Source organism: Lysinibacillus sphaericus (assembly GCF_015844675.1).
Lineage (GTDB): Bacteria > Bacillota > Bacilli > Bacillales_A > Planococcaceae > Lysinibacillus > Lysinibacillus sphaericus_E.
The window spans coordinates 1-51,328 of the sequence record NZ_LDGC01000094.1; the positions used below are offsets into that span (position 1 = coordinate 1).

At 36.4% G+C, this 51,328-nt stretch carries 46 protein-coding genes, 1 rRNA gene and 1 other RNA gene; 28 read left to right on the forward strand and 20 right to left on the reverse strand.

Annotated features, from left to right (window positions below):
* Positions 1-727, forward strand: a 727-nt coding sequence (locus tag ABE34_RS23835) for an IS30 family transposase (RefSeq protein ID WP_197144877.1), incomplete at its 5' end; no start/stop codon positions are given.
* A gap of 60 nt (positions 728-787) precedes the next feature.
* On the opposite strand, the gene ABE34_RS23840 is transcribed toward ABE34_RS23835, so the two are convergent.
* The 3 genes from ABE34_RS23840 to ssrS all read right to left on the reverse strand — a co-directional run bounded on the left by ABE34_RS23840 (position 788) and on the right by ssrS (position 3,056).
* Positions 788-1,030 carry a DUF3923 family protein gene (locus ABE34_RS23840; RefSeq protein WP_197144917.1) on the reverse strand — a complete coding sequence of 81 codons (243 nt, stop codon included), beginning with the start codon at positions 1,028-1,030 and terminating at the stop codon, positions 788-790.
* A 457-nt stretch (positions 1,031-1,487) separates the two neighbouring features.
* A complete protein-coding gene (locus tag ABE34_RS23845) occupies positions 1,488-2,645 on the reverse strand; it encodes an S-layer homology domain-containing protein (RefSeq protein ID WP_197144878.1) in 1,158 nt (385 codons plus the stop codon).
* A gap of 218 nt (positions 2,646-2,863) precedes the next feature.
* Positions 2,864-3,056: non-coding RNA, 6S RNA (gene ssrS / locus ABE34_RS23850), on the reverse strand.
* Between the two features lie 247 nt (positions 3,057-3,303).
* Between ssrS and ABE34_RS23855 the strand changes: the two genes are divergently transcribed.
* The 3 genes from ABE34_RS23855 to ABE34_RS23865 all read left to right on the forward strand — a co-directional run bounded on the left by ABE34_RS23855 (position 3,304) and on the right by ABE34_RS23865 (position 5,381).
* The gene (locus tag ABE34_RS23855) at positions 3,304-3,642 is read left to right on the forward strand and encodes a zinc ribbon domain-containing protein YjdM (RefSeq protein WP_079563050.1); all 339 of its coding nucleotides are present in this window, start codon (positions 3,304-3,306) and stop codon (positions 3,640-3,642) included.
* A gap of 217 nt (positions 3,643-3,859) precedes the next feature.
* Positions 3,860-4,390 (forward strand): sigma-70 family RNA polymerase sigma factor, encoded by a 531-nt coding sequence (locus ABE34_RS23860; protein ID WP_197144918.1) that lies wholly within the window; start codon positions 3,860-3,862, stop codon positions 4,388-4,390.
* Positions 4,383-5,381 carry an anti-sigma factor gene (locus tag ABE34_RS23865; RefSeq protein WP_197144879.1) on the forward strand — a complete coding sequence of 333 codons (999 nt, stop codon included), beginning with the start codon at positions 4,383-4,385 and terminating at the stop codon, positions 5,379-5,381. Before ABE34_RS23860 ends, ABE34_RS23865 begins: the two co-directional genes overlap by 8 nt.
* Before the next feature lie 53 nt (positions 5,382-5,434).
* Here ABE34_RS23865 and ABE34_RS23870 read toward each other — a convergent pair whose 3' ends face one another.
* On the reverse strand, positions 5,435-5,947 hold the full coding sequence (locus ABE34_RS23870; RefSeq protein WP_197144880.1) for a zf-HC2 domain-containing protein: 513 nt from the start codon (positions 5,945-5,947) through the stop codon (positions 5,435-5,437).
* A 103-nt stretch (positions 5,948-6,050) separates the two neighbouring features.
* A complete protein-coding gene (locus ABE34_RS23875) occupies positions 6,051-6,689 on the reverse strand; it encodes a YfbR-like 5'-deoxynucleotidase (RefSeq protein WP_197144881.1) in 639 nt (212 codons plus the stop codon).
* Between the two features lie 246 nt (positions 6,690-6,935).
* Here ABE34_RS23875 and ABE34_RS23880 point away from each other — a divergent pair, with 246 nt between their 5' ends.
* Entirely contained in the window at positions 6,936-7,376 is a 441-nt protein-coding gene (locus ABE34_RS23880) for a hypothetical protein (protein WP_197144882.1), read from the forward strand.
* A 358-nt stretch (positions 7,377-7,734) separates the two neighbouring features.
* Here the strand turns inward: ABE34_RS23880 and ABE34_RS23885 are convergent, their stop codons facing one another.
* The 7 genes from ABE34_RS23885 to ABE34_RS25570 all read right to left on the reverse strand — a co-directional run bounded on the left by ABE34_RS23885 (position 7,735) and on the right by ABE34_RS25570 (position 17,254).
* Positions 7,735-9,579 carry an FtsX-like permease family protein gene (locus ABE34_RS23885; RefSeq protein WP_197144883.1) on the reverse strand — a complete coding sequence of 615 codons (1,845 nt, stop codon included), beginning with the start codon at positions 9,577-9,579 and terminating at the stop codon, positions 7,735-7,737.
* On the reverse strand, positions 9,569-10,330 hold the full coding sequence (locus tag ABE34_RS23890) for an ABC transporter ATP-binding protein (RefSeq protein ID WP_197144884.1): 762 nt from the start codon (positions 10,328-10,330) through the stop codon (positions 9,569-9,571). Before ABE34_RS23890 ends, ABE34_RS23885 begins: the two co-directional genes overlap by 11 nt.
* Positions 10,331-10,444: 114 nt before the next feature.
* Positions 10,445-11,425: a sensor histidine kinase gene (locus ABE34_RS23895; RefSeq protein WP_197144885.1), complete on the reverse strand. Its 981-nt coding sequence runs from the start codon at positions 11,423-11,425 to the stop codon at positions 10,445-10,447.
* The gene (locus ABE34_RS23900) at positions 11,422-12,111 is read right to left on the reverse strand and encodes a response regulator transcription factor (protein ID WP_197144886.1); all 690 of its coding nucleotides are present in this window, start codon (positions 12,109-12,111) and stop codon (positions 11,422-11,424) included. The genes ABE34_RS23895 and ABE34_RS23900 overlap by 4 nt, the downstream gene beginning before the upstream one ends.
* 389 nt (positions 12,112-12,500) lie before the next feature.
* The gene (locus tag ABE34_RS23905) at positions 12,501-15,545 is read right to left on the reverse strand and encodes a hybrid sensor histidine kinase/response regulator (RefSeq protein ID WP_197144887.1); all 3,045 of its coding nucleotides are present in this window, start codon (positions 15,543-15,545) and stop codon (positions 12,501-12,503) included.
* 369 nt (positions 15,546-15,914) lie between these two features.
* Positions 15,915-17,042 carry a response regulator gene (locus ABE34_RS23910; protein WP_197144888.1) on the reverse strand — a complete coding sequence of 376 codons (1,128 nt, stop codon included), beginning with the start codon at positions 17,040-17,042 and terminating at the stop codon, positions 15,915-15,917.
* Between the two features lie 89 nt (positions 17,043-17,131).
* Positions 17,132-17,254: a hypothetical protein gene (locus ABE34_RS25570; RefSeq protein WP_276569532.1), complete on the reverse strand. Its 123-nt coding sequence runs from the start codon at positions 17,252-17,254 to the stop codon at positions 17,132-17,134.
* A 269-nt stretch (positions 17,255-17,523) separates the two neighbouring features.
* Here ABE34_RS25570 and ABE34_RS23920 point away from each other — a divergent pair, with 269 nt between their 5' ends.
* From ABE34_RS23920 to nhaC, 11 genes are all read left to right on the forward strand, one after another.
* Positions 17,524-18,330, forward strand: coding sequence for a 3D domain-containing protein (locus ABE34_RS23920; protein ID WP_197144889.1), 807 nt, complete (start codon positions 17,524-17,526; stop codon positions 18,328-18,330).
* Positions 18,331-18,478: 148 nt separating this feature from the next.
* On the forward strand, positions 18,479-19,030 hold the full coding sequence (locus tag ABE34_RS23925) for a superoxide dismutase family protein (protein WP_197144890.1): 552 nt from the start codon (positions 18,479-18,481) through the stop codon (positions 19,028-19,030).
* 180 nt (positions 19,031-19,210) lie between these two features.
* Positions 19,211-19,444 (forward strand): hypothetical protein, encoded by a 234-nt coding sequence (locus ABE34_RS23930; protein WP_197144891.1) that lies wholly within the window; start codon positions 19,211-19,213, stop codon positions 19,442-19,444.
* A gap of 167 nt (positions 19,445-19,611) precedes the next feature.
* Positions 19,612-20,604, forward strand: coding sequence for a TAXI family TRAP transporter solute-binding subunit (locus ABE34_RS23935; protein ID WP_197144892.1), 993 nt, complete (start codon positions 19,612-19,614; stop codon positions 20,602-20,604).
* Positions 20,605-20,755: 151 nt separating this feature from the next.
* On the forward strand, positions 20,756-21,277 hold the full coding sequence (locus ABE34_RS23940; RefSeq protein WP_197144893.1) for a DUF1850 domain-containing protein: 522 nt from the start codon (positions 20,756-20,758) through the stop codon (positions 21,275-21,277).
* The gene (locus ABE34_RS23945; protein ID WP_197144894.1) at positions 21,274-23,313 is read left to right on the forward strand and encodes a TRAP transporter permease; all 2,040 of its coding nucleotides are present in this window, start codon (positions 21,274-21,276) and stop codon (positions 23,311-23,313) included. Before ABE34_RS23940 ends, ABE34_RS23945 begins: the two co-directional genes overlap by 4 nt.
* A 360-nt stretch (positions 23,314-23,673) precedes the next feature.
* Positions 23,674-24,483 carry a leucine-rich repeat domain-containing protein gene (locus ABE34_RS23950; RefSeq protein ID WP_197144895.1) on the forward strand — a complete coding sequence of 270 codons (810 nt, stop codon included), beginning with the start codon at positions 23,674-23,676 and terminating at the stop codon, positions 24,481-24,483.
* 56 nt (positions 24,484-24,539) lie between these two features.
* Complete coding sequence (locus ABE34_RS23960) at positions 24,540-26,204, forward strand: InlB B-repeat-containing protein (protein ID WP_197144896.1); 1,665 nt, start codon at positions 24,540-24,542, stop codon at positions 26,202-26,204.
* Between the two features lie 193 nt (positions 26,205-26,397).
* Positions 26,398-26,541 (forward strand): hypothetical protein, encoded by a 144-nt coding sequence (locus ABE34_RS23965; RefSeq protein WP_197144897.1) that lies wholly within the window; start codon positions 26,398-26,400, stop codon positions 26,539-26,541.
* Positions 26,542-27,088: 547 nt separating this feature from the next.
* Positions 27,089-28,201 (forward strand): amidohydrolase, encoded by a 1,113-nt coding sequence (locus tag ABE34_RS23970; RefSeq protein ID WP_197144898.1) that lies wholly within the window; start codon positions 27,089-27,091, stop codon positions 28,199-28,201.
* 266 nt (positions 28,202-28,467) lie between these two features.
* Positions 28,468-29,913 (forward strand): Na+/H+ antiporter NhaC, encoded by a 1,446-nt coding sequence (gene nhaC, locus ABE34_RS23975; RefSeq protein ID WP_197144899.1) that lies wholly within the window; start codon positions 28,468-28,470, stop codon positions 29,911-29,913.
* Positions 29,914-29,992: 79 nt separating this feature from the next.
* On the opposite strand, the gene ABE34_RS23980 is transcribed toward nhaC, so the two are convergent.
* Positions 29,993-31,234, reverse strand: coding sequence for a hypothetical protein (locus ABE34_RS23980; protein ID WP_197144900.1), 1,242 nt, complete (start codon positions 31,232-31,234; stop codon positions 29,993-29,995).
* Positions 31,235-31,316: 82 nt separating this feature from the next.
* Between ABE34_RS23980 and ABE34_RS23985 the strand changes: the two genes are divergently transcribed.
* Positions 31,317-32,429: a mandelate racemase/muconate lactonizing enzyme family protein gene (locus ABE34_RS23985; protein ID WP_197144901.1), complete on the forward strand. Its 1,113-nt coding sequence runs from the start codon at positions 31,317-31,319 to the stop codon at positions 32,427-32,429.
* Positions 32,430-32,441: 12 nt separating this feature from the next.
* Positions 32,442-33,122: a GNAT family N-acetyltransferase gene (locus tag ABE34_RS23990; protein ID WP_197144902.1), complete on the forward strand. Its 681-nt coding sequence runs from the start codon at positions 32,442-32,444 to the stop codon at positions 33,120-33,122.
* A gap of 169 nt (positions 33,123-33,291) precedes the next feature.
* Here ABE34_RS23990 and yfmH read toward each other — a convergent pair whose 3' ends face one another.
* Both yfmH and yfmF read right to left on the reverse strand, forming a co-directional pair.
* The gene (gene yfmH / locus ABE34_RS23995; RefSeq protein WP_197144903.1) at positions 33,292-34,575 is read right to left on the reverse strand and encodes an EF-P 5-aminopentanol modification-associated protein YfmH; all 1,284 of its coding nucleotides are present in this window, start codon (positions 34,573-34,575) and stop codon (positions 33,292-33,294) included.
* A gap of 5 nt (positions 34,576-34,580) precedes the next feature.
* Entirely contained in the window at positions 34,581-35,855 is a 1,275-nt protein-coding gene (gene yfmF, locus ABE34_RS24000) for an EF-P 5-aminopentanol modification-associated protein YfmF (protein WP_197144904.1), read from the reverse strand.
* A gap of 1,306 nt (positions 35,856-37,161) precedes the next feature.
* On the opposite strand from yfmF, the gene lanKC reads away from it, so the two are divergent.
* The 6 genes from lanKC to ABE34_RS24030 all read left to right on the forward strand — a co-directional run bounded on the left by lanKC (position 37,162) and on the right by ABE34_RS24030 (position 41,703).
* The gene (lanKC, locus tag ABE34_RS24005; protein WP_197144905.1) at positions 37,162-39,765 is read left to right on the forward strand and encodes a class III lanthionine synthetase LanKC; all 2,604 of its coding nucleotides are present in this window, start codon (positions 37,162-37,164) and stop codon (positions 39,763-39,765) included.
* 41 nt (positions 39,766-39,806) lie between these two features.
* Positions 39,807-39,935: a class III lanthipeptide gene (locus tag ABE34_RS24010; protein ID WP_197144906.1), complete on the forward strand. Its 129-nt coding sequence runs from the start codon at positions 39,807-39,809 to the stop codon at positions 39,933-39,935.
* Between the two features lie 57 nt (positions 39,936-39,992).
* Positions 39,993-40,124: a class III lanthipeptide gene (locus ABE34_RS24015; protein ID WP_197144907.1), complete on the forward strand. Its 132-nt coding sequence runs from the start codon at positions 39,993-39,995 to the stop codon at positions 40,122-40,124.
* Between the two features lie 100 nt (positions 40,125-40,224).
* Positions 40,225-40,356, forward strand: a complete 132-nt coding sequence (locus ABE34_RS24020) for a class III lanthipeptide (protein ID WP_197144908.1) — start codon at positions 40,225-40,227, stop codon at positions 40,354-40,356.
* 100 nt (positions 40,357-40,456) lie between these two features.
* The gene (locus ABE34_RS24025; RefSeq protein WP_197144909.1) at positions 40,457-40,579 is read left to right on the forward strand and encodes a class III lanthipeptide; all 123 of its coding nucleotides are present in this window, start codon (positions 40,457-40,459) and stop codon (positions 40,577-40,579) included.
* Between the two features lie 290 nt (positions 40,580-40,869).
* On the forward strand, positions 40,870-41,703 hold the full coding sequence (locus tag ABE34_RS24030; protein ID WP_197144910.1) for a class I SAM-dependent methyltransferase: 834 nt from the start codon (positions 40,870-40,872) through the stop codon (positions 41,701-41,703).
* 434 nt (positions 41,704-42,137) lie between these two features.
* Here ABE34_RS24030 and ABE34_RS24035 read toward each other — a convergent pair whose 3' ends face one another.
* Positions 42,138-42,845 (reverse strand): Fe-S oxidoreductase, encoded by a 708-nt coding sequence (locus tag ABE34_RS24035; protein ID WP_197144919.1) that lies wholly within the window; start codon positions 42,843-42,845, stop codon positions 42,138-42,140.
* A gap of 119 nt (positions 42,846-42,964) precedes the next feature.
* On the opposite strand from ABE34_RS24035, the gene ABE34_RS24040 reads away from it, so the two are divergent.
* Positions 42,965-43,396 carry a DUF4395 domain-containing protein gene (locus ABE34_RS24040; RefSeq protein ID WP_197144911.1) on the forward strand — a complete coding sequence of 144 codons (432 nt, stop codon included), beginning with the start codon at positions 42,965-42,967 and terminating at the stop codon, positions 43,394-43,396.
* A gap of 884 nt (positions 43,397-44,280) precedes the next feature.
* Positions 44,281-44,772 carry a GNAT family N-acetyltransferase gene (locus tag ABE34_RS24045; RefSeq protein WP_197144912.1) on the forward strand — a complete coding sequence of 164 codons (492 nt, stop codon included), beginning with the start codon at positions 44,281-44,283 and terminating at the stop codon, positions 44,770-44,772.
* Positions 44,773-44,881: 109 nt separating this feature from the next.
* Here the strand turns inward: ABE34_RS24045 and ABE34_RS24050 are convergent, their stop codons facing one another.
* From ABE34_RS24050 to ABE34_RS24060, 3 genes are all read right to left on the reverse strand, one after another.
* A complete protein-coding gene (locus ABE34_RS24050; RefSeq protein WP_197144913.1) occupies positions 44,882-45,859 on the reverse strand; it encodes a DMT family transporter in 978 nt (325 codons plus the stop codon).
* Positions 45,860-45,948: 89 nt separating this feature from the next.
* Positions 45,949-47,178, reverse strand: coding sequence for a peptidase T (pepT, locus tag ABE34_RS24055; protein WP_197144914.1), 1,230 nt, complete (start codon positions 47,176-47,178; stop codon positions 45,949-45,951).
* 105 nt (positions 47,179-47,283) lie between these two features.
* Positions 47,284-47,826 (reverse strand): lysoplasmalogenase, encoded by a 543-nt coding sequence (locus tag ABE34_RS24060; RefSeq protein ID WP_241747262.1) that lies wholly within the window; start codon positions 47,824-47,826, stop codon positions 47,284-47,286.
* 271 nt (positions 47,827-48,097) lie between these two features.
* Between ABE34_RS24060 and ABE34_RS24065 the strand changes: the two genes are divergently transcribed.
* Complete coding sequence (locus tag ABE34_RS24065; protein ID WP_197144915.1) at positions 48,098-49,786, forward strand: hypothetical protein; 1,689 nt, start codon at positions 48,098-48,100, stop codon at positions 49,784-49,786.
* Positions 49,787-50,097: 311 nt separating this feature from the next.
* On the opposite strand, the gene ABE34_RS24070 is transcribed toward ABE34_RS24065, so the two are convergent.
* Positions 50,098-50,523 (reverse strand): hypothetical protein, encoded by a 426-nt coding sequence (locus ABE34_RS24070; RefSeq protein WP_197144916.1) that lies wholly within the window; start codon positions 50,521-50,523, stop codon positions 50,098-50,100.
* A 562-nt stretch (positions 50,524-51,085) separates the two neighbouring features.
* Here ABE34_RS24070 and ABE34_RS24075 point away from each other — a divergent pair.
* Positions 51,086-51,328: ribosomal RNA gene (locus ABE34_RS24075) — 16S ribosomal RNA — on the forward strand; the annotation flags it as partial.

Genomic DNA, 51,328 nt, shown 5'->3' on the forward strand with positions numbered 1-51,328 from the left:
TACGCCTGAAGTAAAAGAAGCTGTTCAAGAAAAGTTGTGGGATACTTGGTCGCCTGAACAAATTGTCGGTCGCATGTATCAAGGACAGCTAAGTTTTAAAACTATCTATCGCTGGATTTACGATGGACTTTTAGAAGTGCCTGCCACCGTTCTCCGTCAAAAAGGAAAGCGCCAAAAACCCCGTGAAACAAGGGGAAGATTTAACATTGGTACACCAATTTCTAAACGCCCAAAAGAAGTACGTAAACGTGAAACCTTTGGACATTGGGAATTAGATACAGTTGTATCTGGACGTGGGAAAGCAAAAGGTTGTGTAGCAACATTTATTGAGCGAATGACACGATGGTATGTTGGCTTTTTGATACCAGATCGCTCAGCTCAATCAATGGAAAGAGCAGTACGCCTACTTCATACTAAATTACCAAAAGACACTATAAAAACAGCCACAACAGACCGAGGTAAAGAATTTAGCTGCTATAAAGTGTTAGAAAAAGACTTGAAAATTGATGTTTATTTTGCGGATGCCTATTCTTCTTGGCAGCGTGGAAGTAACGAAAATGGAAATGGATTACTTCGCGAATTCTTCCCTAAGCAAACAAATTTCGATGAAGTATCACCAGAAGAACTAACAGAAGCATTAAACTATATCAACAATCGACCAAGAAAATGTCTTGGTTGGAAAACTGCAAACGAGGCATTTAATGATCAACTGTTGCACTTAATTTGACAAACTATCATATAAAAAAGCCGCTTTAAGTGACTTGGAAAACTATAAAGACCACCGTTGTTAAGATAGTCTTTTTGTTGAATTATGAGGTGAACCTTTTCTAACAAAATGAATAAAAATGAGTAGTATTAGTTGGAATAGAACAACAAATAAAAATACAATACCCAAAATGATGAATGCTATCATTTTAAGTTCAGGAGTTTGGGCTACCCCTGCATAATCAACTGTTCTTACCCCGATAAATATCGCTCCCGCTGCAAAAATGAATAGCCATACAATATTTAGGGCCCACCATATTTTCATACTCAAAATAAATATCCCCTTTCTATTCTAGAGACGCGCACGAACGAAAATCAATGAGGATTCTAAAATCAAGACGCTGTTTAATAAAAGTTATCCCAGATTTTTGTTGATAAACCTTAATGCTCCGATTGATATTTTGCCTTTATTTTTTAATTGTAACACTTTTCCTTTTTAGTTAGAAACAAACTTTAGGCAGTGCTTTCTCTCAGCCTAAGACTGGTTCCCTTACAATTCAAAAAAGAAATGACTAATTAATTGAACAAAAAAGATAACCAATATCAGCTCATGTTAATAAAAAAACATCACCCTCCAATAATGGAAGGTGATTCGTTTGATTTAAAGCCATTCGAGAGTGTTCAAAAACCTAATATTTTAATCTATACTGGACATGGATTATTGGATAGGTTGTTGAACGAGTCCTTAGCGTATGTTTTCAGCGTTTTGTATTTAAGCTTAATTACTCTATAGGTAAAGCATAATCAGGCTCTTTTCCAAACCACACATGTGCATAGTCTCCATTAATCCCTACACCCATTACTGTTAACGTGGACCAACTTCCAGCACCGATAATGACATTGTTATGTCCCATAGAATTTTTCCACAAGTCAAGCGCACGTGAAGGACTTATACCCATGCCACCTCTAGCTGAAATTTCGTAGCCATTTCCATTGTAAGACGTTAATTCGCGCGGTTTATCCCACATTTGTTTGGCATATTGGTGGTCGCCTGTATAACAAACTGGTGACCAAGAACCATTGGCAGACCAACTATGTAAGTTACAATCAATTCCCCTCTGATCCACCCCTTGTGATGGGGAATAATTATTAGAATCGATTACATGCGCCCTCGCTACTGTAGTTAGTGATCTTGAAATTGTGAATGGATTCAGCCCTAATGATTCTCGGTATTCATTGATTAATGTTGCCAATTCTTTTTCTTCATCTGTTAAATAATCTAAATCTATTATGTATGGCTTTTCGGTGATTATTAGCTCTTCAACAGATTCCTTCTCTTCAGTAGCATTTTCATATTTATGCGCGCGTGCTAAAAATGCTGAAAAATGACCTCTAGTTAAATTGTTCGAAGGTCTAAATGTCCCGTCCTCATAGCCATTCGTAATTCCCGCTGCAACTAGTTGTTGGACCGCTTCATATGCTGTGCTATTTTTAGGAACATCTTTAAAAGTTTGTTTGCCACTTGGTAAATTAAAGGCACGTGCGATGAAAATAGCCATATGACCACGTGTAACTTTTACGTTTGGCTTAAATGTGCCATCATCATAGCCCTTAATAATTCCTTGTTCAAATGCAGACTGGATATAACCACTATTTGGACTATGTTCAGGGACATCGCTGAAATTTGTAGGTCTTTGAGTACCGCTAAGTCCGACTGCTTTTGCTATCATAACCGCAACTTCCTCTCGCGTTAGAATATCATTCACGCCATATGTTTTCGTAGGCGCTACGATTCCCTTCTCTAACAAATACATTATCTCCTCATAGTTACTATGCTTCTCAGAAACATCACTAAATTGAGTCAAAGCCGCATGAACGTTTCCTATAGGCATTATTACAAATGCCAACAATAACGTAGTAATAAAAGTAATTAATCTCATATAATTCCTCCTCCTATCATTTAATACTAACAGACGGTTATTTAATTTTACATTTCATTCTTAAGATTCCAATTACAAGGGCTACTCAATTTGAGGGCTTTTTTGCTTTTTCAGGGTTGGTTTTAAAATTTTGCACACGATAGAAAATCGCATAAAAAAATCACCCTCCAATAATGAAGGGTGATTCGTTCAAAAGCCTTGTGGCTGTATGATTAAATTAAAAAGCCGCGTATGCCGTAGTTATTATAGAAAGTTTTAAACCACCACTCCTCAAAGTGGGTGTTCGCAGAAGCTTTCCTGCTTATCCTCATGCACCATGGTGTGAGGCCCGTCATTCCAACTCCAATAATAAAACTCCCTTTTACAGCTTAAAGGTTAAAACTTAATATTATACGAACAATGCAGCCTTTAAGGATATAATAAGGCATGTTAAACGATCTTGCAAGTAAGATGGTTTGTACAAAAAAGTCAATGGGCGAGTGTCCCAATTCAAACGTTTTCAAAATGAAATATCTCCAAAAACAAGAAACCGATTCATACTTTATTCACAAATGCGAACGAAAAATACGAACAACCTTTACTTAGTAGGGCGGAGTATGTAAGATAAAGGGGCATATATAGGGTTTACCTAGAAAATAATTAAAAGGAGGAAGCAGAAATGGCAGCTTATCCAAATTGTCCGAAATGTAATTCTGAATACACATATGAGGATGGAACGAACTTTGTATGTCCAGAATGTGCACATGAGTGGAGCACTGATGGAACAGAGCAGGAAGCAGATACGCTAATCGTAAAGGATGCTAATGGCAATCTACTTGCGGACGGCGATTCTGTTACAGTTATTAAGGATTTAAAAGTTAAGGGTAGTTCTTCAACATTAAAAATTGGGACAAAGGTGAAAAGCATTCGTCTCGTTGAAGGTGATCACAATATTGATTGTAAAATCGATGGCTTTGGTGCAATGAAATTAAAGTCAGAGTTCGTTAAAAAAGCATAATTACTGAAAAAAGAGTCGTGAAATGAATCGCTCCAACTTAATGTTGGAAGGCCATTCTAAATCGACTCTTTTTTTATTTTACGAATTGTGGACACACTTCAAAATCCGGGCGCAATTACAACAAGGTAAAATTGATTTTAATAAAAATTAGTAACTACTGTAACATTTAGGAAAGATATACGTTTTACTTGTGAAAAAACGAAATGAGGGAGATGGCATGGACAGACAGCGGAAAAACGAGCTAGAGCAACTTTATGAAAAATACGCGAAATCGTTATATTATTTTCTGCTGAAGATGTCTGGATCGGTACATATAGCGGAAGATTTAGTTCAAGAAACATTTGTGCGAGCCACGGTATCGTTGTCGTTTTATAAAGAAGAGGATGTGAGAGCATGGTTATTCAAAGTAGCACGGAACACATACCTAGATGAATGGCGCAAGCAAAAGAGACGAAGAACAATTCCGTTCGCACACTTATTTTGGAAAGATGAAATGCTAAGTCCATATGGGTTACCGGAAGAGGATTTTTTAACGCAAGAAGTGGCAAAAGATGTACAGGCGTTGCTGAAATTTTTGCCAGAAAATTACAGAATGATTTTATATTTACGTGAATATGAACAATTCACCTACTTAGAATTGCAGGAGGCACTAGAGCTTTCTGAGGGGCAGGTGAAAATACTTTTGCATCGTGCTCGCAAAAGGTTAGAAGAAATAGTAAAAAAGAATGGAGGTTTTCAACATGACTGAATGGTCGCAAAAGAATGAAAAAAGGATTTTAAGAAAATACCGTTTTACGTTAACATTTCGAGTGCTACGTATATTGCTAATATGCTTCGTTATTTATGCTCTCTATATAGCAGGGGTGTCCATTGTCTTTGAAAAAACGCGTCCTGATCTTAAGCATGCCTATAACTCTTTAATAGTACTTGAATGGCAACATCCAAATATTAAAGGTCGATATTCTATGGGCTTGCCTGCAGAAATAACACCATTTCTAACGCAAAAAATGAGTTATCCACTTGAGAAACAGGTAGGAAAGGAAAAAGTAGTAGTTGGTGAAATGCGTGTGGAAAAATCAATGTTAAATTCTAATTCATCTATGAGTATGAACTTAACGTCGACAAATACTTCACAACAATTTAATTTTAATTTACCAGAAGATCCTGTGACGGGAAAAGCAACCTCATCTCAACTTAACAACAATGTATGGAAGGCATTGGAAAAGTTACCTGAGGGAGCTGTAGCGGAAATGGCATTTTCGACTTCAACATTTAAAGAGCCTAAAGAATTGGTAAAAATGCTTGCTCCGTACGATGTCCGAATCGTTTGGATGCCATTATATACAGGTGAGTTTAAATCCTTTGAACCAACTTCTTCTGACCGCATTAGTGGCACAATTACCATTTATGATAGAATCGGGCTATCAGGTGGTTTAACAGCTAGTGATGATTATTCACATATATCTGAAGCACAGGACTTTACAAGTTTGAGAGATAGCCAGCATTGGATGTTAAAAAATATGGAAAAGCTTTTATCTGAAAAGGAAAGCTATTACGAAGGATTTCTAGGTTTACACCATTTGCAAGAACGCTATGATTATATTAAAAAGAATGGATTTCAAGCTTATGGTGCTGTTGTAACAGGACCGACAAAGAAGTTATTGATGCTTAAAGATCTAGAAGGTATTTCTAATGAAATGCTAGGGGATGTTGAACTTATGAACGGGTATAATTGGTGATGAAAGAAGTTGTCTCAAATACTTGAGACAACTTCTTTCTGCAAGGTAGAACATTATCTTTTAAACTTACGAAATAAAATAGCAAAAGCAGCACCGATTAGGGCGAAAATAGTATGTAAAAGTGCTATGTAGCTAGCTCCAATCAACAGTGTGCCGATTTCTGCGAATGAGTAGTAGGTGACATAGAGTGGGTTATTGATATTGTCAATAATGGCCCATACAAAAACAGGTACAGAGCTGATGGCAAAAACAATCCAAATATTTTTGTAAAAGAAATAAGTAAGACATCCAAAAATCGCGTACGATACAACAAAGCTTGTTTGATTGCCAAGTAAGGAAGAGTTAATGGCAAACATAAAGGATAGTACGATAAAAACAAGATGGAAAAATGTTACCGTTCTTTTCATTAGTAAAGGATAGCCTAGTGCTTGCTTTGAAGTAGCGAGCTGCCGACAATGCTCACAATTAGCTAAATGGTGTTCGACAAATTGTATAGTAGTTGTTTGGAGCGCTTGTTTCTTATACAAAGGTAATAAATCCTCTACAATTGAACATTCCTGTGACAAAAGCTTCCCTCCAATCGCTCCTTTCCATTATACGACTTTTTGGAGGAAATAAAAAAAGCCTTCCGCGAGTTCATTCGTTCGGAAAACTTGTACATGCACTTATTTAATTTGATGTTAACACTTCATTTGTCAAAGCTTGAATATCAATATGTGTTTTTTCTTTCACAGCATCCTTTAGGATCTCAGTACGGAAATAATGAACCGTAGCTTCAAGTGGAATAGCTAAAAGCTTGGAAAGAGCGGATTGATACATATACACAAATTCTTTATCTGTGTTTCCGCGTTTTAGCTCCGCAAAGGCTTCATAAAATTGGTCAAGCTTATCAGCAAACTCGAGTAGGCGACCTTCTATAGTGCTGTCCTTACCTTCTTTCATGCGCTCAATGAAGACCGCTTGAAACTCTTGCGGAATCTCATCAATAATGAATTTCTCCATCATTTTTTCTTCCACATGTGCAAGCATTTTTTTTAGCTCTGGGCTTGCATGCTTTACCGGAGTTTTAATATCGCCGATAAATACTTCAGCAAAGTCGTGATTGATGGTTTTTTCATATAATGATTTCCAATTGATCGTAGCTCCATTCATCTCCTCAAGTGTGGCAAAAAACATCGCATACTGTGATACCTTCCAAGAGTGAGCAGCCACATTGTGCTCTTCAAACTTGAAGCGTCCAGGGCATCGAATAATACGCTCTAGGTCATTAAGGCTTGTAAAAAATTGATGAATACCTATAAAAATCACTCCTTTTTGTTCTATATGTGCATGTTACTATAATACATACCCTCTTTGTGCAAATTTCAAACAATTTTACAATGATTCAATTTGCGTTTACAAAGGATTCACAATTGGCGATAAAGCGTGCTTGTGTTGAATGCTATAATGATGGGGAATGAATCAATTATGTGTCCGCATAATTGCGTCCGGAATCGGCTTTGTGCTAGCACAAGGAAATCCTTTTCGATTCCGTGAAAAGGGGAGTAACGCAACATGATTTCAATTTATACAATTCTTCTTTACATACATATTTTAAGTGCTGTTCTTTCGATTGGGCCTTTGTTCGTTGTTCTAACAATTGTTAAGAAAATGCGTATAGCGTCTCATGTTGAAATGTCACCTTACATTGAGGCATTTAAAGGAGCGATTACGATCGTCAAGCATTCGGGGCATGTTCTTGTTGCATCCGGTATTTTATTAATGTGGCATGCAGGCTATCATTGGAGTACCTCGTGGATTGTTCTTACATTTCTCGTGATGTTTGCCTCCATTGTTTTTTTAGCAAGAGCGTTCAAGCCAACTTTGCAAACATTCAATACACCTGCCTATGACCAGCAAAAATTTGCCGCACTGCTACATCGCAAAGCATGGATGTATATTTTGTTATTGCTAATCATGTTATGGCTAATGGTAGCAAAACCTGTGCTTTGGTAAAGAATAAAAATCGCACCCTGAGTTTTTTATGTTGCTGCCGCTACGTTTCATTGCGCTTTCGCACAAAAAAGATCTATTGGCTGAAGTTTCGTTTTACTAGAAGATACATGCTATGTGAAGTGGTTGATTGGAGTGGAGACTGAGCGACTCCTTGGGGATTAGCGTCGCAAATGAGACCCTGGAGCGAGCAACGAGAGTGAAGCGGCTCATCGGACGCCCCCAGGAAAGCGCTCAGTCGGAACGGAAATTAACCCCTCGTTTTGCCAAAGAGCCATACTGTATTTCATTGACACAATACACAATAGTTTTTCAACAATATGAAAAATTCGCACCCTGAGAGGAGTGCGAATTTTTTTCTTCAATCGTTAAGCAAGCGTTTGAAATAGCTTTTGCGAATAAATATATAACTACCGAAAAACAGGGCAAAGAAGCATAAAGAGCTCACCATAGAAACTTGCAAAAATGCTGTTGAAACCATTGCTCGCATGGCAAATAAAGTAGCGAATAACATCGTAATGGCTATCGCGAATGGTACAAATATAAGGATAGCCAGCTCCTTAGAAACAACTGTGAATAACTCTTTTTTAGATAGCCCAAGTTTCCGTATGCCTTCGTACTTTTCTTTTTCCTGAAGAAGTGTCGTTTGTAAATAAAAGTAGAGTATACTCATAGCCGCACTTAAGAAAATCAAGCTCAACATAGAGCCGATAAAAAACATAACACTTTTTGTAAACATTTCTACGTCATATAATTCAATTTTTGAAGCTACATAACGCTCCCCTGATATAGACGGCATATTCCTAATAATTTCTTGCGCAAGTTCTGTATGTGCTGTCCAATTGCCTAGTTCAAATAAATAAGTTTTATAAACAGGGGAATCGATATTGTTATAAAGGTGATCAGGCACAATAAAATATGTTTGCTGGAAGCCAGTAGATAATAAGTTTCGCTCATCAACAGAAGCAAGTTTAAGGTTTTTGAGATAAGGATCTGCAACTGTATTTGTTATTGGCAACAGTTTACGATCGCCAGCAACAGCTATAAATTCATCGTTATTTAAGCTAACCTTTTGATTTTTTAACAGATTATAATTAGAAACTGACATATAACCGAGTCGTTTATCTATATTTGATTTAAATTCAATGAAATATTTTTCTGAATCCACTGCGGATAATTGGTTTTCAAGATATGCAATATCAGCTGCTACCTTGCCTGCGTTAGCTTTAGAATCTGCAATGTATTGAAAACTGTAAGGATAGTTCTCTTCACTATCCTTTTTAACATTATAGTAAGAGCTAAATAAAACGCTTGTACTTAAAAAGACACCGCTTAATAAGAGTGTGATTAAAAATAGTATATTTGCGTGCGATTTCATTTTCGCATTGAGATTGGAGGCCAGTAGCATATTTGTTTTTTTCATATAGGCTGACGATCTTTCAAAAGTTTTTAGCAGGAAGCGCATTCCTTGTGAGATGACTAAATAAATTGTAGAAAGACCACTAACGAAAAACACTATATAGTAAAGAACTCCAAGACTCTCTACGAGGTCAGGATTGATTTTTAATAAATAAGCTAGAGCAGCAGAAATAATAATACTAATGAATAATAAAAGATAATGTGGTTTTAACGATTTTTCAATAACGGCGTCACTTTTTAAAAGCTGAATGGACGCTTCTTTATTAATAAATCTTGTCATTATTTTTGAAATCACAACGAATAATACAAGGAATAAACCAATCGTTAAACCAATTGCTTTAATAGGCATATACATACCGAAAGTTTCTGCTTTTAAAACAACCTTGGCACCCATTAAGAAGAGAGGTGCAATGACAAGCCCAAGAATAATGGCTGTAATAATCGCCATGACACCGATTAAAATATTTTCACGAAAGACTAACGTACGAATCTGTTTCATCGATGCACCAGTAATCATAAAAATACCAAGTGTTTTTGTTTTTTTCTTTAAAAAGGCCATGATGGAATAGGCGATATAAATAAATGAAAATAAATAAATGAGCAAACTCGCCAACATTAATGCAAGGCCAAGAGTTGAGTCGGGATCTAAACTTGCAAGACTCGGATGAAATACGATGACTGTAAATAGAAAGAAAATAATAATAGAGAACATACTGCTAAGGAAATACGAAACGTAAGTCCATTTATCACGTAAAATGTTTTGAACAACGATATGATTAAAGCTCATGCTGTCCACCACCTAAAAAAGCAAGTGTGTCCATGATTTCCTGGTAAAATTGTTTGCGATTATGACCACGATGAATTTCGTTATATAATTTACCATCTTTAATAAATATAATTCGATTGGCAAAGCTTGCTACATAAGGATCATGTGTCACCATTAAAATAGAAGTTTTCAGTTCCGTATGAATCGAACTAAATAAGTGCATGACATCGTTTACTGCTTTTGAATCGAGATTCCCTGTAGGTTCATCTGCCAACAATAAACTTGGCTCATGAATAACTGCACGAGCAATAGCTACACGTTGTTTTTGCCCACCAGAAATTTCATATATCCGTTTTGGCAGAAGCTCTTCAATTCCGAGAAATTGAGATACATGTTGAAGTCGTTGCTGCATTTTATCGGCAGGTAAACTATCTAAAGTTAACGGTAATAAAATATTTTCTTTCACCGTCAATGTGTGTACAAGATTAAAATCTTGAAAGACAAAGCCTAATTCTGAACGTCGGAACTTTGCAAGTTCTTCATCATCTAAAGAATAAGGATTTCTATTATTTATAAGAATTTCGCCAGCAGTAGGGCGATCGATTGTTGACACGCTATTTAAAAATGTAGTTTTTCCACTTCCTGAAGGCCCCATTACGGCTACGAATTCGTTCTCACCAAGCTGAAAATCTATACCTTTCAATGCCTTATATGTGATCTCGCCGATATATTCTTTTTGCAGATTGGTTACTTGTAGGATTGAGCTTCCCATTTTTGAACAACTCCCTTACTTTGATGGAATAGCTTAAGTATAAAGAAGGAGCAGCATTTTACCTATTTGGCTAAATGACGTCAATATGACAATGTTGTCATATTGGGCTTATATTCATGATTTTTTCACGCTATTTGAAAAGTCTATGGAAAAGGTAGTGACGCGCTTATAGGATTGTAAAGTAAAAGGATGCTCTAATACAGTCAAAATCTTTTTCACTAAATATAAGCCTATACCTGTTGCCTCACCACTCGCTCTTCCTTTTACCCCTGTATAAAATAAATCAAAGACACGTGAAATTTCACTCTCGGGAATCGTTTCTCCACAGTTTATAATGCGTAAAGTAGCCTCACCATAAATAATTTGAATAGTGCTTTCAGAATCACTATATTTAATGGCGTTATTGATGATTTGATAAAGCACGACTTTTAACCATTTACGATCGGAATAAATAATCGTATTTTCAACAATCGTCACTTTTGGAAAAACTTCTTTGGCGATGAAATAATCCTTTAAATCATTAACGACTTCCTTCGTAAGCATTTTTAATGAAAGTGCTTCTATTTTTAAGTCAGCCACTAGATTGGACGTGCGTTCATAAGTAAGTAGCTGATTGAGGGTAAACGTCAGCTTATCACATTCCTGATTAATTGTTTGCAAGTACTCGGATTGATTAGTTGAATTTGATTGGATCATCAGCTGAATAACCGACAATGGCGTTTTCATTTGATGGGCAAAATGTGAAAGTACAAGCTGTTTTTCTTTCCCTTGCTCCTCTAGATATTGCTGCTGTGTTAAGTATACATATTGCATTTGTCGTAGTTTTTTGCTGTAGGCTTGCTCCATCGTAGCCTGTGGTTCATGCAGATAGAGGTCATCGCCTGTTAATGTGCTCTTCTGCAAATGAGTATAGAGCTTTCTTCTTCGAAAATAACGTCCAATCAACCAAATGATAAATAGGAAGCTCACGAGAAAGATAAAATAAAGATAGTGTGAAGACAAATCATCCAATGAATGAATGATCCATGGTAATAATAGAAAGCTTACACAATAAAGAATGATTACACTTACATGATCTCGAAAGAAGAGCTTCATTCTTCTGCCTCCACTAATTGATAACCAAGTCCGCGAATTGTTTTAATTTCTAGTCTAGATTGGATCGCTCCGAATTTTTTGCGTAATCGGCCAATATTAACTGATAAAGTGTTTTCCTCAACGAAGGATTCATCATCCCAAATGGCACTTAACAATTTTTGACGAGGAACAACGTTAGGATAAGCTTCAAATAGTAATGTGCTAAGCTGCATCTCTTTTAATGTTAGTAGGCTCTCATGCTTTTCGGTGTAAAGACGAACTGTATTAGCATTTAATGTTGTATTTGCAATAGAGATTGAATTAGAATCGGAGGAAGCATATTCTCCGTATGTACGACGAATAAGACCGTTCACCTTTGCCATAAGCACATCTAGCGAGAAGGGCTTCGTAATAAAATCATCCGCACCATTTTCAATACCATATACTTGATCGATATCATTAATACGAGCAGATACAATGATAATAGGACAGTTGGACAGCTGACGGATTTTCCGCGACCAAAAGTACCCATCATAGGTTGGCAAGTTAATGTCCATAACCACTAGATGGGGTTGAATAGCTTGAAATTCTTCTACTATATGATTAAATTGTTGGACGGTATAGCATTCAAATTGATATTTAGATAAATGCTCCTCAATGATTTTTGAAATATTGATATCGTCCTCTATTATGTAAATTTTGTACATAGTATCGACCTCTCTTTATTAACATACTATTAATGTACCCTGATTTTTATAAATTCATAAATATGGCTCATAACCAAAACGTGGGGTTGATTTCCGTTCCGACTGGGGGCGTCCGATGAGCCGCTCCAAGGTCTCGGGCCAATAGGATGTTGGTCACGAAGGCGTTATCACAGGACGTGATGATTTTAGCCTTCGTTCCTCTATATCGTTGATCCCCGAGGAGTCGCCCAGTCGGAACGAAGATCAACTATTTCATAGCATATACTTTAATAAACATCATTCCTAGCTTTTGGCGAAGAGCTAAAAATATTTACATTAATATAGTAATTGTAACTTGAAATTATAAAAAAGAGCCACCACAAACCCAATTGGGAATGTGATGACCTCTTTCATTTATTTTTTGGAATGTGGAAGGTGATAGTCGTTCCTTCATTTAACGTGCTTGTAATTTGTAATCTCTGTCCGTAAATCCTTTTAAGACGTAAATCTGTATTACGTAGCCCTACGCCAGAGTTTGGCGAATAGTCACCGGATTGTAATTCATCTAATAGACTTGAATCAATTCCAACCCCATTATCTATAACGCTTACTGCAACATGATTCGGACAATCTTTTATACGAATACAAACTGTACCGCCATCTTCCTGTTTTAATACACCATGAACAATTGCGTTTTCCACTAAAGTTTGTAAGGAGATAGGGGGGATTTCAATATTTATATTGTCATCAATATCCCATTCGATATTTAGTAAGTCCCCAAAACGCTGCTGACTAATATAGAGATATGACCGTACTAGTTCTAACTCATCCTTAAGTGACACTACTCGCTGTAAATTCCGCACATCAAAGCTGGCATGTAGATATTCACCAAAATGATGCATTAAGTCAATCATTCGGTCTGTATCGATCGTACTAAGTGATGCAATTGAGTTTAATGTATTAAATAAAAAATGAGGCTGTATTTGAGCTTGAAGCCAAGCTGTCTCCAAATGTAGTCGTTGATTGATACTGTATTTTAAATCGATTAAGGCTCTACCTCTTAGCTTTAACTCTAAAGAATTAATTGGCTTCGTTACATAATCATTTGCACCATGGGCGAAACCAGTATAAATATCCGCGGGATAATTTCGAGCTGTTAATATTAAGACAGGTAATTCAAGTAATGAGTAATGCTCTCGAATAATTTCAGTTAATGCATAGCCTGATATATAAGGTAACATCGCATCAATAATGACTAAATCCCACTCTTCTCGCTGTAGTACCTCTAAGGCCTTCTCACTGCTAGTAACTGTAGTAACAGCATATTCTGTAGTTGCAAATAAGCTACGCATAATTGTTAAGTTCACAGGATCATCATCGACCATTAAAATGTTGAATTGCTTTTCCATTGTCGGGGATGAATTATTTTCTGCAATAGGAAGCTGTATGTCCTCTTCCTCTATATAACCTTGCCCTTCATTAAAGTCTCCCTCTGCTAATGGTAAGGTGAAAAAGACATCCGATCCTTTGTTAGGAATAGAGTGTATTTGTAAAGTTCCTCCATGTAATTCGATCAGCCTCTTTGAAATTAATAACCCAAGGCCGATTCCATCATTATTATCATTTCCTTGTTCGTAAGGGGAAAATAGACGACTTTGGATATCATCATCCATGCCTAACCCAGTATCACGAATATGGATGACAGCCATATTATTTTCAATTTGGGCGTTGATTTTTATAGATCCTGCACTCGTATATTTAATGGCATTGTGTAGGAGATTAAAAAGAATTTGAATCAATCGGTTTTCATCGGCCACCACATTAGGGAATGACCTAGGAATTGTTGAACTCATTTGAATCTGTTTACCAATTGTTATAAAGCGCAACAAATCAAAAACACCATAAACTGTCCCTTGAATGCTGACGTTCTGTTTATGGAGATGCAAATTACCTTCTTTTAAACGAGTAAAGTCTAATATGTCATTTAATGAAAATGACATGCTTCTCCCGATATCAATAAGATGTTTTAGGTTTTGTTTATCATCAGCCATAAGCTTATTGTTTGGATTATCGTAAATGGATTGCCCTAACGTAATCATTTTATTCATAGGATCCCATAGCTTTTGTGAGCTACTAGATAAAAATTCGTCTTTCAAAGCATCATCTTTTTGTAATTTAGCAATCAATTGATGAATCTGCTCTTTATTTTCAAAAAAACGTTTAAACCAATAGCCTGAGAAACCGAGCATCATAAACAAATAATCGAAGGGATACATCGGTATATCAAAAGAATAGTTGTTTTTGATATAAGCCCATATGATGCCATTCATTGTACCAAGGGCCGTCAATGCAATAAAAGCAGTGCTTTGCGTTTGATTTTCAAGATACTCTCTTAAAGCAAGTGCTACTACAGTTAAAAATGAAATGATATACAGTATAAAGTAAAGAGGATTTATTGTGTATAACCAATTAATCGGTAGGATGATAGTGAAAAATGCTGAAAGTGCGTAGAAAGCAAAGAACCACTGAAAGCTTTTAGCATGACGATATTTGACTAGTAAAACACGCATAAATTGAACAAAGAAAAAAGAAGATCCGAGAAAAATAATTGAAGATAACTTAAAAGACCATACATAATCAAGATGTAACCAGTTGAGCATAGATGGATCATGTGATATTAACTCATCTGCTAAAGGTAAAAGAAAGCCTATTGTGAACAGTAAAACAACTGGTTTTGGATAAATAAACAAAAACACAAGGCTACTAAAAAGTGCAAACAACAAGAGCGTTATTGAAATTATAGCAAAAGATAAATTATTAATAATTTGTTGGTGCGCCATAGCTGAAGCGGAGGTAAACCAGATTTTTTTATTAATAGTAGGACTTATTGTTGTATCGAAATTAGAAATATGTAAAATTATGTCAAGTTCAGGCTGCTCATTTGTAAAGTAATGCGTATAAGTAGCAACTTGACCGTGATGACTATGTGAATCAGTAGCTACTTTTCCTGACTGTTCAACTAACTTCCCGTTAAGGTACAATGCTGAGGCAGTTGACACTGCTGGAATCCGAATGGCATAACGATTATCTTTGGGAGCATTGTCATTGAGTAATATTTTTAAACGATATGTACCGTATCGTTCTGCGGTTGCCTCAGGTTCTTGCATAGGAATCACCCGGGTAGCTTGTTCAGATAATTGGAGAGACTTGTTATGATCAATATTTAATGGATCTATTAATAATCCGGGATAGTAGAGCCATTCCCCATCTAAGTAAAGGACTTCTTTATCGGATAGCTGATGATCCCGTAGATCAAATACACCTTCCTGGGCAATAGGTTGCTCACTGGAAGGGAGAAAATAGGTTAGCCATAGTATACGAAGTGTAGTAAGAACTATGAAAATTAAAATGATGAAAAGCGAATGTCGTATTGTCGCTTTTTTTAAAAGTGACATAAGAACCTCCGAAATTTACTGAATGTATTAAAAGGCCTATATTTACCATGCCATGAAATATAGAAAATGGGAATAAGAAATTTATAAAAAGGATACTTTCAGACTAATCAGAAAGAGTTGGTTTCCACTTCGGGCTACTCGTTTTCACACGAGAGTAGCGTGAGATCGTAGCTACTGCCTGTTGTATGTGTTAATTATATTTTTGGTGAATTAGTTTTCATTAAGGGATGTGAGTATAATTTCAAGGGGAGAAATAATCTGGTGTAGGTACATTCAAGCTAAAGCCTCCACGATTATGCAAAAGGCATACTATAATACCTGTTTACCAATAAGTTTAGGCATCGAGGGTATTTTTCTCGATGCCTAGAATTATTCAACAGATAGAGCGTTAAACAGCTCGGTCGTTTCTTGCTTTGGTAAAATACCGAGATCCGTCATCAATATACTTTTAAAGGTGTTGTAAACCTTTACTGCACCTGCTCGATGATCAACTGCTATATAGTGCCTCATTAGCTGTTGGATAGTTTTATCGGAATAGGGGGTATGTTCTACTGTTAAAAGTAATATATGCTCTCGTTTTTCCACATCATCTATTGCTGTATAATGCTCTACTAAATCATGAAGTAAAAGAGTAAATTTGTTGTTCATAAAACTTGCTTTACTAGTAATCCAGGGATAATCTAATGAGTTCATAAACTCACCTTGGTAATTTTGTACGAGCGCCTCAGCTCTCTCTACATCAATCTTGCCAGTCTCCGTTTTACCATTTAAAATATGCTCCAAGTCATGGGCATCACATTGAAAATCCTCTAATTGCAAAACATAGCAGCCGTTTGCATACTGTATGACTTCTGAATAACCCAATGCTGAAAGCGTAGTGCGTAGATAGGAAACTGTTGTATGTAACTGCACTCGTGCCTTTTTACATTCCGTGTCTGCCCATAAAGCTTCGATGATTGTATCGCGAGGCACATGACTATTAAGGTTGGAAAGAAGAAAAGCAAATAACTCTTTTGTTTTAAGCGTTCTCCAATGGACTGCTTTGTTATTATGTAAAACAACGAATCCTCCAAAGCATTGGATCGTAAGTGCGGGTTTATTTCGTAATTCTATAGGATTCGGTTTATTTTCTAGGTGAAGGAGTTCTTGGATTCTATTAATAGTTGTCTCTAGACGAGCTTTTGAAATAGGCTTTAATAAATAGTCAAGGGAGTGAATTTCAAATGCTTGTACTGCGTAGTCTCGATACGCAGTGACAAATACGATATAAATATTTTTGTTCCATTCTTTTAGAAGCTGTGCAATCTCTAAGCCGTTCATGCCAGGCATTTCAACATCTAAAAATGCCACTTGGAAATCCAAGCTTGGTCCCTCTGCAAGCAAATCTTTTACAGTAGTAAAAGATCTAACGACCTCTATTGAATTAAATTCCTTTAACTTTTTCTCCATGTTTATAAGCGCTAATGGCTCATCATCCATTACTATCGCTCGAATCAAAAAGGCCACCAACTTTCTAATGTTTACTAACCTGATATCAATTATATTCCAGTGGAGTAGGTTAAATTAAAATATCAATGACTGACCCCTTATACGGATGTATGGGCATTTGCTACTGCAATATTTAGATTGACCGCATTTTGCATAACACCCATTTGCACAGTATATTGTAGCTTCATCGGTTGAGAAGACATTACTGTATTAATTTCCAACCTATATTCCTCCTCTACCATATTATCGGATAAAAACACTTATTTTCCAACATATAAAGATTGCAAATAGAGTTCTAATATTACCTCCATAAAATTGTTCTTTTACCAAAAATATATTCGTTCTTGTATATTTTTCCGAATTTATAGCAATAATTCGTAATATCAGGTCTGTTGTCCTGAATGATTGCTTGTATTCTCTAGCATTAAGAGCCTAAATCTAGTGTGCTAGCAGAAGACTGCGAAATAATAAAATGTGGAGGTTACAAAATATGAAAAAACAAGCTTTAGCTTTAGCAGTAACATTAACCTTGGGATTAAGTTTATTTGCCAGTCCGTCATCTGCAAAGGACAAACTCTCTTTTATGCCATTCGATGCATTTTGGGGAATCTCGAAAATTTACAATTTAACTTTAGAAGATTATGAGCCAATGTTCGACTCAGACGCAAGGTGGTTTTATCCAGAGCAAAATTTAAATATAGCCGAAAAGAATAATGATAATTCGCCGAAAGACCAACACTTTGTTGAGGCCGGAGATACTTTATTTACAATTGCACGTGTGAATGATGTGTCAGTGGAAGAGTTGCAGGAATGGAATAACCTTGATTCTGCTGATCTAATTTATGTAGGTGAATCATTGGCTATCAAAGCTTCTGCAGCAAAACCTAAAACGACCGAAAGCAAACCTAAAACGGTAGCAACGACATCAAGAAAAAAGCAAGCGACAGCTTCAAGTAATAAAGTTGCGACATCTAGTACAAAATCAGTGAGTATTCCGACAACTACGGGCAAAACGTTCACAATGCGAGCAACAGCCTATACAGCATATTGCGAAGGATGTTCGGGAATTACAGCGAATGGAACAGATATAAGATCGAATCCAAACTTAAAGGTAATTGCTGTTGATCCACGAGTAATTCCTCTTGGAACAAGGGTTTGGGTTGAAGGTTATGGTGAAGCAATTGCAGCAGATACTGGTGGAGCGATAAAAGGTAATAAAATTGATGTATTTATTCCTACCGAGGGACAAGCTCGTCAGTGGGGCGTCAAAAATGTAATTGTAAAAATTTTAAATTAATGTAATTGTGAGGGTGTCTCCTTGAATTGGAGATACCCTTTTTATAGGTTTACAAAATTTACGCCTTAATCAATGATTCGTAAAATTCCCATTGAACTTGCATAAGTGGAAGGATTGTTGGAAACCATCAAAAAGAGGAGGGATTTTTATGAAAAAAATGAGCTTAATAATAATTTCTTTATTAGTATTTGTTGGTGGTTGTAGTTTCTTTGAAAAGAAGGAGCAAAAAGTGGCAGTTAACGCAAATTCAGGGTTAACTGCAACCGCGAAAGTAATTGGTAAAAATAATGAAAGCTATGGCAATGCATATTTTGAGGAAGAGGATAATGGGGTTAAGATGACACTCGCACTATCAGGATTGCCAGCAGGAAAACATGGCATTCATATTCACTCCGTTGGGAAGTGTGAACCACCGACATTTGAATCAGCAGGTCCTCATTTTAATCCTACGAGTAAAGAGCATGGGAAGGATAACCCTAAAGGATATCATTTAGGAGATCTTCCAAATTTAGAAGTTGGAGAAGATGGTAAAGTGGATCTAAACTTTTTAGCTGAAGGGCTAACATTAGAAAAAAATGCTGCCAACTCATTGTTACGTGAGGGGGGCACTACATTAATCATTCATGAATCAGAAGATGATTATAAAACGGATCCTTCGGGGAATTCTGGTGCTAGAATTGCTTGTGGCATTATTCAATAAGGACAATGAATCGACTGTATCTAAAGAAAATCACTTTAGATACAGTTTTTTTGTTTTAAGGGTAAAAATCGACAACAAATGATTAATGTCCCGAGATCATTCATTTTTGATTCAAGGAGGATATTTGTTAAAACGTATTTTTTTTATACAAGTTGATTGGAGTGGAGGCTGGGTGACTCCTTGGGGATCAGCGTCACAGATGAGACCCTGGAGCGAGCAACGCGAGTGAAGCGGCTCATCGGACGCCCCCAGGAAAGCGCCCAGTCGGAACGGAAATCAACCTCACGTTATGGTGATGAGTATTTTTCTTATAAAGAAGAAGTAAATGGTTACTTCAATAATGAACATGCATTTTTTATACATATAGAAATTGAAATTGTTTTCTTAGAAAAAGAATTTAATGGTTTAATGTAGATAATTTCGGTTCGAAGAAGTTATTGATTTAGTAAAGAAATATTAGGCATTTGAGGGAAATGGTATAATTATAAAAGACTGAATTTATAATAAATTAATTGACATTAATATACTAAATTTGATAATTTTAAATAGATTCTTATTTATAACCAAGGGGGAAGGTTACTATGAAGAAAAAACAATTCAGGTTATTAATGCTATTAAGTGCCTTTGCGCTATTGATTTTAGCTGCATGTGGTTCGGATAGCGGAGCAGGTTCAAAGGACTCGGATAAGGATGATTCGACAGCATCCGCTAAGCCGAAATTTTTGAACTTATTAACAGGTGGAACACAAGGTACTTACTATGCACTAGGTGGGACATTTGCTGATTTAATTTCTAAAGAAACAGACATTAAAACAACTGCTGAAGTATCTCAAGCATCTGCTGCCAATATGACGGCTTTGCAAGATGGTAAAGGTGAAATTGCTTTCGTGCAATCAGATATTGCTTTCTACGCTACTGAAGGAACAAAAATGTTTGATGGTAAAAAAATCGATACAATTGCTGCTCTAGGCGCACTTTATCCAGAAACAGTACAATTAGTAACGACTGAAGCATCAGGCATTAAATCATACGCGGATTTAAAAGGGAAAAAGGTTTCTGTAGGTGCACCAGGTTCTGGAACTTACGCAAATGCTGAGCAACTACTTGAAATTCATGGTTTAACAATGGATGATATCAAAGCACAAAACCTTGATTTCGGTGAGTCTGCAGACGGTCTTCAATCTGGCCAAATTGATGCAGCATTTATTACTGCGGGTACGCCAACAGGTGCTGTTGAGGCATTAAATGCAACAACTAAAATAAATATCATCGGTATGGATGCTGGTAAAGCGGATGAATTAATTGCTAAGTATCCTTACTATGCAAAAGATACAGTAAAAGCTGGTACGTATGGTATCGCGAAAGATACTGAGACAGTTTCGGTGCTTGCAATGCTTGCGGTGAAAAAAGATCTTCCAGAAGATGTTGTTTATTCAATGACGAAAGCTATTTATGATAACAAAGATAAAATTTCGCACCCGAAAGGGCAATTTATCAAAGCTGAGACAGGTTTACAGGGTATTAACATTGACGTTCACCCAGGTGCTCAAAAATACTTTGATGAAAGTAAATAACAGAACATTCGAAGGTTAAATGTAGGTTTTATCAGGCGAATCTAACGTTATTTTCTTAAATACAAAGAGGCTCGGATTGCGTAAAGCTTCGAGTCTCTTTTCTTCCTTAGTAGTGATAAAAGCGAATAGCTTTTTAAGTGGGGGAACTGATGTGGTGCGAAAGAGAACGTTAATTATTGTTTTAGCTTTTTTATGCATTTGCTTTAATATAGTCATTTTTCTTCCTCTTCAAAAGGTATTCGTATTTACGGAAACACGTATAAATGACCCGATAATGCATTATATACCACTTACAACTGAGGATACATTTGATATTAGATACACTCACTCTATCCATAAAACGGATGTACTCGAGCATTATAAATGTGTAGACGGAACGAGTATTCAAATGTTAGGGATGGAGTATGAGAGTTTAGCAATCGGCATGCCAAGCTATGCAGAGGAAAATCAAACATTAACAGAACGAGATGGTAAATATTTTTTGCAGTTTGACAACGAAGAAGTCATTAAAAATTTTACGATCTATATAGGCGATTTAGATTTAGACCTTGTATTAGATTACAAAGATTATGAATACGATTTAAAAAAAGATTTACAAAGGGGAAAATCCTATTTATTTGAGGTGAAGCGTTTATCGCTTTATGAACAGTGGAAAGGAGCAAGGATGAAATGACGACACAGCATAAATCAAACGAAGAAGTGAAAAAAGAAGAATTCGAACAAATATCAGCGGAAGAGCAGCAAGCAATACTTGAGAAATATGATATTGAATCTAATGTACGAACGGTATCGGGCGTTATGAAGCATATCATTTTCTTTGGACTACTAGCATTTTCGTTGTTCCAGCTTTACACAGCAATTAAAGGTCAATTTCCAGCGCAAATCCAGCGCACGATACATTTAGGTTTTGGTTTGACCCTAATATTCTTACTCTTCCCTGCTCGAAAAAAAGCGGCAAAGAATAAAATTGCATGGTTCGATTATATTTTAGCGATATTATCTATTGTAGTAGGTTCGTATTGGACAATGAATTATTCAGAGCTTGTTAAGAGTAATGGTACCATTACACAAACAGATTTTATTGTGGGCCTCATAGCTGTTGTATTAGTGCTTGAGGCAGCCCGCCGTGCAGTAGGGTTACCGATTACTATCATTGCTGTAGGTTTCTTAATCTATGCATATTTCGGACCGTATTTCCCGGATTTCCTGGCACATAGAGGGCAAGATTTTGAGAGTATTGTCAATCTCATGTATTTTACGACAGATGGTATTTTTGGAACACCAATTAGTGTTTCTGCCACATTCATTTTTGTGTTTTTACTTTTTGGAGCATTCCTTGTAAAAACGGGTGTTGGTCAATACTTTAATGATTTAGCGGTATCTCTTGCAGGTAAATTAATTGGTGGTCCTGCAAAAGTAGCGGTATTTTCTAGTGCGCTTCAAGGTACAATTTCGGGAAGCTCTGTAGCGAATGTTGTAACATCTGGATCCTATACGATTCCGATGATGAAAAAGCTTGGCTACCGTAAAGAGTTCGCAGGTGCGGTTGAGGCAGCGGCATCTACAGGTGGGCAGTTAATGCCTCCAATTATGGGTGCGGCAGCGTTTTTAATGGTTGAGTTTATCGGTCGTGGAATTACGTATTGGGATATTGCGAAGGCGGCGGCGATACCTGCATTACTTTATTTTACAGGTATTTGGATTATGACTCATTTCGAGGCGAAACGTGTAGGTTTAAAAGGTTTACGTGATGATCAAATGCCAAATCGTCGAGAAGTATTTAAGAAAATTTACCTTCTATTACCGATTGTTGCAATCATCGTTTTAATGTTAACAGGTACAGCGGTAATGCATGCTGCACTATACGGTATTCTTATTTCTATTGGTGTTGCCATGTTTAATAAGGAAACACGTTTAAAACCGAAAGATATTATTGATGCATTAGTTGAAGGGGCACGTACAGCACTTGGTGTAGTAGCGGCAACGGCCTGTGCAGGTATTATCGTAGGTGTTGTTGTGAAAACAGGTCTAGGCCTAAGTTTAGCGAATAGTTTAGTAGAATTAGCTGGTGGTAGTATTATTTTAACACTGATATTTGTTATGATTGCTTCCCTAATTCTTGGGATGGGGGCTCCGACAACAGCAAACTATGTAATTACGTCAACAATTGCTGCTCCGGCAATCGTGGCATTATTATCGCCGAATACACCACAAGAATTAGTACCAGTAGTCGTTTTATTATCGGCACACTTCTTTGTATTCTATTTTGGTATTATTGCTGATATAACACCACCTGTTGCACTTGCTGCTTTTGCGGCTTCGGGAATCTCTGGGGGAGATCCGATTAAAACGGGTGTAAACTCAGCGAAGCTTGCTATTGCAGCGTTTATTATTCCGTATATGATTGTATTCTCACCTGCGTTGTTAATGATAGATACAACTATACCTCAAATTATATGGGTAGTATTCACAGCTATCACAGGAATGGTAGCGATAGGTGCGGGAGTAATCGGTTACTGGTATCGCAAAATGCTTTGGTTTGAACGCATTATTGCGATCGCAGCTGGTTTACTTCTGATCTATCCAGAAAAATTTTCAGATTGGGCAGGCTTAGCTATCTTTATTGCAATGTTTGTTATCCAATACGTAACACAGCATAAAGGTAACGATGATGACAATCGAAATAGTAAAACGGGTGCTATAGCTTAAGGAAGAGAAGGTAAAAAGGCTTCTAACCAATATGATATTAAATAAAAAGAATCTGCTCATTTTCTGAGTTAGTAAGTGCATGCCTTGTAATATCTACAAGGAATTTGACTTACAAGCTGCAGGAACGAGCAGGTTCTTTTTATTTTGTAGTTGAAAATGAAAGTAGGATAAGAAACATCTATATAACTTAACGCTAAAAAAATCAATAAAAATGATTATCAAAATATGTTCAAATACCAGCAAAAGTTGATTTGCATGCTTTTGTGAAGATTGTTAGTGTTGATAACTGTAATAAAGGTTAGCCATTTAAAGGGAGTTATCCTTTGTTATATTTTCAATGCGTTGAAAGGAGATTTCTATATGAAAAAAGCGAGCTTACTTTTAATGATCATCCTTTTAGTCTTTTTTCAATTCTCTTTGAGTTATCAATCTGTTTATGCGTCAAGCGGCGATGAAAATGATACTGTAGCATCGAGAAATTTAGAGGATGAAAGTATTCAAAAAGATGATGAAAACAAACCAAAGCCAGAAGATGCCTTTATAACGAAAGATCTTGGAAATGGCGTTGCGATTATTAAGCATTATTTTGGTATAGCAAAGGATTATATTATTATCCCTAGTGAAATCGGAGGTAAACAAGTTATAGAAATAGGACGTGGAGCATTTTCGGATAAGAAGCTAACAAGTGTAGAAATCCCATCAAGTGTAATAACGATTGGGGAACTTGCATTTTCTAGTAATAAATTAACGAGTGTAGATATTCCATCGAACGTTCGAACGATAGGGCAAAGTGCATTTTATAATAATCAATTAACAAGCGTGAAAATTCCTGAAGGCGTTAAGACGATAGAAGCGGCTGCATTTTACAATAATCGTTTAACAGACATAGAGATTCCATCTAGCGTAACAACGATACAGGATTTTTCGTTTTATGGAAATCAATTAACGAGTTTAGAAATTCCGTCAGGTGTTACATCGATAGGAACATCAGCATTTAATGCAAATCCAATATCAAGTTTAGAAATTCCAGCAAGTGTTACAACGATTAAGAGTAGTGCTTTTTATAATAACAGTTTTGATTTTGTAACGTTTAATGGTACACATAATTTCCAATGGACTGAAAAAAACTCTCCATTCAATCCACAAAAAAGGAAGGGAGAACATTCTTAGGGTGGTTTGAAGATGAGGATTTTACAATAGAATGGAATTACTCAGTAGTACAACCAATGACAATTTATGCGAAGTGGAGCCATTATACTGTCACTTTTAATTCCGATGGAGGAAGTGGAGTTCCGACGATAATGGTAGCATATAACGAAACAATGAAAGCTCCGTCGAATCCAGGGAAAGAAGGCTATGCATTTGAAGGTTGGTATAAGGATAAAGAACTGAAGGAACTATGGGATTTCGATCAAGATGCAGTGAAGAAAGATATCACGTTATATGCTAAGTGGAAAAAAGCGCAATATACAGTCACATTTGATCCCAACGGCGGAAGCGAAGTTCCATCCCAATCAGTAGTATCTGGTCAATTAGCAAAGGCGCCATCCACTCCGGTAAAAGAAGGGCGCACATTTGCTAGTTGGTATAAGGATAAAGGGCTTACGGAAGCGTGGAAATTCGAACAAGATGTAGTGAAAAAAGATATCACGCTATACGCTAAATGGACGAAAGCGAGCTATATCGTTACTTTTGATGCTAATGGAGGAAGCGCAGTTCCATCCCAATCAGTAGAATCTGGAGAATTAATAAAAGCCCCATCCACTTCAGTAAAAGTAGGATACACATTCGGGGGTTGGTATAAAGACAAAGGTCTAACAGACGTGTGGGATTTTACAAAAGACGCAGTGACTAAAAATGTTACGTTGTATGCGAAATGGACAAAGGATCATACGCCGGGAGGGGGATCTGGTGGAGGATCGGGCGGAGGTTCGCCAAACTATAAAGTCAATTTTGACTCTAATGGAGGAAGTAAAGTTCTGTCACAAACGGTTAGCTATAACGACCTCGTGAAAGCCCCAATTACTCCAGTGAAAGAAGACTATCAATTTGTTGGCTGGTATAAGGATGCAGAGCTTAACAATGCATGGGACTTTGCGAAAGATAAAGTAACTGCAGACATCACGTTGTATGCGAAGTGGACACAGGACTATATAGTTACTTTTGAGTCAAATGGAGGTAGTAAAATCCCGTCGCAAACGTTGCCATATAAAGCTTTAGTGAAAGCTCCTTCTAATCCGAAGAAGGAAGGCTACTTGTTTATCAGCTGGTATAAAAATGAAAAATTCGCAAAAGCATGGGATTTTGCAAAAGATGTCGTTACAGAAGACCTCACATTATATGCGCGATGGATGAAGGATAGTAAGCGCTGTGACATTACTTTCATGGATATTGATCATAACTGGGCACAAGATATGATTAAAGAAGTGGCCAAGCGATGCATTATTATAGGCTATCCAGATGGCACTTTCCGACCGAATGATATGATTCAGCGTCAACACGTAGTGCTTATGATTGATCGTGCATTACAACCAGCGCCAATTCGAGATGCTGTATCCTTTTCGGATGTCCCTAAAAGTCATGTGAATTATGAACAAATTACACGACTACAACGAGCGGGTATCGTGGACGGTTCAAATGGAGCGTTTCGACCAAACGCTTCTATAACACGTGCCGAAATGGCAAAAGTGATAGTGATTGCATTTGGCTTAACACCAGAAGGCAATAGTACATTCAAGGATGTCGCCCCATCCCACTGGGCGAGTGAATATATTGCCGCTTTAGCAGACCATAACATTGCACTAGGCGATGAAAACGGTAATTTTAGACCAAATAAAAACTTAACACGCGCAGAATTTACGGCGATTATGTACCGAGCGCTTGGTTTATAAGTCCTACCTTAAAGGGAGATGTATCGTAATATGATACATCTCTTTTTCTGTTAAAACGAAATTTTAATCTAAAAAGTAGATTGTTTTTATATTTTTTATGCATAATGAGCATCGTTTATTGCTTTTTCTGCAAAGGTCATTGTATAATTATTTTATCAGAAAATTCAATTAAATCATTTAGGGAGGTGTTTAAATGGATAAATTTTTTAACTCAAAATTTGAAACGTATTTAATGGATCAGGAATTGGAGCTAAATATCGAAGAGGAGAAAAATGAGGAGCAACTAACAATGGTACATTATGAAGAATATCCAGAAGGTTTTTTTACAAGTTTATAATATTTATTTGATGGACTGTGCTAAAGGTAGAAATTACTTTTAACACAGTCCTTTGTTTTTTTACATATATAAATCATTTTTGGATCCTCACCATAGCGTGTGGTTGATTTCCGTTCCGACTGGGCGCTTTGTAGCTGACGCTTTGCTTTCGCTACAGAAAACATTTGTTGTTGCTGCCGCTACGCTTTCGCACAGAGCAAAGCTTCCTGGGGACGTCCGATGAGCCGCTTGGGCCAACATGATGTTGGTCACGAAGGCGTTATCACAGGACGTGATGCTTTTAGCCTTCGTTCCTCTATATCGCTGATCCCCAAGGAGTCGCCCAGTCGTAACGAAGATCAACTTATATATGGCATATGTTTTAGTAAATGTCATACACAACTTTTGGTAATTAACCTCATTTTTTATACTTGATTTATTTCGACTGTATGGAGTCAAATTAATAAAATATCCTTATTTTTCATATACATAGGCCTAAATCCATATGTACTTTTAAGAATTCGTTTCATGTATAATGGGAAACAAAAATGCGTATAGAGGTGTCGTTATGTCAAATGCAGTGTTAGAGGAAACAATTTACCAATGGTTTGAACATTTTCATAAATACCCAGAGGTCAGTTGGAAGGAATTCGAGACAACAAAAAAGATTGCGTCGATTTTAGATGAGTTAGGCGTATCCTATCGGTTGTTAGGAGATGTTCCAGGGCTAATTGCTGAAATTGGTACAGGTGATGAAATGGTTGCTGTACGTGCAGATATAGATGCTTTGTGGCAAGAAGTGGATGGGAAATGGCAAGCGAACCACTCATGTGGGCACGATGCCAATATAACGATGGTACTTGGTGCTTTATTACTGCTGAAAGATCGACCATTGCAACATCGTGTTCGTTTTATTTTCCAGCCTGCAGAAGAACTTGGGAATGGGGCTTGTGCAGCCTTTGAGCGCGGAGCCGTTGAGGGTGTATCGCATTTATTTGGTGTTCATTTAAGACCAATTGAAGAGCTACCTCTTGGTAAGGTATCGCCTGCGATCCATCATGGTGCAGCTTATTTTTTAGAAGGAACAATACGTGGTACTGATGCCCATGGAGCTAGACCTCATCAAGGGAAAAATGCAATCGATGTCATTATGGCCGTTCAACAAATGCTCAATAGCATACATTTATCACCTTTCGAGCCTCATTCTGCAAAGCTAACGAAGATTGTTGCGGATGGTGGTAGTACGAATATTATTCCTGGTACTGCGAGCTTCTCGATGGATATTCGAGCTCAACATAATAACCAACTAGAGTTACTTCGTAGTCGTATTGAATTTGGCTTAAAATCGATCCAACAGCAGTTTGAGATTGATATAGACTGGAAATGGATAGACTTTACACCTGGTGCTGAGGTTTCTTCGGTTGCTGCACGTATGGCTAAAGACGCAATTATTGAAACACTTGGGGAAGAGCATTTAGCAGGGGAGATTACAACACCTGGAAGTGATGATTTCCATTTTTACACAGTTAAAAAACCTGAATTAAAAGCAACGATGGTAGGTATTGGAGCCAACTTAACACCTGGGTTACATCATCCAAAAATGACTTTTGAAAGAAGTGCATTAATGGACGCTGCGAAAGTACTTGCTTGTGTGTTAGAAAAAAAACCTGAATACGAGTAATGAATGCGAAAGGGAGCTCTATCAAAATTCTTTTGATAGAGTTCCTTTTTATTTTCTTTTTTATCGAAATATATGAATATTCCGCATTGCTCTAAATAGCTATTTGAAAGCGTTTTATTGCGCTAAAACAGTCGAAATCGCTCGAGAAGCATAAAATTTTTGCGTTGACTTTTAATTTTTTGAATATTATGCTAAAAAACGTAAAAAATTATTTGCGTCTTTGACAAACAAGCTTGGCAACTGGTGCAAAAAAAGGGGATGGATTCATGAAAAAAGATATTAATGCTGGTTGGGCACTTCTGCCTTTTGTAATAATGATTATAGCTATGTTAATTACAGTAGTTGTGTTAGAGCAAAGTCCTCACGTACCACTTATTATCGGTACAACTGTAGCAGCAGTAGTTGCCAAAATGCATGGATTTAAATGGATGGAAATTGAGGAAATGATGTATAAGGGGATACGTCTAGCTTTACCTGCAATTGTTATTATTATTTTAGTAGGTTTGACAATCGGCGCATGGATTGGCGGCGGTGTCGTAGCGACAATGATTTATTTTGGTTTAAAATTAATTTCTCCAGCTTGGTTTTTAGTAACAATCATGCTGTTATGTTCAATTGTTTCATTGGCGATTGGTAGCTCATGGTCAACGATGGCTACAATCGGTGTTGCTGGAATGGGTATTGGTTTAAGTATGGGAATCCCTGCAGCAATGATTGCCGGAGCGGTTATTTCAGGTTCATACTTTGGTGATAAGATGTCACCATTATCGGATACTACTAACCTCGCAGCAGGTTTAACAGGTACCGACTTATTTGATCATATTAAGCACATGCTTTATACGACTATTCCAGCGTTAGTCATTGCAATCGTTGTATTTGGAATTATGGGAAGAAGTTTCGCGGATATTTCAATGCAATCAGAAAGCATTTTAACAACATTAAAAGTAATGGAGGAAAGCTTTGTTATTTCTCCTTGGTTACTGCTTGTACCAGTTGGTGTAATTGTATTGGTAGCGAAAAAAGTGCCTGCGATTCCCGCTTTAGTTGTCGGAATTATCTCAGGATTCTTACTACAAATCTTCGTACAAGGCGGTACACCTACAATGGCTGTACATGCTTTACAAGAAGGATTTGTTATTTCGACTGGCAATGAAATGGTGGACAACCTATTTAACCGTGGTGGCTTAGATTCGATGATGAATACGGTTTCAATGACAATCGTGGCTATGACATTCGGTGGGGTGTTAGAATATTCTGGCATGTTAAAATCACTTATGGATGTCATTGTGAAATTTGCAAAATCTACAGGAAGCTTAGTTGCTTCAACGATTGCTGCATGTATTACAACAAATGCTACATGTTCTGAGCAGTATATTTCAATTGTTGTACCATCACGTATGTTTGCGAATGTGTATCGAGAGCGTGGCCTGCATTCGAAAAACTTATCTCGCGCGTTAGAAGATGGGGGAACACTAACTTCTGTATTCTTCCCATGGAATACTTGTGGAGTCTTTATTTTAGCAACATTGGGTGTAGGGGCAATGGAATACGCGCCATATGCAATTATTAACTTCCTAGTACCTATTATTTCGATTTTTTATGCATACATCGGATTTGCGATTGTTAAGCTGACACCTGAAGAAATGGAAGCAGCAGAGAAGCGCAAAAAAGAGGAGGAACTAAATGATTCTAATATGGTCATAGCTGACTAAATCCAAGAGTTAAAAGTTCACTTTTCTCTAATGATAAGCTCTCGCGGACGAAAAAAATCCTGCGAGAGCTTGTCAATTTTTAATAGACTGCAAAGTTCAATTCATAAATTGTACGTGGGCGACCTTGTTGGTGGGGCATTTCTTCGCCAACTACTTTAGCATAGCCGTTATCCACTAATTTTTTAATAATGCGCTCTGTTGTGCGGCGTGTAACTTGTAAGTATTCTGCAAGGTTATGAGAAGTAAATTGTGCCGATTGGCGCTCCCGGCTAAAATGAATGATCTTAGAAATATTTAATGGACTTAAGCTTGTTTGCTTTGCCATTTGTAAAACGTATGGATCATCTGTTTTTAAAGCTAGTCTCAGGTCTGATTTCGGGAATGGACCTAGTAAGTTCTTATGCTCATCGAGTATATAAATTTCACAAGGTTTAGCAAATGTTATTGCATTCTTGGCATTATGGTTAGCCTCAACTATAGAGTGACCATACCCGAATGCTAGCTTAAACGACTGATCGCTTTGTTGTAATAAGTTCTGTAAGTTCTCTTTTTCGAGTGCTTTTTGCAAATGGCCGGCTGTCGTATATAGTTCAAAAGAATACGGTGAAATTTCTTTATAAGTCGAATGCGTAATTGCTGTGATTTGCGTGAGCATGTTATCGTCTATAGGGTTATTTTCAGAAGCCTCTAATAGTCCAACGGCAGCTTTCACAGATTCGGACTTTGTAAGAAGTGATTGGGATTTCGTTTCCTCTAAGCATTGAACAATGGAGTTAGTTGCATCTAACATGCGCATTGCCGGTATTTGAAGATCTTGTAATTCATCAAAAACACTATGAATACTTGTTATAACAAAATCAATGCTGTTAGCCTCCCATAAAGCGATATGATGTTGCAATATTAATTGAGTAGGTTCAGTGATAGAAATAGCCTGTATATATGGTTTTGGACCAACATACTCTATTTCTGTTAAAACATTTTCGACGATAGCTGGATCCATAACATCGATGGAAATTCTATTTAAAGGTACCGCATGATTCGCTATAAGCGATAATAAAGTTGTAGAAATTGCCGTCTCATCTTGTTTTATATAATTCCAAGGTATTGGCAGTTCTGACAGTGCGGGCTGGGCATGTAAATAGGGCAACGTTCCGCCGAATAAAAGTGCATCACATGGCTTAATTTCCTTTAACAAAACGGGTACCTCTGTAGGTTGCTTGTAAAGATAAAAATCTATTTGAATATTCTCTATGTTTTGTGCGATACTATTTATACGCTTCATAAATGCTTTAGAGCAGATAACCGCTATTTTAGTAGACATAGGCATGTTCCTTTGCTTCTATATTTTTTTGATAATTAGCGACGTATTAGCGACAACTATATTATACAGGAGACTGATAAAAATGAAAATCCAACAAGTAGAAATTTTTGCAATCCATTTACCACTTATTGATCCATTTATCATCAGTTATGCTACATATGATACGATGCCTTCTATTATTTTGAAGGTTACGACAGACACAGGGATTGTAGGCTACGGTGAAGCTGTACCAGATGAACACGTAACAGGGGAGACGTGGGAGAGCACATACGCGCTATTAAAGAACCAGCTTGCTCCTGCAATCATTGGAGAAAATCCAATGGCCTTTGAAAAGCTTCACGATAAAATGAACAAAGTAGTGAAAGATGTCCCAGCGGCAAAAGCAGCGATTGATATTGCTTGTTTTGATATTGCAGGGAAAGCGTTACAAGTTCCAGTGTATCAACTACTAGGCGGACGTTATCATGAGAAATTCCCGATTACCCATGTATTGAGCATTGGAACACCTGAGGCAATGGCAGAAGAGGCAGCTAATCGAGTAGAAATGGGCTATCAATCATTTAAAATGAAGGTAGGAACAGAGGTAACTCGTGATGTTGCTCGTATCAAAGCGGTGCGTGAACGAGTTGGTGAGGACATTGCAATCCGTGTAGATGTAAACCAAGGGTGGGGCAATGCATCCACTACATTACAAGGTTTACGTGCATTAAAAGATCTGAATATCGATTGGTTAGAACAGCCAGTAGATAGTGAAGATATTGATGGAATGGTAGAGGTGAAGTCAAAATCTGATGTTCCATTAATGATTGATGAAGGACTTCGTGGTGTACGTGAAATGCGTGAAATTATCGCAAAGCGTGCTGCAGATAAGGTTAATATTAAATTAATGAAATGTGGTGGCATTTATCCTGCTATGAAACTAGCAGTTATAGCTGAAATGGCAGGAATTGAATGCCAAATCGGTTCAATGGTAGAATCATCCGTTGGTTCAGCAGCTGGCTTCCACGTAGCATTCTCTAAAAAAATAATGACAAGTGTAGAATTAACAGGTCCATTAAAGTTCTCTAAGGATGTCGGAAACTTACACTATGATGTTCCATTTATCTGTTTAAATGAAAAACCAGGATTAGGTGTCGACGTAGATGAAGTGATCCTTAAAGAATTATGTAAGTTCTCAACAATTGTAACAGACTAAGGAGGCGGCGAAATGGAGAAAATTTATGAAGGTATGCTTGGGGAAACGCCGTTTTTTGTTACAACATTAAATCTTCAACATATGCAAGAAATTGAAAAATTGCAGCATGAGGTTTATGAATCGTTAGCAGACCAAAGTATATTACAGCCATTAAGCACGGAGGAATTTAACTATATTTTAAGCGACAATGGCATGATGATAGGTGCTTACGTAGGGGGGGAGTTAATCGCCTTTCGCGCACTATTGAATCCACCTGTCGATGACGAGCACCTTGGCTATGACTGTGAGATTGGCGAGGATGAATTTCATAAAGTTTTATACCAAGAAATATCGAATGTCTCACCGACATATCGTGGCTACGGATTACAAAAAACATTAGCCAAAATTGTCATGAGTCATATCGATTTAGCAAAATATGATTATGTATGCTCAACGGTCAAGCCATATAATATCCCTAGTTTAAAAGATAAATTTTCACAAGGATTAGTCGTAAAGGGATTAAAGATTAAGTATGTAGATAAGCTACGATATATTTTCTATAAGGACTTGCGACAAGAGCTACCAATCTTTACAGAAAAGAAGTCGATCTCGATGGGGGATACAGTTGGTCAGCAACAGCTTCTAAAGCAGGGCTATACAGGTACTTCTATGTATGAGGATCAAAATGATTGGTTCGTCGTTTATGAAAAATAAATAACAGAAAAAAGCCTTACCTTTTACTTTTTGGGGGTAAGGCTTTCGTGTTGTTACCAAAAATGAGATGTCTATTAAAGAAAGTATGAATTTCGGGCATAGCGAGGGGATGATTACCGTTCCGGCTGGGCGTTTTCACTACCTAGACCGGGGAATCTTTTGTTTTAATTTATTCTCCTTTTACTATTAGTGTTGTTCTTGATTCTTCACAAAAGTGTAAATGTAGTACTTCTTCAAGATCTTTTTCAGTTAGATTTTCAAGTGTTGGTAAGACATCAAATAAATCCATACCATTAAAACGATAACGTGTAAATTGGTTAGCGATAAATTGAGGCGAGTTAATGGCACTTAAGAAGGTACCAATTTCTTTCTTAATTGCACGTTGTGCATCTTCTTTCTTTAATGGTTGTTTCTTAAATCCAACAATAGTCTCATTTACAATTTTTATGACTTCCTCTGGCTCTTGACTGTTTCCGCCAATTACAGAAAAACCAAAATCCTTTTCATTTGTATAATCAAAAGTAAACGTTCCATCTAAATATCCATTATCGTACATTTTTTCGTACGCTTCAGAACTATTACCAAACATTAGCTCAAGTAAAACATTTAGAGATAACTCATATTTAAGTAGCTCTTTACCTTGTCTTATAGGGTTAGGCTCTTTATATCCAATGAAAACTTTAGGTGTTTGAACTGGCAATTTCATAATACTTGATTTTTTATTCACTTTTGCATCTTCATCAGGAGATATGCGGTGAATCTCTTCAGATTCTCGAAATGTTTTTTGCTCTTGATTGTTTCGAATGAGACTTATTATTTCTTCAGGAATCACAGGACCAATAACGAAAAATAACATATTGTTAGGATGGTAGAAAGTATTATAGCAAGAGTATAAATCCTCTTTAGTAATTTGATTAATAGAAGATATTGTTCCTCCTATATCAATTTTCACTGGATGATTTGTATACATATTTTCTAAAATGCCAAATCGTGCACGCCAGTCTGGATTATCGTCATACATTTTTATTTCCTGTTCGATGATCCCTTTTTCCTTATCTACCGTTTCATCTGTAAAATATGGATCTTGAACAAAGTCCAGAAGAGTTGTAAGATTTTTGTTTATGTCAGATGTAGCTGATACTGTATAGGCCGTACGAGTAAAACTTGTAAATGCATTAGCAGAGGCTCCTTGCTCTGCAAATGTACGAAAGACGTCACCCTCTTCACTTTCAAACATTTTATGTTCTAAAAAATGCGCAATTCCATTTGGAAATTGAGTAGGATAATCTTCTCCTAGAGGTGAGAAGTTGTTATCTACTGAACCGTATTTTGTTGTGAATGTCGCAATTGTTTTTTGAAATCCATTCTTAGGAAGTACAAAAACTTCAAGACCGTTTGCGAGCTTTTCAAAATATATTGTCTCTCCCAACTTTTTATAAACTACTGACTTCATTTTATTTACTCCTTTCTATTTAAGAAGTAGATTGTATCGAGCTCCCACTTATTAGCAGCACGAATGACATCGCTTTTTGATACCGTGCTAATTCTTTTAATCTGATCATTTATATTGTTAGATAATCCACTATCAATTGCTTGAATAGTTATGTCCATAATTCCTAGAGGAGTATCATATGCTTCTAGTAATTGGTTAATTAACATTGCTTTACCTTGTTCAACTTCGGCCTCGGTCAAGTCACCAACTTTCATTGCATACTCTTGTTCTCTTATAATTTCGACTGCACGTTCATAGTTAGCAAATTCAATTCCGGCCATTGTCATTAACAATCCTATATTGCTTTCTAATTGCGAAAGAGCAAAATAAGCTAGGCTTTCCTTTTCACGTACATTAATAAATAATTTAGAAGAGGGGAACCTCCCGAAAATCGCATTTGCCACCCTTGTAGCTTCATAGTCCTCATCTTGTATTGTTGAGAAAGTTTTATAGCCTAAAAAAAGCTTTCCTTGCTTTACGTGCATTTTATCTTCAATAACCTTAACACTATTTACATCTTTTCTATTTGAATAAATCATCTTTATAGGTTTGTTGTTATGTTGTTCAGAAAATACATCTTGTACCATTGATTCAACCTCATTCTGATTAAAGGCACCCACGATGAATAAATCAAAGCGAGCGTTTTGAAGAAGTTCTTCATATACTTGATAAATAGATGTAGCATTAATAGAAGTGAGATCTTCTTCTCTCCCGAATGCAGAAAGCTGATACGGTTCTCCTTTATACATTTCTTCTATCAAACGATCATAAGCGTATAGCATTTTATCATTATATATTGCAGTAAGTCGTTGCTTTAAGGCGCGTTTTTCTTGTTCGACAATGGCAGAATTAAATACTCCATTTTCAAGTATTGGACTGTAAACAACTTCGTGCAATAAATCAAGAGATGATTTCAGTAAAGAATTAGACACATTAAGAAATCTATCTGCAGGGATCTCCATTCTAAAAGTAATAATATGATCTTCGCCTTTTTTTTGTGCATCTGCAGAGAGATTTGCTCCATACATCTCATCGAGTTTTTGCTTTAATAGCTTACGATTCGGGTAATTTGTTGTTCCTCCATTCAAAATATGGGGGATTATTGCTCTTGAAGTAGTTACATCCCCTTGAAGAGGTGCTTTCATCGTCAACATGATACTAATTGTCTTAAATTTATCTGTATTACATAGGTGAAGTTGTAACCCGTTTTTTTCGCATGAACTTATATATATGTCTTCCATCTACTATCGCCCTTTTCTTATATGTAATTACGCTATTTTGGTTATTCTTCCGACAATTCTGTTTAATCCTAAAAAACAGCAAGTGAATTTCAGCTTTTCTTGTTTAGATAATCCTTTTTAAACAAGAAATATACATCAGTAGTCATCTAAAATTTCGGTATATTCATTACGTTTCAATATACAATCTAACTAGGAAACATATTTAACTTTAAAAGGTATTTGTATTTAAATAATTTTTAAAAACAATCTAATAAAACTCTTCAAAATTCTTTGCAATAAAGGGGAAATGATTAAGATGTCAATCCAGTAATATAGCAATAGAGTGTATACATGTAATACTCTCTGCTATGAATGGTATATTAGATAGAGTAAAAGTAGAATGCATACCTAAATTGGATAATTTTAATTTAATTTGTAATATTATTCAAAATAGGATAACCTAGATCAGAGAGTTAAGTCAAATTCAAAAAAGGAACTATCGTTTTTATTTCCCTGGAATTGTTTAATAGCATTCCATACGATTTCTTTAACGCCAAATTTATCCAGAGTGTCAAAAGCTCCTGGATATATGAGACGCTTGGTGCTCACCTTAAATGAAAAGATTTCTGATAATTCAGTTAACGATATTACTTGTCAACGCTTCATGTTATGCTCTTCAAATAATTTAAGCACTTGTTTCGTATACGCGATCGCTTCGGCACAATTTGTTAATGAAACTATGCGTCGGAGACTATAATATAAAAAATCTTACCGCGTAATCGTTTCTCCCGAATAAACTGCAGACTCTCTTCTGTAAGAAGAAGAGTTCATTAGAGTCTTCACTTTCATCCTCAATAAAATAGATATTGAGACAGCAAGCTTTGTTGCAATGATTCCTAGATTCCTCACGTTTTAACTGTAATACTATTCTCAATTTGACTAATAAACCCTCATGATTATGATCAGCGTGTCTTAAGCCCAATTCTTTTCTACGAAGTTTAATTTTATGACCAACGCCAACATTCGACACTTCGTAAAAATACTATATATGCAAAATTATTCTAGTAAATCCAAATAAAAACCAAAAATTCATTGACATCCAAAAAGAATGATTAGATAATGCTAATAATTAACAAAATAGGATAATGATTATTATTTTGGGAGTCTTGAAATGAAAGAGAGTTTGTTTATCCAAAGTTAAAATCATATCTATCATTAAACTATTTAAGGAGTTAAAGCTATCAAGTTATAATTTCGGATTATCTTTCGAAATATGGATAAATAAATTATAAATATTAGATTTTATAATTAAATGGAGGGGTTTTTTGTGGAAGGGAATATGCTTTATCATCAGTACTTGAAACCGAAATCAGAATATTACGGAAAAATTGAGGCGAAAGAAAATGACAATACATATGAACTGAATAAGATTCCTGATACATATGTCGTTATCTCGGATAGTGACTCGGTTTGGAAGCACTATCATGTAAAGGGCCAAATACTCCCAGAGCAAGGGTGGAAAATTCATGTAACTTCGTCATTAGAAGACTCACAAGGTGTCCTAGATAAGGTTGCACGGTTATGTATAGATAAGAAGATTGAGTTCAAACACCTTAAGGATAGACAGAGCTTTATGAAGATGAATTCGAAAAATGCTAATCGTGCTTCTTCAGGGAAATATATTACAATTTATCCTGAGAATAACGAAGTCTTTGTTGAATTGTTAGAAACTATTTCTTTAGCAACACAGGACTTCAATAAAGGACCTTATATTCTTAATGATAAGAGATGGAAAAATAGCAATGTGTACTATAGATACGGAGGATTTAAAGGAATAATTAATGAACATGGGGAACACTGTATTAAAGATGAGGAAGGTAATTTAATTAAAGATCAAAGAAATCCCTTTTACCTGGTTCCTGACTTTGTGAAAGATTTCGACGATTATCTTAATTCTATTAATAATTTGGGTGACCTAAAAACTGGAGGGGAAAGCAATCTAGAGCAATATCAGATTGAAAAAGCACTAAGCTTTAGTAACGCTGGTGGAGTATATCTTGCAACTCGCAAGAACGATAATTTGAAAGTAATTATAAAAGAAGCTAGACCAAATGCCGGTTTAGATGGAGCAGCTCAAGACGCCCTAAAAAGGCAAACAATCGAATATGATGCTTTAAAAAAGCTTAAAGATGTACCCGGTGTTGTTAATTTTATTGATTATTTCCAAGAATGGGAACACTATTTCTTAGTAGAAGAATTCATTGAAGGGCGAGACTTAAGGCAATGGATTGCTCAAGAATATCCATTCTACAGTGATAGTCTAAGTGATCACGCTGAAGATGTTAAAAAGATACTATTACAACTTTTCACACTAATAGATGATATGCATAAAAGTGGAGTTGCTATGGGTGATTTACAACCAGCAAATGTAATGGTAACTGAGGATTTAACTGTTAGAATAATAGATTTTGAAACAGCTATGCCCGTAGACTCTAAAGACAAGCCTATTATGGCTACAACTGGATTTTCTTCACAGGAAATGAAAGTTAGTGGTGCAAGAGATTGGTTTGGATTAAAGAGATTGGTAAGGTATGTAGCACTACCAGTGTTATCTTCAGAAGATTTAGAAGGATATCTACAATATAACCATCTTAATTGGTTAAAGGAAAATTACGGGGTGGATTTTTATAACTTCATTGTAGATTTACAAGAAAAATGCGATAAGAGAATAAAAGATTATCAAGAGTATAATCCTAAAGAAATTAACTTTAGCGATCAGACAAGTGACTTTAACGTATCTTCTATTATTAACAAATTAGTAAAAGGTCTTGAAAATAATTTAACAAACGACGAAAGGCTCATTAATGGTGACATTCGCCAGTATGAGATGAGTGGGGGGGAATTTAACTTCTTAACTGGAGGAAGTGGTGCTGCTTTTACACTTACTAAAAATATATCTAGTACTGAAGAAGTTGATAAATGGATTCAAAGCTTTTTATTAGATAATATATCTCTAATTGAAGATAATGGATTATTTACTGGGAAAACGGGAATATTAGCATTACTTTATGATAAAGGGTATACAGAAGTAGTCTTAAATGAGTTGAAGAATTTAAAATCTAATATTAACGAAACTGATATTTCTTTACGCTCAGGTCTTTCAGGAATAGGTTTATTCGTAATTAGTTTATATCTTGAAACACAAAATGGAGAGTATTTAGAACTAGCAAAAGAAATAGAAGAATCTATTGAAGCTAACAGAGTTAAAGATGAGCCGTTAAGAGTTAATGACTGGATGGCGGTTGATATAGGTTTAATTGATGGATTATCTGGTGTATCTCTATTTTATTCAGCACTTTATTCAGCTACTAAAGATAAAAAATATCTAGAAAAGGCTGAAGTATTACTAAAGAAAGATTTAGAATCAACAAGAAAAGATGATACAACCGGCATATTACAAACATTAGATAGTAAAAATCGTTTATTGCCATACCTTTCTGGAGGGTCAATTGGAGTCGCTATTTCAATTTGGTTTTTAAACCATGTGAGTGGACAAGACCTTTATAAAGAAGAGATGGATGCAATTTTAAAATTATCAAAGATGCGTTGCACAATTAGTGGGACCTTATTTGATGGTGCCGGTGGTTTCCTTTTGATTCTATCAATGGTGAAAAAAGGGACAGAACGTGAGGGAATACTTAAAGAGGTATTAAATTTACTTAATATCTTTTTAATTGAGAAAAATGGTTATTATGTATATCCAGGACAATTTTCTTATAGATTATCAGATGATGTTTATACAGGTAGCTCAGGAATAATTTTAGCATTAATGGGAGTAGTTAAAGAGAATCCACTCTATTGGCTACCGCTAGTCAATTCAGATGAGTTTTTAGCAAGAACAAAAGCCAAGAATCTATCAGTACTAGTGTAGATTTAATAAATACTCTTAATTAAGTAAGGGAGGTGACAGCTATGAACGCAGTATTGGAATTACAAAAGTTGGCGCATGACATGGATGGTAAAGGTCAAGCAGTGGAAATCACATTTACATACCCACCACCAACAGTCGTATCATCAGTAAGCATTTGGATCTGTAAGTAATCACTGCTAGACCAATCCCTTTGATTAGGAAAAGGGATCGAAAAGGAGGTGACAGCTATGAACGCAGTATTGGAATTGCAAAAGTTGGCGCATGACATGGATGGTAAAGGCCAAGCAATGGAAATCACACCAACAACAATAACATTAACAACAATTACTCTTCATTCTACAGTAAGTAAAAATTGCTAAATTTATATGAGTCTATTTAATTCAACATTAAGTGGTCATTTGTACTATCACCAGCTAATCCCTTTGATTAGGAAAAGGGATCGAAAAGGAGGTGACAGCTATGAACGCAGTATTGGAATTGCAAAAGTTGGCGCATGACATGGATGGTAAAGGCCAAGCAATGGAAATCACACCAACAACAATAACATTAACAACAATTACTTTTCATTCTACAGTAAGTAAAAATTGCTAAATTTATATGAGTCTATTTAATTCAACATTAAGTGGTCATTTGTACTATCACCAGCTAATCCCTTTGATTAGGAAAAGGGATCGAACAGGAGGTGACAGCTATGAACGCAGTATTGGAATTACAAAAGTTGGCGCATGACATGGATGGTAAAGGCCAAGCAATGGAAATCACACCAACAACAATACCAATAACAATAACAATAACAACAATAACAAAGGGTTAGTATTTTTATATTAAACAAGTCATTTCTACTCGTTTCTCGCACTTCTTGCGGGGTTACAGGAACAAATAAAAGTAATTAATATCTTCGGCAGCGAGTAATCATTGCTAAACGAATCCTCGGTTTTTTACATAGGATTTATTTGTGAAAAAGACGAACACCGTTTTTGTTTTTGCATCAAAATAACAAATACTAATTATCTCCTGTTTGCTTAGTTGGAGTTCAACTAAGTAAACAGGAATTTCTATATTATAATCAAAATCCATAAAAACAATTAATAGGAGTCTATAAAAATGGAAAATTTACTAGAAATAGCAAAAAATCCTGAGCCGTTTGAGCCAGGAACACAAGAAATCTGGCTTGATCCAGATAGAGCTGATTTTGTTTTGAATTCTCATTTAGATGAGAATTTACCTGGGGGTAGTAGGGAAAGTAGTTTTATTGATGAAACTGTTGATTTTATTAATAAACTTGCACCAGTAGAGAAGTATAGAAAAATTATTGATTTAGGCTGTGGGCCTGGGCTCTATTCTCAAAAATTAGCAACGAAGGGATACTCAGTTGTTGGTGTAGACTTTAACAAAAATTCAATTGATTATGCAATTAAGGAAGCGAAACTAAAGGATTTATCAATAGATTATAGAGTTGAAAATATTACAGATTTTGAGATTGAAAATGAGTTTGATTTAGCTTTAATAATTTATCAGCTTTATAGTGTCTTTAGTCCAGAGGATAGAAAAAAAATACTTAAAAATATCCACCATGGTTTAAAACCAGGAGGATTAGTTCTATTAGATGTGTTATCAGAAACTAGTTTTGAGAAGTTCGAACAAAATTCAGTGTGGGGTCTGTCTAGAAAAAATAGCCCACTATCAGATAAGAAACATTTAAGCTTGCACGCGTCAATGAAATATCCTAATAAAGTTACTTTGCAAAAGAGTATTCTAGTTTTTGGTGATGGTGAGTTAGTGAATTACCATTACTGGAATCAGTATTTCAGCATTGAAGATTTAGAAAAAGAAGTTAATGAAGCTGGATTTTCCCTTGAAAAGTTGTACGCGGATGTTAATGGTGGAGATTACGAAAGCAAATGTGATTTCTTTGCTGTAGTTTTAAAGAAAAAATAATTAGGATTAAAAAAATCTCGTGATCAAGAAGACAAATTTTGAAGCAGCTAAAACTACAAAGTAGACTTTAACTAGTACATATATACAAAAGAATAGTGAGGTTTTCAGTTGAATTTTATGATGCTAATAATTCAGGTGAAATTATGAGTAGAATTACAAATGATACTAATGTTTATTTTTAAGACACTTGTTCGAAGGAGTGATTATTGTTTTTGAGAAGGATTACCCCTTCAAAAAATAATAATTTCGTGCTACGTGTTTCACCTGCTTATTCTCGCGATTCAAACATCACTTCAGATGGAGCGCATGTTATACGCTGCCCTATTGAGCCGAAATAGTTCAACCCATTTTTTCCTCAACTATTTTGCTTTTTAACACTATGAAGCCCTACCTTTCAACATTTTAGGAGGTAAGGCTTTTTGGTAAGGGGACTTTTATTTCATCGGACAAAAGCCACAAGCCATTAAACCAGGGATGTCTTTGGAAAAACAACATGATTTTCGTACTGGGACGTTCACTAAATTAGTGGGGCTTTGACCTTCTGTATATTGCGCCCACCAAGATTTATTGGAGAAGCGCGCCCAAGTTTTAGGGTCCTCTAAAGTTTCAATATCCTCCATCGCTTGATCGGCAAGCCCGGGGTTAGAAAGCAATACATGATAGTGCCAAAGTAAATAGCCAAAGAAGTTTTCCCAAATAGTGAGAGGGGAAATGGATGTTACTTTACGAAGCTGCTGAACGATAACGTGCCCATCATATAGAATCTTTTCAATAACAGCTTGGCGTTCTTCCTCCTCGACATAGCGCCAATCGTTTGGGTTAACAAACATTGCAACCGTAAAACTGTCGAATTCTTTTGCTGCATCAAAGCGAAGCTCGATCGGTTTACCATTCCACACCTCATCATAGGCGGCGAGCATGTAAAGTTGCATAGCAAAAAACATACCGTAGCGGCGTGCAAAGTGAGAAATAGCGGCTGTTTCTGTTGCTGCATCTGTAATACCCATCATCAAGTTTAAAAAATCAGGGTGGTAAAAGTCTTTATGTATATCTGCTAATGTAAATAACGTCCGCTTTGGCTCTGTCGTATAAATGCTATAGGAATTCAATTGTCGAACTTGATCCATCGTTAATGCTGGCATGGTCATCACCTTTTCTTTCAATTATCTGTTACGTTTATTATAAATTAATCATTTTTGCTTCACAAATGGATTGCAATATAGTAAAATACATTAAACATATCTGAAAGGTAGGTTTTTAAATGTCACAGCCACTTGCAATTCCAAGGCCGCTCGTTCGTCTCAATCAATGGACGATTCTTGTAAGCGTCATTCTAACGTGGATATCAGGCGTCTTTTGGATTTTAGCAATTCCATTAATAGCAAATTTACTTGGTGTTTTATGCAATTTTAATCCTATTATTCGAGTAGGGAAGCTGTTTTTAAAAAAGGCGCCATCTACATATATACCAGAGGATGCGCAGCAGCAAAAATTCAATTCCAGTATTGCTAGTTTATGTTTAGCAGGTGGAATTATAGGATACTGGCTTAAATGGCAGATGGTTGGTTATATCTTTACGGGAATGGTAGCTGTAGCTTCATCGGTTGCAATTGCAGGCTTTTGTATAGGTTGTTTCTTACATTTTCAGGTAAAGCAATGGCAATACCGTCGTTCGCTGAAGAAGGCATTGTGACATTAATTTCTTTCGTCGGAAAGAAATTTTTAAAAAACTTTAAGAAATTTTCAGATTACTGTTGACTTTATAATTGATAATGATTATCATTATCGTATAAAGATTATTCCTCATCTGCAATACAGTGTAGAGAGGATGGACTTTAGCTACTTTTCTCCAGAAGTTTGCTAGTTCATGATAACGCTCCTAAAACCCCCCTCATTTTTTGGGAACGTAAAATCTCTCGACGACTCATTCCATTGTGACTGAGTCGTCTTTTTTTGATTAAACCGTGACTGTTCCGATAAAACGAGATATTATGCCGATAAAAGCTGAAATTGTTCCGATAAAATGAGATTATGTTCCGATAAATCTTCAAAGTATTCCTTTAAAAATGAACTCACCCCACAACGTGGAGATGATTTCCGTTCCGACTGGGGCCGCTTTGCTTTCGCACAGTTAAAACATTTGTTGTTGCTGCCGCTTTGCTTTCGCACAGATAAAACATTTGTTGTTGCTGACGCTTCGCTTTCGCACAGATAAAACATTTGTTGTTGCTGCCGCTACGCTTTCGCACAGAGCAAAGCTTCCTGGGGGCGTCCGATGAGTCGCTTGGGGCAACAGATGTTTTTTGTGCGAAAGCGCAGTGCAACGTAGCGGCAGCGACAGGATGTTTTTTGTGCGAAAGCGCAGTGCAACGTAGCGGCAGCGACAGGATGTTGGTCACGAAGGTGTTATCACAGGACGTGATGCTTTTAGCCTTCGTTCCTCTACCGCTGATCCCCAAGGATTCGCCCAGTCTCCACTCCAATCAACACTAATATATATATCGTACACTTTAATAATTATACCAAAAATTACAATTTAATATATAATATACCTTAATAAAAAGGGGTGATTATTTCATGTTTTATATTAGAAATTTTGAAGGTGATAAAAACGAGTTTGAGTTTTTTCTAAATATGTTATATGAGTCTATTCATATTGCTGAGAATAAACCATCAAAAGAAGCTTTGCTCAACGCGCCTGGCATAAGGAAATATCATGAAGGTTGGGGGAGGAAGGGAGATAAAGCGTTGATTGCTGTAGACGCAGAAAATAAAACTGTTGGTGCAGTCTGGTATAGGTTGTTTAATGACAATAATAAAAGCTATGGTTATATTGATGACAATACGCCTGAAATAGGAATGGCTGTTTCGAAAGAAGTAAGAGGAAGAGGAGTGGGAACTTTACTGATGCATAACATAATTCAACAAGCAAAGGATGAAGGATACAATACCATTTCACTTAGTGTAGACCTTGAAAATGACACGGCCATTAATATGTATCAAAAACTAGGCTTTAAAGATTATGAAATAGTAGGAACATCTAAAACAATGATATATAAGTGTCTCTAATAGATAATAACTTTTTCGCTTCGATGAGTAGAGTGTTCCTCCATAAATCAAAAAAATGTTAGACCGAAATACAATCGGTCTAACATTTTCTTTTTGTACCAACCTCTTTTTAAATTTCCAATCTTTCAGTAGAATTACTGCCAGGAACAGCACTCTTTTTTCCTAGTATCATCGTATAGTAGCTATGTAATAGCATGCCAACAATGATGACACCTAGACCCGTGAGAGCAATTGGATTTGGGAATGCGATGCCGAGCAACAATACTTCACCAATAATGACAAAGAGTATTTCAGTTGATTGTGTTGCTTCGACTGCTGCGAGCTTGCCTTGATGATTGCGAACGCGGTCAGTCGCAATGAAAAATAAAGTAGTGGCGATGACACCAGAGCTTATACCTACAAGTAATGATTGTATGACTTGGCTGCTTGAAGGGAGCCCTACCGTTGCCATTGCATAAATGGCTAAAATGATCCATGCGGGCATGGAGGCGATGGTCATCCCAAGAACTCGTTGATATGTATCGATGCGTCCGCCACAGATTTCCATCATTTTTCGGTTACCGAGAGGGTATGCAAAAGCAGCGATGACAACAGGTAAAATGCCAAGCATTAAACTTTTAAATGGAACAGATTGTGCCTGTGGTACTTGGATAAATAAAATGCCGACTAAAATGACACAGGAAATTAGTAATGAAATAAGTGGTATTTTTTGACGTACTGTTTTCCCAGCTACTACTGAAACAAATAGGGGAGCGAGTAATACGCCAGCGACAATTGTAAATTGCCACGTTCCGGAAACGAGCCATCCTGGACCGAATGCTGCTGCAAATGTCAGTGGGGCATAGAACAATACAAACCCAATAAAGCTCCAAAGAAGCCAACCTACAGGCTGTGCTTTCATTTCACTTGATAGTTGGGAATAGCCTTTTCGATAGAAGACGATCGCCAGTAAAAACGGTAGCATAAAGAAATAGCGTAGGGATGCACTCCATAGCCAGCTACCGCCCTGCATTTCCATTGCATGATTCAATATAAATGTAACAGCAAAAAAAAGAGAGGCTAAAATGCCTAATGCAATTTCTTTCATTACAGTCACCTCAAAACCCTTTGTGTAATTTGAAAATTCGGTCATCAATTTATAAAAAATATGAAGAAGGGGTGAACCCTTCTTCGTTACTATTTTCCTTGTTGTTCAAAGAGCTGTACGATTTCAATAATAACTTGTGTTGCTTTTTCCATTGTTTCCGCAGATACATATTCGAATTTACCGTGCATATTTTCGCCGCCTGCAAAAATGTTTGGTGTTGGTAAGCCCATGTAAGAAAGCTGTGAACCATCAGTACCGCCACGAATTGGTAATGTAATCGGAGTAATATCTAACTTTTCCATTGCTGTGCGTGCAACGTCAACGATTTCTTTTACAGGTTCAATTTTTTCACCCATATTATAATATTGATCTTCTATTGTAATGCTTAAAGCATCCTCGCCATATTGAGCTTTAATTTTTGCCGCAGCCTCAAGCATTAATTGTTTTTTCGCCTCGAATTTTTGACGGTCATGATCGCGGACGATATAAGAAAGTTCAGTATGTTCAATTGCACCGTTAAAGCCCATTAAGTGAATAAAGCCCTCATAGCCCTCCGTTTTTTCTGGTACGGCATCAGTAGGCATTTCATGTTGGAAGGCGATTGCCATTGTGATAGCATTGACCATTTTATTTTTTGCAGAACCAGGGTGTACACTCGTACCTTTTGTCACAACCTTTACGCCTGCTGCGTTAAAGCTTTCATATTGTAGCTCGCCAAGAGGTCCGCCATCCATCGTATAAGCATAGTCTGCTCCAAAGGTAGCCACATCAAATTTATGAGGACCGCGACCAATTTCTTCATCAGGCGTAAACGCTATACGTAATTTACCGTGTTTAATAGAAGGATTTTTTACCAGGTACTCCATGGCAGTCATAATTTCTGCGATACCAGCTTTATCGTCAGCACCTAATAATGTCGTACCATCCGTTGTAATTAACGTTTGACCTACATAATTATTTAGCTCTGGGAAATCTGCTGGCGACATCGCTAGATTTTCATTTAGCTTGATTGTTCCACCATCATAGTTGTTAATGCGCTGTGGATTAACGTTTGTACCAGTGAAATCTGTTGTAGTGTCCACATGTGCTAGAAAACCAATAGTAGGCACATTTTTATCTGTATTTGCTTCGAGTGTCGCAAATAAATAACCATTTTCATCTAATGTAATATCAGTTAAGCCTATTGCAGCTAGTTCATCTTTTAGTACATGCAATAAGTCAAATTGCTTTTGAGTTGAAGGAGTTGTTTCGCTTGTGAAATCAGATTGTGTATCAATTTTTGCATAACGAATTAAACGCTCGATTACTTGTTCTTTCATAAGTATGGCCTCCTAGTGTGTATGTTTAACTTCTTTCAGCGGGTGTCGGAAACATCCGCTAGCCTCTGGTAAATGTCACGGAATTATACCGAGGCATAATTGATATTATTGTAACACTTTACTTCGGATTTCGGAATATTGAAGGATACTTAACGCAATTAGTATTTGGGCACCGTAATAGGTCAACATAATTACCTCGTGTGAAAATGGTAAGGGCATAACAAACTTGTTAATAGCTAAATAGGAATCTGATGAGATAAATAGCAGAGCCCCAATCGTTGCAAATTTAGAACCTGTTCGAATCGCAGTCCAACCCATCGTTAATATGACCGAAATATAGGCAATGACCGCGATACCAAGCACGACTTCTCCTGATGAAAACACTGTTCCTGCAATCCACACAGCCATACTTACCCCATAAACGAGTAAGACAATCTTCGCCCAAGTAGGTACTTGTCGTTCATTAGTAGATAAGAAGGCGAAAATGTAAAAAATATGGCCGATTAAGAAGCTTGATAGCCCAATAAGAAACCACTGTAGCGTATAATCACCGACCATACAAAATACAAGTCCGATAATAATCAGTAATTGATACTTTTTAACACCTAAATTTTTTGGTAAAGCGGCTAAAATAATGATTAACAGCATTGGTATAACTTTAAAGATAAGTATCAAGCTTTCGGTAATATGGGAAAGAAAAAAATATAATAAAGACCAAACAAAATAATACATGTTAATAAAATTTTTTTAGACAAAATTCTCATCTCCTTTTCTTTGAAATTCTTTATCTATGTCAGAATTTCCTTTATTCTTTTGTAAAGGAAATCTACAAAAGGGTTTCTATACTCATCGTATGAATGAAACTTTTTTAGTATGTAGCCGTAAATAAGTGGACGGTAGATAAGAGAGGGTGAACGATATGACCAAGCTATTAATAGCTTCGGCAGTCATTGGATTAATCGCGAGTGTGTTATTAACACCGCTTATAACGAAAAAACGAGAAGAAGGATCTAAAAAGGTAATTGGATACTTCTTTATAGGTGTATTTGTGCTAGGATTTTTAGCTACTAGCATAACAGTTTATATGACAAAAATGGATGTAAACTGGCTTGCTTTTTGGCCCGCTATTATTTTATTAACATTAGGCGGCGCACTACTTGCAAATGGTATTGAAAGAAAAATAAAGGGTGTTTTATTTTTAGCTAGTTTAGTTGTTGCGGTGTTTGTATTATCAGCACCTTTATGGAACGCGAATGAAAAATTTGAATCAGCTGAAATGAAGGAAAAGGTTGAAATAAAACCATTCGATGAAACACAAACTCCAGCTAGTGTGCCTCCTAAATTTGCACGTAATAAGATGAAAAAAGCGTTCGGGCAAGTACCGAATACGAGCTATTACGAGTTAGGGCGCTTACAAATTCAAAAAGTGAATGGCGAGTATGTTTATATAGCACCAGTTGAGTTCTCTGGTTTCTTTAAATGGTTCAATGGCGGAACGACTCCAGGTTACTTTATAATGAGTGCAACGGATTCAGCGGATAATCCTAAATTTGTTGAGCAGGAAATGAAGTATGTACCGTCTGCTTATTTAAACTCAAATTTAGAGCGTCATATACGTTTACAACATCCATTCCTTATTTTTAGCGGAGATGTTCAACTTGAAATAGATGATGAAGGTAAGCCATACTACATCCGTTCATATGGTGAATTTATTTCAGCACGTAATGGCTTTGATGTAAAAGGGATTGTGCTTGTAGATGCGCTATCAGGAAAATCAGAAGTGATCAAGCTGGAGGATGTCCCAGAATTTATTGATGGAGCGGTTTCTCCAGAGACAGTAAGTTTACAAAATAGTTATTTCGGTAACTATGTACACGGATTTTGGAATAGTAAGTTTGGTAAGAAAGATGTAAAACTTCCATCAGATGAGGGAACAGAGGCAAATGTTAGCCCAATTTTTGATGAGAAGGGCGATATGTATTATTTCACAGACTTTACGAGCCCTAAAGAAGGTGTCGATTCAATGCTTGGCTATTCATTAACAAATGCCCGAACAGGTCAAGCAACTTATTACACTGGAAATTTAGACGCTTCCTATATGGATTCCCAAGGTAACTTGCAAATTATTGAGAAGAAATTTATAGAGAAGAAATGGTCTGGAGAAATGCCAGTGTTGTATAACTTTTACGGTGAGGCTAGCTGGCTAACTGCGGTGCTTGATTCAAATGGTTTCTTACAAAATTATTTCATCGTATCTGCGGCAAATCCTGAAATTTCCGTTTATGCGCCGACTCCTAAAGAGGCTTTGAAATTATATAAAACAGCCTTAAGTCGTGGGGGAAGTACAGTAGAGGGAAGTTCAAAGGCAGAAGAGAAAAATGTAAGTGGAAAGGTGCTTCGCGTATACAAGGAACGTCTTGGTGACTATACAGTTGTATCATTATTACTTAATAATGGAGAAAACTATTTGGTAAGCTCGGAAACAGAACCACTTGCGATTTATTTACAAGAAGGTGATGATGTCATTCTCACTTATGGTGATACAGGAGAGCAGTTCTTACCAGTTCGATCAATGATTATTAAAGGTTTAATAGACGAAAATAAATAAAGAAACCAATTTCGCCTTGGCGTAATTGCGTCCCGAATTTGAATTGTGCTTAGGCCTGCAGATATTTTTTGTGCGAAATCGCAGTGATAACGTAGCGTCAGCAACACGAGGGCCGACACGATGTTGATCATTTCGGTAATGCCACAGGACGTGGCGCTCTTAGACCGAGTTCCTCTATTTCGGTAGTGTCTGTGTACCATTTGAAAGGAACCATATCCATATTTATCTCAGCACCTTTAAAAGTGGGATTCTTCTACTGAATGAAGAAAAAAAGACGATCGAGTAGTAATGCGCTACGAAGATCGTCTTTTTTATGTTGGTTGAGATTCCATATAGTGAAGCATCTTCTCCTGGTGATTTTTATAAAGTGCTTTGGCATGATCGTTTAACGCAAATATTTCATGAATATACCCTTGGAGTAATTTATGTTCATACTCAAAAGTAAACGAATCTTCGTTTTCTACTATATACGTTAATAAAAGTGTATGTAACACAACGACTTCTAAATTTTGTGTATTTGTAATGAATTTTAAGTTGAGGATGGTCGTATGGGAAACGAATTGATTGACGTAATCAATAGCATGCTTATAAACTGCTAAGTCGATATGTGGCTCAAGCCGTTTTATTAATAATGTACAATTATTATTTAAGTCTTGGATTTTTAAAAACAAACCTCTAACACTTCGCTTATGTTGTTGTTCTAATGTACGAGCAAGATCTTTGTTCATATAGGACATTTTTACATAACTCCTTTTCGCATAGTGGTCATCTATTAGTATTAATGGAATTAAATTAAAAGGAAAGAGTCTTTTTGTTTAATTTATATTTACATTTAACTGCTCTTTTAAAAAAGTTGCTCACTTCTAAACGTGAAAAAACAATGTGCTTTCTAATTAATCACCTTTCAATAAGTGTGATTTAGTTGGAACACTTAAAAATTAAACTGAAATTAAATCAATTATTATATAGGAAGCTTTTCAATGAAATGAAAAAGTATAAAATTTTATCAGAAAAAGTGTTGACCTTTTTGAATTATCGGTGTAGTATTATACAAGTCGTTAAGATAACTACTGAAAACAACATCTACATTAAATAAATTAGTTGTTGACATCGAGTTTGCGACATGATATTATATAAAAGTTGCCGCTGAGAAAACAGCAACGAAATGAACCTTGAAAACTGAACAAGCAAAACGTAATCAATAAAGTTTTTAGTAGCTAACCTTGAGTTAGTGAAAGAAACAAAATTTTGGACATCAAACATGATGCCAGCAAAACAATTTGAGCTAATCAAATTTCTTTTATGGAGAGTTTGATCCTGGCTCAGGACGAACGCTGGCGGCGTGCCTAATACATGCAAGTCGAGCGAACAGAGAAGGAGCTTGCTCCTTTGACGTTAGCGGCGGACGGGTGAGTAACACGTGGGCAACCTACCTTATAGTTTGGGATAACTTCGGGAAACCGGGGCTAATACCGAATAATCTATTTCACTTCATGGTGAAATACTGAAAGACGGTTTCGGCTGTCGCTATAAGATGGGCCC

Excerpts from the sequence above, each read along its gene's own strand:
- ABE34_RS23840 (WP_197144917.1), bottom strand. The coding sequence starts at position 1,030 with ATGAAAATATGGTGGGCCCTAAATATTGTATGGCTATTCATTTTTGCA.
- ABE34_RS23845 (WP_197144878.1), bottom strand. The coding sequence starts at position 2,645 with ATGAGATTAATTACTTTTATTACTACGTTATTGTTGGCATTTGTAATA.
- ABE34_RS23855 (WP_079563050.1), top strand. The coding sequence starts at position 3,304 with ATGGCAGCTTATCCAAATTGTCCGAAATGTAATTCTGAATACACATAT.
- ABE34_RS23860 (WP_197144918.1), top strand. The coding sequence starts at position 3,860 with ATGGACAGACAGCGGAAAAACGAGCTAGAGCAACTTTATGAAAAATAC.
- ABE34_RS23865 (WP_197144879.1), top strand. The coding sequence starts at position 4,383 with ATGACTGAATGGTCGCAAAAGAATGAAAAAAGGATTTTAAGAAAATAC.
- ABE34_RS23880 (WP_197144882.1), top strand. The coding sequence starts at position 6,936 with ATGATTTCAATTTATACAATTCTTCTTTACATACATATTTTAAGTGCT.
- ABE34_RS23885 (WP_197144883.1), bottom strand. The coding sequence starts at position 9,579 with ATGAGCTTTAATCATATCGTTGTTCAAAACATTTTACGTGATAAATGG.
- ABE34_RS23890 (WP_197144884.1), bottom strand. The coding sequence starts at position 10,330 with ATGGGAAGCTCAATCCTACAAGTAACCAATCTGCAAAAAGAATATATC.
- ABE34_RS23895 (WP_197144885.1), bottom strand. The coding sequence starts at position 11,425 with ATGAAGCTCTTCTTTCGAGATCATGTAAGTGTAATCATTCTTTATTGT.
- ABE34_RS23900 (WP_197144886.1), bottom strand. The coding sequence starts at position 12,111 with ATGTACAAAATTTACATAATAGAGGACGATATCAATATTTCAAAAATC.
- ABE34_RS23905 (WP_197144887.1), bottom strand. The coding sequence starts at position 15,545 with ATGTCACTTTTAAAAAAAGCGACAATACGACATTCGCTTTTCATCATT.
- ABE34_RS23920 (WP_197144889.1), top strand. The coding sequence starts at position 17,524 with ATGAAAAAACAAGCTTTAGCTTTAGCAGTAACATTAACCTTGGGATTA.
- ABE34_RS23925 (WP_197144890.1), top strand. The coding sequence starts at position 18,479 with ATGAAAAAAATGAGCTTAATAATAATTTCTTTATTAGTATTTGTTGGT.
- ABE34_RS23935 (WP_197144892.1), top strand. The coding sequence starts at position 19,612 with ATGAAGAAAAAACAATTCAGGTTATTAATGCTATTAAGTGCCTTTGCG.
- ABE34_RS23945 (WP_197144894.1), top strand. The coding sequence starts at position 21,274 with ATGACGACACAGCATAAATCAAACGAAGAAGTGAAAAAAGAAGAATTC.
- ABE34_RS23950 (WP_197144895.1), top strand. The coding sequence starts at position 23,674 with ATGAAAAAAGCGAGCTTACTTTTAATGATCATCCTTTTAGTCTTTTTT.
- ABE34_RS23960 (WP_197144896.1), top strand. The coding sequence starts at position 24,540 with ATGACAATTTATGCGAAGTGGAGCCATTATACTGTCACTTTTAATTCC.
- ABE34_RS23965 (WP_197144897.1), top strand. The coding sequence starts at position 26,398 with ATGGATAAATTTTTTAACTCAAAATTTGAAACGTATTTAATGGATCAG.
- ABE34_RS23970 (WP_197144898.1), top strand. The coding sequence starts at position 27,089 with ATGTCAAATGCAGTGTTAGAGGAAACAATTTACCAATGGTTTGAACAT.
- nhaC (WP_197144899.1), top strand. The coding sequence starts at position 28,468 with ATGAAAAAAGATATTAATGCTGGTTGGGCACTTCTGCCTTTTGTAATA.
- ABE34_RS23980 (WP_197144900.1), bottom strand. The coding sequence starts at position 31,234 with ATGTCTACTAAAATAGCGGTTATCTGCTCTAAAGCATTTATGAAGCGT.
- ABE34_RS23985 (WP_197144901.1), top strand. The coding sequence starts at position 31,317 with ATGAAAATCCAACAAGTAGAAATTTTTGCAATCCATTTACCACTTATT.
- ABE34_RS23990 (WP_197144902.1), top strand. The coding sequence starts at position 32,442 with ATGGAGAAAATTTATGAAGGTATGCTTGGGGAAACGCCGTTTTTTGTT.
- yfmH (WP_197144903.1), bottom strand. The coding sequence starts at position 34,575 with ATGAAGTCAGTAGTTTATAAAAAGTTGGGAGAGACAATATATTTTGAA.
- yfmF (WP_197144904.1), bottom strand. The coding sequence starts at position 35,855 with ATGGAAGACATATATATAAGTTCATGCGAAAAAAACGGGTTACAACTT.
- ABE34_RS24010 (WP_197144906.1), top strand. The coding sequence starts at position 39,807 with ATGAACGCAGTATTGGAATTACAAAAGTTGGCGCATGACATGGATGGT.
- ABE34_RS24015 (WP_197144907.1), top strand. The coding sequence starts at position 39,993 with ATGAACGCAGTATTGGAATTGCAAAAGTTGGCGCATGACATGGATGGT.
- ABE34_RS24020 (WP_197144908.1), top strand. The coding sequence starts at position 40,225 with ATGAACGCAGTATTGGAATTGCAAAAGTTGGCGCATGACATGGATGGT.
- ABE34_RS24025 (WP_197144909.1), top strand. The coding sequence starts at position 40,457 with ATGAACGCAGTATTGGAATTACAAAAGTTGGCGCATGACATGGATGGT.
- ABE34_RS24030 (WP_197144910.1), top strand. The coding sequence starts at position 40,870 with ATGGAAAATTTACTAGAAATAGCAAAAAATCCTGAGCCGTTTGAGCCA.
- ABE34_RS24035 (WP_197144919.1), bottom strand. The coding sequence starts at position 42,845 with ATGCCAGCATTAACGATGGATCAAGTTCGACAATTGAATTCCTATAGC.
- ABE34_RS24040 (WP_197144911.1), top strand. The coding sequence starts at position 42,965 with ATGTCACAGCCACTTGCAATTCCAAGGCCGCTCGTTCGTCTCAATCAA.
- ABE34_RS24045 (WP_197144912.1), top strand. The coding sequence starts at position 44,281 with ATGTTTTATATTAGAAATTTTGAAGGTGATAAAAACGAGTTTGAGTTT.
- ABE34_RS24050 (WP_197144913.1), bottom strand. The coding sequence starts at position 45,859 with ATGAAAGAAATTGCATTAGGCATTTTAGCCTCTCTTTTTTTTGCTGTT.
- pepT (WP_197144914.1), bottom strand. The coding sequence starts at position 47,178 with ATGAAAGAACAAGTAATCGAGCGTTTAATTCGTTATGCAAAAATTGAT.
- ABE34_RS24060 (WP_241747262.1), bottom strand. The coding sequence starts at position 47,826 with ATGCTGTTAATCATTATTTTAGCCGCTTTACCAAAAAATTTAGGTGTT.
- ABE34_RS24065 (WP_197144915.1), top strand. The coding sequence starts at position 48,098 with ATGACCAAGCTATTAATAGCTTCGGCAGTCATTGGATTAATCGCGAGT.
- ABE34_RS24070 (WP_197144916.1), bottom strand. The coding sequence starts at position 50,523 with ATGTCCTATATGAACAAAGATCTTGCTCGTACATTAGAACAACAACAT.